Source organism: Kocuria sp. KH4, assembly GCF_053711175.1.
Genome location: NZ_JBSJYX010000018.1, coordinates 1 through 54384 on the forward strand (window position 1 = coordinate 1; position 54384 = coordinate 54384).

A 54384-nucleotide genomic window follows, 5' to 3' on the forward strand; every position below is an offset into this window, starting at 1 on the left:
GGTGCGCCAGGGGGGGGGGGGGGGCCCGGGCCGGGGGGGCGGGGGCCGGCCCCGCGCGAGGGGGTGTGCGCGCCGCGCACCCGTCCGCGGCCTTGGCTGGGCCGGAGGCCGCGACCGCCGCGCCCGCCCGACCCAGGAGCAGCACGTGTTCAGCCACCCCGCCCCCGAGCCCGCCGAGCCGTCCGGTCCCTCCGCGGCCGCCCCCGGCGAGCCCGCCCTGGACCCGCGGTGGCGCGCCGCCACCACCGGCTGGCGGCCGTCCTCGATCCGCTCCGCCGGCGCCGAGCGCGTCTGGGCCTGGGTGCGCCACGCCTGGGAGGACCTCATCGCGGCTCCGGCCGGGGACGAGGGCGGACCGGTGGCCGGCGACGCCGACGCGGGCCGCTCCGGGCGCCGGGTGGACGACCTCCTGACGGTGGCCGCGCTGCTGGCCCTCCAGGAGCGGTTCCTGGCCGTGGCCGCCGGCGGGCCGGTGCCGGCGGAGGTCCCCGACCCCCGTCGCGACGGCGCCGCCCTGGGCGAGGACGAGGTGCTGGCGGTGGTGCGCCGGACGTGGGAGATCGACCCGGCGGAGGCGGGCACGGACGGCTTCGCGGCGGAGCTCGCCGGATTCCTGCAGGACCACCTGGACGAGCTCGTCGAGGAGGCGCGGGAACGGCTGGTGGACCGGCGCGGGCCGACGCGGCTGTTCGCCGAGCTGTGGAGCCTCGAGCACGTGGACGAGCTGGAGCCCGCCGCCGAGCAGGACGACGCCCCGCCCTTCCCGCTCTCCACGGACGACGTCGCCTGGATCGTCAGCGGCGTCCCGGGCCCCGAGAAGCACACCGCCTGGGAGTGGCTCACCCGCTGACCGCGGCGGCGGGCCGGCCGGAATAGAACGCCCCGGCCGCGACTTTCATGGATGCATCCACAAATCACGACCAGGAGCACCGCCATGACCCTCCAGCTCGGCCTCAACACCTTCGGCGACCTCTATCCCGGCCCGGACGGGCGGATGCTCAGCGGCGCCCAGGTCATCCGCAACGTCGTCGCCGAGGCCGCGCTGGCCGACCGGCTGGGACTGGACTTCTTCGGCATCGGCGAGCACCACCGGGAGGACTTCGCGGTCTCCTCGCCCGAGACGGTCCTGGCGGGCATCGCCACGGTGACCGAGCGGATCCGCCTGGGCTCGGCCGTGACGGTGCTCAGCTCCGACGACCCGGTGCGCGTCTACCAGCGCTTCGCCACCGTGGACGCCCTGTCCTCCGGGCGCGCCGAGGTCATCCTCGGGCGCGGGTCCTTCACCGAGTCCTTCCCCCTCTTCGGCTATCCGCTCGACCAGTACGAGGCCCTGTTCGAGGAGAAGCTGCAGCTGTTCGACCGGCTGCGCACCGAGGGCGTCATCGACTGGGAGGGCCGGCTGCGCGCCCCGATCCGCGGGCTGGAGGTCCACCCCAGGACCGAGTCCGGGTCGCTGCGCGCGTGGATCGCCGTGGGCGGCTCGCCGCAGTCGGTGGTGCGCGCCGCCCACTACGGGCTGCCCGTGATCTTCGCGATCATCGGCGGGAGCCCCGCCGCCTTCGCGCCCTTCGCGGACTACTACCGCCAGGCCCTCGAGCACTTCGGCAAGGAGCCGCAACCGGTGGCCTTCCACTCCCCGGGCTACGTCGCGGAGACCGACGAGCAGGCCCGCGAGGAGTTCTTCCCGCACCAGGCCTACACCCACGACCGGATCGGCCGGGAGCGCGGCTGGGGCCCGCTGACCCGGACGGAGTTCGACGCGATGTGCGGCCCGGAGGGCGCCTACTTCGTGGGCTCCCCCGAGACCGTGGCCCGCAAGATCGTGCGCTCCGCGGCGGCGCTCGGCGCCGCCCGCTTCGACCTCAAGTACGCCGTGGGCACCCTGGACCACGCCCGGATGCTGCGCAGCATCGAGCTGTTCGGCACCGAGGTGCGCCGCTACGTCGAGGACATGGCCGCCGACCTGCCGGCCGGCGTCGCCGGCTGACCTCCGCCGGCTGACCCCCGGCGGGCCGGCCCGCCGGGGCCCGGGCGGCCCCGCTCCGGCGCGGTGCGGGGACGGTCAGAACCGCACGGTGACCGCGTCGTGGGGCAGGGTCGTCAGCACGGTGGTCCCGACCCCCGGCCGGGAGCGGATCGAGAGCTCGGCGCCCGCGGCGTCGGCGATGTCCCGCATGATGCGCAGCCCGAGGTGGCCCTCCGGCGACGAGCGGGAGTCGTCGAACCCGGTGCCGTCGTCGCTGATGGTCATCACCGTGGCCCCGTGCTCCACGCCCAGGTCCAGCGTGACCGTGGAGGCGTGGGCGTGCTTCGAGATGTTGGCGAAGGCCTCCCGCGCCACCTTCAGGAACATCGCCTCCTGCTCCGGGGTGAGGAACACGGCGGGGCTGATCCGCACGCTCGTGTCGATCCCCCGCTGGGCGAGCGGGTCCGCCAGGCGGGCCATGGCCTTCGGCAGGCCGAGGGTCAGCAGGTCCGGCGAGTAGAGGGCCGTGGTGATCCCGCGCAGGGTGCGCAGGCTGCCCTGCAGGATCGACCGGGTCCGCCCCAGCATGCCGCGCTGCTCCGGGGCGGCGTTCATCTCCTGCGCCTCGAGGGCGTAGGAGAGCCCGGCGAGGTCCTGGATCACGTCGTCGTGCAGGTCCCGGGCGACGCGGACGCGCTCGAGCTCGGCGGCGTCCACGGCGTGCTGGAGCAGCTGGGCCCGGACCCGCCGCTGCGCCTGGATCCGCCGGGCCAGCCCCACCGCGGGGGCGAGCTGCGCCAGCTGGAACAGCACCATGATCAGCAGGATCGCCGGGGCCATGCCCATGAGCACCGAACGCTGCTCCTCCTGCACGATCGCGTCGTCGTAGTAGGCCTCGAAGACCAGCTGCTCACCGTTGGCGGGGACGAACCCGACGTAGACCTCGACCAGCCGGCCGGCGCCGGACTCGTGGGCGTTCTCCGTGTCCTGCTGGTGCTCGATCGTGGCGACCCCCTCGCCGCGGGCGACCAGGGCGCTGTCCCAGGACGCCGGGCCGAAGTTCTGCCCGATGAGCTCGTGCTCGTCGGAGTAGACGATCGTGCCGTCCTCGTCCCAGATCTTGATGCGGTGGATGGTCCCGTCGTCCAGCCAGGGCTGCAGCCGCACGTCCAGCTGGGCCGTGGCGGCCGCCCCGCCGGACAGGAGGTCGTCGGTGATCAGCGGGGCGACGGCGTAGTTCGCCAACCGCTGGGTGACCCGCAGGACGTGGTCCACGGCGTGCTGCTCCGCGACGGCGCGGATCCACCACGAGGCGGGGAGCGCGGCGACGAGGATCACGAGCAGACCGGCCAGCAGGAACCGCCGGACCGCCGCGCGCACCTCCGACCGGTCGCTCACGGCGGGCGGGGCGGTGACCGGCCAGTCCAGCAGCAGGTCCGCCGGCGGCGCGGCGCGGTCCGTGCGCGGGAGCACGCGCCTCACCGGTGCTCCGCCAGCAGGCCGAGCCGTGCCGCTGCCGCGACCGCCTCCAGCTGGGAGTGGGCGTCCAGCTTGGCGAGGATGGTCTTCACGTAGCCGCGGCAGGTGTTCGGCGTGATGCTCAGCAGCCGGGCGTTCTGGCCCACGCTGTGCCCCTGGGCCATGAGGCGCAGCACCTGCATCTCCCGCTGGGTCAGCGCGGGCACGTCCGGCGCCGGGCGGCGGACCGGCGCCGCGGCGGCCAGCAGGGACGGGTGGACGACCATGGTGCCGCAGCGGGCGCTGCGGATGGTCTCGAGCAGCACGGCGAGCGAGCCGTCCTTGGGCAGGAAGGCGCACACGCCGATGTCCGCCGCGGCCTCCAGGACGTGCTGCGTGGGGTCGCCGGTCAGCATGACGACGCGGGTCCGCGGCAGCTCCGCGAGGATGCGCGCCGAGGCCGTCACGCCGTTGCCCCCGGCGAGGTGGTAGTCCATGACCACGACGTCGGGGCGCAGCGACCGGCACAGGCGGACGCTGGAGTCCACGTCGCCGGCCACCCCGACGCTGCGCAGGTCCGGCTCCTGGCTCAGCGCGCCGGTCAGCAGCTCCGCGAAGGTCGTGTGGTCGTCGACCACCAGGATCGAGGTGCGCGGATCGCCCACCCTGTCGAACTCGTCGGTCATCGCGGACCAGCCCCCCGGCATCCCCCGTATTACGTAGCGGTAGTATGCCGATCGCGAATCTCGGGGAGCAAGCGGGACGCTGTACCCACTTCGGCGGTTGACATGGGGGTTCGTCCCCCGGTGCCGCCACCCGTGCGGTCGCATGGCCGGCCCGCTACGCGGCGACGCTCAGGGAGCGGCCCAGGAAGGCCCGGAGCACGGTGGCGGCCTCCTCGCGCGGCAGCTGGGGCCCCGGCATCCACTCCGGATCACCGAACTGGCCGTGCAGCACCAGCAGGGCGGACAGGACCTGCCCCAGCTCGCCGCCCGACGCGGCCGTGCTGCGCAGCATGCGCGCGTAGGCGGCCTGCAGCGCCGCCGACGGGGTGCACCCGAGCTCGTGGCCCAGGACCTGCCGGCACCGGTCGTAGGCCTGCAGGCCCTCCACCGGCCGGCCGGAGCGCTCCAGGCCCAGGACCAGCGCCGTCCACGCGCGCTCGTGCAGTGCGTCCTGGTCGAGCGCCTCGCGCCCGTGCCGCACCGCCTCCCGGTGCAGCCCCAGCTCCAGTGCGGCCTCGGCCGCCGAGACCCGGGCCTCGAGCACCCGGGCGGCGTGCAGCTCCCGCTGCCGCTCCGCCCACTCGCAGCGCAGCTCGCTCTCCAGCAGCGGGGCCGAGGCCAGGGCGAGCGCGTCGCACCACAGCGGGTACGCCCGGTCGGCGGGACCGCGGCGGGCCTGCTCGATCAGCAGCTCGAAGCGGTGCACGTCCAGGTCCACCGCCGACTCGTCCATCACGTATCCGCCGTTGGCGGTGCGCAGCGGCCCGCTGCGGCCGGCGCCGGGCTGCAGGCCGCGGCGCAGCACGCTGATGTAGCTCTCGAGGTTCTGCAGGGCCGCGGCCGGCGGCCGGTCCGCCCAGAGCAGCTCCACGAGACGGTCCTTGGACACCGGCGTGCCCAGCTGCAGCAGCAGGATCTCCAGGATCTGCCGCTGCTTGGGCCCGCCCAGCTCCCTCGGCGTCAAGGTGCGGTCCCCCCGGCGCACCTCGAGCGGTCCCAGCACGCGCACGGACAGCCGCACGCCTCGTCCATCAGTTCGTCCCCCACGACCTGTCGTTCCCACGGGTCCCCCTTCCCGAAAGTGAATTCCAGTGTGTCTGTGCGAAAGGGAAAGGGTCAGCCCCGTCTGGGGGAGGAGCGGACCCCCCAAATTCGGGGGTCCGCTGCGCGCGGGACCGTCCGGCGGGTCCCCGCGCGCCGCCGGGCGGACGACGTCATGCCGGCGGCCGACGGCAACGTTTCTCCAAGGTCGGCTTCCCATCGTGCTGGCATGACCACTACAGCCCCGCCCACCGCCGCAGCTCCCGCTGCCGGCGCACCCGCCGCGGACCGCCGCAGCGGGTGGGCCCACCGGCGCCGGCTGCTGCCGGCGGTCCTCGTGCTGGGCCTCGGCGGCGTCCTGGGCGGCGCCGTGCTCACCGGGGACGAGGCGCCGAGCACCCCGCTGGGGGCGGTGGCCCCGGTGCCCGGCGGTCTCGCCCGCATCAACGGCGTCCTGCCGGAGGGGGAGACCGCACCCGGCCCGCAGGACGGAGCCGCCGAGGACGGCACCCACCGGGTGCGGGTGCTGCTCGAGCTCACCGCCCTGGAGGCGGACGGCATCGACTTCGCGGCGGACGACTGGACGGTGGAGCGCCTGGGCGGCGGCACGTCCCCCGTCCTGCGGGCCTCCACCGCGGAGGAGGCGCTCGGGCAGGGGGACGTCCTGCTGACCGAGCTCGTCTTCGAGGTCCCCGACCGCGCGCTCGAGCTGGTCCTCGACGGGGCCGGCGACGCCCGCCTGTCCCTGGGCACCGACCACCACCGCGGGGCGGGCCCCCGGTGACGCTCCCGCCGACCTCCTCGGTGCGGCCCGCCGCCGGGCCGCACCTCCACCGGGCGCCCCGTGCGCCCGGTCCCACGCCACCGGCCCTGCACGAAGGAGACCTCCGATGACCGTCTCGCGAAGAAACGTCCTGCTGCTCGGCGGCCTGGGGGCCCTGGGCGCCGGCTCGTTCATGGTGCCCACCCGGTCCGTGGACGCCAAGTCCGCCAGCGCGCTCGACGAGTCCGAGCTGCCCCGGCCCTTCCGGACGGCGTTCGTGCAGGCCCCGGTGCTGCAGCCGCACGCCCGGACGGTCGACCCCGCCGACGGGGCGCCGGTGCACCACTACGTGGTCACCGAGCGGGCCGCCGCGGCCCAGATCCTGCCCCGGGCCGGGCTCACCACGCCGATCCTGGGCTACAACGGGATCTTCCCCGGACCCACCATCAGCCTCGACCAGGGGACGAAGGCGGTGCTGCGCGTGCGCAACCAGCTGCCCGCCACGCACGCCCTGGACGGGCACGTGCTGGCCACCTCGACCCACCTGCACGGGTCCGCGTCCCTGCCGCAGTACGACGGCTACGCCAACGACGTGACGAACCCCGGCTTCTACAAGGACTACCACTACCCGAACTTCCAGCCGGCGCGGACGCTGTGGTACCACGACCACGGCGTCCACTACACGGCACTCAACGCCTACTCCGGCCTGGCCGCGCAGTACCACATGCACGACCCGCTCGAGCGGCGCCTGCTCCCGCAGGGCCGCTACGACGTGGCCGTCACCATCTCCGACGCGATGTTCGCGGAGGACGGCTCCCTCGGCTACGACGACAACAGCCACTCCGGGCTGTGGGGGGACGTCATCCTGGTCAACGGGCGGCCCTGGCCCGTCATGAAGGTGCAGAAGCGCGTCTACCGGTTCCGGGTGCTCAACGCCTGCATCTCCCGCTCGCTGCGCCCCACGCTGAGCACCGGCGACCCGATCGCGGTCGTCGCCACGGACGGCGGCCTGATGCCGAGCACCCAGTTCGTGAACAACTACCGCCACGCCGGGGCGGAGCGCTACGAGCTGCTCATCGACTTCCGGAAGTACCGGACCGGGCAGCGGATCGAGCTGCGCAACCTCTCCAACGACAACAACGTGGACTACGACCACACCCACCAGATCATGGCCTTCGACGTCGTCGACGAGCCCGTGGACACCTCCGACCCCACCTGGAACCGGATCCCGGCGCAGCTGAGCACGCACAACGAGGTGATGGCCCTGACGGCCGCCCGGTCCACGCGGACCCGGCGGTTCGAGCTCGACCGCACCAACGGGATGTGGACGGTCAACGACGTCACCTGGCAGGAGGTCGTCGCCAGCGGCTACCAGAAGGTCGCGGCCGAGGTGGACGTGGACGCCGTCGAGATCTGGGAGTTCGAGAACAACTCCGGCGGGTGGTACCACCCGCTGCACATCCACCTCGTCGACTTCCAGATCCTCAGCCGCAACGGCAGGTCCTCGTTCAACTACGAGCGCGGGCCGAAGGACGTCGTCTACGTGGGGGAGGGGGAGACGGTGCGGCTGCTCATGAAGTTCGGCCCGCACCGGGGCCGGTACATGATCCACTGCCACAACCTCTCCCACGAGGACCACGACATGATGGTCCAGTTCCGGGTGGGGCTCAAGGCGGGCGATCCCGACCCCAGCGACCCGATGACGGCGGCGCCGCCGACGTGGGACGACGGATCGGCGCCCACGGCGGGCCCGTTGCCGGCGGCCTCGCCGAGCCCCACGCCCACTCCCTCGGCGAGCCCGACGCCCACTCCGTCGCCGAGCCCGTCCCGGACGGCCACGGCCTCCCCGTCGCCCTCCCCGAGCCCCTCGCCCACCCGGACCAAGGGCAAGGGGACCGGCGGGCAGCAGAAGTCCCGGTGAGCGCCCCGGCCGCGGCGCCCGGCCGCCGGCTGCTGCCCGGGCGGGCGGGGACCGCGGCGGGGCTGCTGGCCGTCGCGGGGATCGTGTCCCTGCGGCTGTGGGTGCTCGAGCCCCTCGTCGTGGGCTCCGACAGCATGGAGCCCGCGCTGCCGCAGGGCGGCCTCGTGCTCCTGCTGAAGAGCGGCTCCCCGGAGGAGCGGGCCGTGCCGGGGGCGCTGGTGGTCTTCCCGGACCCGGGCGACGGTCACAGCACCGTGAAGCGGGTCGTGGCGACCGGAGGGCAGACCGTGTCCATCGAGGACTCCGTCCTGGTCGTCGACGGCGCGGCCGTCCCCGAGCCGCACGTGGACCGCAGCCGGATCGACGGCACCTGGTTCGGCCCCGTCACCGTGCCCGCGGAGCACGTCTTCGTCCTGGGCGACAACCGGTCCCCGTCCGTGGACTCCCGGGACTACGGCAGCCTCCCCGTCTCCGCCGTCGAGGCCACGGTCCTGCTGCCCCGCGGGCCGTGAGGGCCGGGCCCCGGTGCGCGCCCGGGTCCAAGGCTTTTCCAACCGGTTTCGCCTTCACTGGCAGGCACAGACGCGAACACCGGGCCCGTCGCGGCGGGCCGTGCCGGAAGGACCCACCATGAACCCGCTGGACACCGCGCCCACCACCGCCGCACCGCCGAGCGGATCCCGCCTCTCGCGCCGGGGCGTGCTCGCCGGACTGGCCGCGGGCCTCGTCGCCCTGCCCGCCGTGGAGGCGCCGGCCCACGCCGCACCGCCCCGTGCCGCACCGCCCCGGTCCTCCGCCGGCGGGGTCCTCTCGGGCGGCGGCGGCCACGGGGCCGCCCACCTGCGGGGCTCCGACATCGCGGTGACGGCGGGCCGGAAGGCGGAGGGGCGCTTCGGCGTGATGTTCCCGCAGCTGCCCGCCTTCGCACCCGACGACGCCCTGCTGGACGGACTCGCGCAGCGGATGATCGACCGGACCCCGCCGCTGAGCGACGTGTCCCTGAGCAACGACGGCTTCGACAACCCCGACATGCCCGCGGGCTTCGCCTACCTGGGCCAGTTCATCGACCACGACATGACCCTCGACCTGACCCCGCTGTCGCAGCAGGAGGCCGACCCGAGGGGGCTCACCAACTTCGACACGCCCTTCTTCGACCTCGGCTCCGTCTACGGGCGGGGCCCGGCGGGGGATCCGCAGCTCTACGACCCGGCGGACCCGCGGAAGATGCGCCTGGGACGCACGCCCGACGGCCTGCCGGACCTGCCGCGCCGCGCGGACGGCACCGCGGTCATCGGCGACCACCGCAACGACGAGAACCTCATCGTCTGCCAGCTCCACCTCGCCTTCCTGCTGCTGCACAACGGCTTCGTGGACGGCGGGGCGTCGTTCGAGGAGGCACGGCGGCTGACCCGCTGGCACTTCCAGTGGCTGGTCGTGCACGACTTCCTGCCGCACGTGGTGGGCCGGCCCCTGGTGCAGAGCATGCTGCGGCCGGACGCCCGCCGGGGCCTGACCGTGGACCGCCGGTTCTACCGGCCGGGCAACCCGCACCGGCCGATGATGCCCGTCGAGTACTCGGCCGGTGCCTACCGGTTCGGGCACAGCATGGTCCGGGCCGAGTACGAGATGCACGACGCGGTGACGCTGCCGTTCTTCGGGTCCCCGGGGCACGACCTCCGCGGTTCCCGGCCGATCCCCTCGTCGGCCCGGGTGGACTGGAACTACTTCTTCGAGATCCCCGGCAGGAGCGCCCCGGACGACCGCAACATGGCCCGGCTCATCGACACGAGGCTCGCCCTGCCGCTGGCCGAGCTCCCCCCGACCGTGGTCAAGCACGTCGACGGCGCCATCCTCAACCTGGCGCGGCGGAACCTGCTGCGCGGGAAGCGGCTCGGCCTGCCGGCCGGGCAGGACGTCGCCCGGGCCATGGGGGCGGTGCCCCTGTCGAACGACCGGCTGGGGCTGACGGAGCGCGGCTGGAACGGCAAGGCCCCGCTGTGGTTCTACGTGCTCAAGGAGGCGGAGCTGCTGGGCGGGCGGACGCTGGGACCCGTGGGGGGCCGGATCGTCGCCGAGGTGATCCTGGGGGTCCTCGCCCTGGACCGCGCGTCGTTCCTCAACGCGCCCGTCCCGTGGACGCCGGCGAGCACGCCCTTCGGCTGCGGGGACCTCCTCCGGCTGGCCGGGGTCGTCGAGGAGGAGACGGCCGCGGGGGAGGACGAGCTGCCCGAGGGCGCGGAACCGGGAGAGGAGCTGCCCGAGGGCGAGCACGGCGGCGCGGAGGCCGGCGAGCCGGCCTGAGCCCCGCCCGGGGCCGGTGCGGTACGGACCGGGCGGGCGTCCGCCCACGAGGTGAGTACACGCCGGCGTGTACTGTGGGGACATGACCGCGGTCACCCCCACCCACGCCGCCGCCCTGACCCGGCTGGGCCGCGCCCTCGCGGAGGACGTCCGCACCCGGATCCTGCTGCGCCTGCGGCAGGCCCCGGCCCGGCCGACGGACCTGGCGGAGCACCTGGGCGTGTCGAAGCAGGTGGTCTCCAACCAGCTCTCCTGCCTGCGCGGCTGCGGGCTCGTGACCGCTGCCCGCGAGGGGCGCAGCACCTGGTACCGGCTGGCCGACCCCCGGCTGGGCGGTGCCCTGGGGGACCTGCTGGAGCTGGTGGCCGCCGTGGACCCCGGCTGCTGCTCCGCGGACGGCTGCGCCTGCGCATGAGCTCCGTGACCTCGGCCCCCGAGCCCCTGAGCGCGGCCCGCCGGTCGATCCTGCACCGGAGGGTGCGCCGGATCGTGGCCGGCACCATCGGCTACAACGTCGTGGAGGCGGTCGTCGCGATCACCGCCGGGGCCGCGGCGTCCTCCTCCGCCCTGATCGGCTTCGGCCTCGACTCCGTCGTCGAGGTGCTGTCCGCGGCAGCGGTGGCCTGGCAGTTCTCCGCCCCCGACCCGCACCGCCGGGAGCGGGCGGCCATGCGGGTGATCGCCCTCTCCTTCTTCGGGCTCGCCGCCTTCGTCGCCGTCGACGCGGTGCGCGCCCTGGCCGGGGCCGCCGAGCCGGAGCACTCCCCGGTGGGGATCGGCCTGGCGGCGGTGAGCCTGCTGGTCATGCCGCTGCTGTCCTGGTCCGAGCGCCGCGCCGGCCGGGAGCTGGGCTCGGCCTCCGCGGTGGCCGACTCGCAGCAGACCCTGCTGTGCACCTACCTCTCGGCCGTGCTGCTCGCGGGCCTGCTCCTCCACAGCACGCTGGGCTGGGCCTGGGCCGATCCCGTGGCCGCTCTGGTGATCGCGGCGGCGGCGGTGCGCGAAGGCCTGGCGGCCCGGCGCGGGGACGCCTGCTGCACGCCCGCGGCCGTCCTCGCCGACGACCGCGCCGGCGACCGTGCCGAGGGGTGCGGCGCCGGCTGCTCCTGCTGCGGCCGCTGACCCTCCGCCGCTGCCGCGCACCACCGGGCTCCCGGGCCGCACCGGCCGCCGCGCCCGTCCGGGCCCGGTCCACGGTGGACGGGCCCGGACGGCGCACAGGGGCCGGCCCGTGCTCGAAAGGGGTCGGAGCACGGGCCGGCTGGAGGGAGAGCTGTCTCAGACGGTCACCCGGTGCCGACCACCCCCCTCGCCTCTCCGCCGCGCGTGGACTGCACGAGCACGCTCGCGACCCGCCGGCCGGGACCGGGCTTGGCCCGGTACTCCCAGTTGCCGAGCGAGTCCACCGGGGCGGAGCCGATCTTGACGGGCGTGCCCGAGGACGTGTCGTAGACGTTCACCGAGGTGGCCGGGTTCAGCAGGGACGGCGCCCCGGGAACGAGGGCCGTGCCGGTGAGGCGCAGCTCCTTGCCCACGCGGTGCCGGGAGGCCGCACCGACGGTCACCTGGTCGTCGCTCTTCAGCGTGATCGTGGCGGGGGCGCTGCGCACCCCGGCGGCATTGGTGACCACCAGCTGGAGCACCGGGTCCTCGTCGACCCCCGCGGGCGTCGTGGCGGCGATCGTGGTGAAGAACGGCACCACGACCTTGGGCTTGGCCACGGTCCGGTCGCTGAAGGCGACCTTGGGCCCGCTCAGCTGCGTCCACTCGTAGGCGGCGGCGTTCGTGGAGCCGCTGCCGTCCAGCTCCGTGGCCATGCCCCGGGCGACCGAGCCCGGCAGGGCCGCGACGGCCGCGGTGGCCGCCGGCTGCACGACGTCCGGGTTGTCCGGGGTGGTGCCGTCCGTGACGGGGCCCGGATCCGGCTGCGGAGGGATCGGGGCCTCGCCGACCGGGGAGGCCGCCCCGCCGGTGACGACCACGGGCACGGTGGTCCGGCTCGTCCCGGAGGTGGAGACCGTGGCCTCGACCGGCGGGGCCACGGTGGGGAACGAGCCCTTGAAGAGGTTCGCGGTGCCGGTGGCGGCCAGCTTCCCGAAGCCGGCGACCTCCGGGACCGCCCCGGAGGAGGACGTCGCCTCGACCGTCAGGGCGGTGCCGTCGTAGGTGGCGGCGGTGGCGACCGAGACGTCGGTGACGGCGACCTCGGCGCTGCTGACGGGCTTGTCCCCGAGGTTGCGGACCGTCACGCGGGCCGGTGCGGCGCCCGTGTACGCGATCCGGGCGTAGGCGCGCTCCGCGTCGCCCTCGTCCTTCTCCATGGGCGTGGTCGCGAAGACCCCGTCCTGCCCGACCACCTCGAGCTGGTCCCCGCGGCTGGTGGCGAAGACGTCGATGTGGCCCCCGCCGACGACGGCGCGATCGGCCTGCACGCCCGTGTTGGTGGAGAGCTTGCCCATCACGGAGAACTGGTCGCTGCGGGCGGTGGCGCCCTGCGCGGTCCGCACCTCGAAGAAGTTCGTGCCGAGCGGGCTGCCCGTCACGGTGTGCTCCACGTCGGGATTGCCCAGGTAGCCCTCCGGGGCCCCGCTGTCCCACCTCAGGAACGGCCCCACGTCCCCCTTCAGCGGGGTCCGGAAGTTGCCGATGGCCGGCGAGACGTCCTCGACCAGGCGGCCGCGGCCCCGCTCGTCGGTGTCGACCGTGACCGAGCCGTAGGGGTGCGTGAACCTCAGGGTGGTGTTGGGGGCGGCCCCGTCCACGTCGATGCGCTGGCGGGCGAAGACGACCTGGTCCCCGGGGACCGGGTTCTCGTTGGCGAAGGCCGCCTCGAGGGCGAGCGTGAGGACGGCGTCCCCGCCGCCGGGCACGGCGACCTCGGAGCCGGCGAGCATGTAGAAGGCCTCGCCGGGGAAGTTCTCGGGGAAGGAGATGGGGCGCAGCGGATCCGGCACGTCCCCGGGCAGGAACGCGCACAGCGGGTCGTCGGCGTCCAGGCACAGCTCGGTGCGGACCTTGTTGCTGTCCTCGTACCAGGCGGGGAACCCGTGCTCGGTGTTCACGGGCCCGACGGCGATCAGGCCGCCCGGGTTGCGCTGGACGACCTCGGTGGCGGCGACCGACGCGCCGACGCCGGTGGCTCCGAGCAGGAAGGCCGCGGCGGCGGCGACCGTGCGCCGGCTGCGGGGTCGTGCGGGCGGGTCCCGCAGCAGTTCGCGGGGGCCGGTCGAGGTGCTCATGGTGTCTCCTCACGTAGCGACGGTGCTGATGTCGCGAATATGCAAAGGCACACTTGAGAAAAGCCTGTGGTGGAGCGCGGCGGGGACCGGGGCGGGCGGCGCGGCGCCGCCCCCCCCCCCCCCGCCGGGGGGCGGGCGCTCAGCCGCGCAGCCGGGTCACCGAGTCGTGCTGGTGCAGGATGTCCTGGCGCATCTCGTCCGCCAGGAAGGCCAGGAGCGCCTGGGACAGGTCCGCGTTCTCGGAGGCGACCGCGTCCCGGGCCACGGCGACCCGGAAGTCGTGCGCGAACGCGTCGATGGCGGTCTGCGCCACGCAGCTGTGCGTGGAGATCCCGCACAGCACCAGGTGCGTCGCGTCCAGGTTGCGCAGCCGGGCCGCGAGGTCCGTGTCGAAGAACGCGCTGTCCCGGGTCTTGACCAGCCCCACCCCGCCCTCGGTGTCGAGGCCGGCCACGTACTGCGACTGCTCCGTGCCGGGGAAGGCGAAGCCCTGGTCGTCGTCGCGCATGTTGACGGTCCAGGTGGAGCGGTCCCGCTCGTGCTGGGTGCGGATCAGCAGGATCGGGCAGCCGCCCTCGCGGGCCGCCGCGATCAGCTCGTTCACCCGCGCCGTCACGGGCTCGCGCTGCTCCTCGAGCTCGGGGAAGTCGAAGTAGGAGTTCTGCATGTCGATCACGAGCAGGGCCGTGCGGCCCTCCGTGCGCTGCGGGGTCATGGCGTCCTCTCCGGTGGGGGGCGTCGCCGGGGGCGGCGACGCGCGACGGTCTGGTCAGTGAACTTACTACCGATGCGGCGGGCGCTCCAGCCGCCGTCCCGCTCGGGTAGCCTGAAGCCCATGGCTTATCACGCGGACGCCCTGGAGCTCGAGGGCAAGGAGATCCTGACCTGGGAGCGCTTCGGCGAGGCGACCCAGGACCTCGCCCGGAGCGTCGTGGACAGCGGCTTCCTCCCCGACATCATCATCGCGGTGGCCCGTGGCGGTCTCCTCCCGGCGGGCGCCCTGTCCTACGCGATGGGGGTGAAGCTCTCCGACGCGATCAACGTGGAGTTCTACACCGACGTGCACCAGACGCTGCCGGACCCGGTGCTGCTCGCCCCCATGCTGGACACCGAGTCCATCGCGGGGCGCAAGCTGCTGGTGGTCGACGACGTGGCCGACTCCGGGCGCACCCTCGCCCTGGTGCTCGAGCTGCTGCGCGGCTTCGGCGCGGAGGCGCGCTCGGCCGTCATCTACGCCAAGCCCCGCTCGGTCGTCGAGCCGGACTACGTGTGGCGGGCCACCGACGAGTGGATCGTCTTCCCCTGGTCGGCCACGCCGCCGCTCACGGCCGCCGGCTGACCCGGGCGGGGCCCGGCCCGGCGGGGCACGCGGGGGCCGCGCCCGCACCGCTCAGCGCAGCGCCGCCCGCACCCCGGGCCGGCCGGCCACGACCAGCCAGAGCACGTTGACGGCCACGAGGGCCGCGGTGCTCAGCGCCGGGGGCACGTGACCGCCGAGCAGGAACACCGCCAGGTCGAAGACGTCGCCGAGCACGGCCAGGGAGCAGAAGACCAGGCCCAGGACCCACCCCCACTGCACCTGCTCCCGCAGCGGGAACCACACCAGCGCGTAGAGCACCGTCGTCAGCACCACGCCGAACAGCGCCAGCGCCGCCGCCGGCCCGCCCCCGGGCAGCCCGGGGACGCGGATGGCGTCCTCCAGGCCCGGCAGCGGGGTGCTGAGACCCGCCAGCGCCTGGACGGCGGAGTCCGCCACGTTGACCGCGTACGAGAGCAGCGTGAGCCGCAGCAGCAGGCGCAGCCCGGCCGTCCGGGGCGGGCCGGCCGGGCCCGGCACGGGACCGGGGGAGCCGGAGGGGTCTCGGGTCATGGCGGTGCCTCCTGCCGCGCGAGGTGCTCACCGCCGAACCTACCGCTGCCGGGCCGGGCGGGCACGGGAGCACCCCGGCCGTGACGCGGGATACACCCGCCGGGGCCCCGGGGTAGGGTGGTCGCGTAGGCACCGACGGCGCGACCGGTCGTCGGTCGTGCGCGATCCCGCCCCGACCGACGAGCCAGGAGCAGCCGAGACATGACGACGCAGCACGACCGGCCCCCGCACACCGCCCCCAGCCCCGCCGAGGTGATCGACGCGCCGCTGCGGGCCGACGTCCGGCGGATCACCACCCTGCTGGGCGAGACCCTCGCCCGCCAGCGCGGCGAGGAGCTGCTGGACCTCGTGGAGCAGGTCCGCCGGCTCACCAAGGACGCCAAGGCCTCCGGGGACGACGGCGCCGCGGGCCGGGTCCGCGAGCTCCTCGGCTCCCTGCCCCTGGACCGGGCGACCGACCTGGTGCGGGCCTTCGCCCAGTACTTCCACCTGGCCAACGCGGCCGAGCAGGTGCACCGGGTGCGCGTGCTCGGCGGACGCCCCGAGGACGAGGGGTGGCTCGCCGCGGCCGTGGGCGACGTCGCCGCGGAGGCCGGCCCGGAGGCCCTGCGCCGGGCGGTCGACTCCCTCGACGTCCGCCCGGTGTTCACGGCCCACCCCACCGAGGCCTCCCGCCGCTCCGTGCTGACGAAGATCCGGCGCCTCTCCGACATCCTGGCCCACGAGACCCCGGAGGGCTCCGCCGCCCGGCGCGCCCAGGACCGGCGGCTCGCGGAGCTGATCGAGCTGCTCTGGCAGACCGACGAGCTGCGCCAGAACCGGCCCACCCCGCTGGACGAGGCCCGCAACGCCCTCTACTACCTGCGCGAGGTGCTCACCGAGACCATGCCCGTGCTGCTCACCGACCTCGAGGAGCAGCTCGCGGAGCACGGCGTGCACCTGCCGGCGGGTGCCCCGCCGCTGCGCTTCGGCTCCTGGATCGGCGGGGACCGGGACGGCAACCCCAACGTCACCCCCGAGATGACCCGGAAGGTCCTGCAGCTGCAGGGCCAGGCCGCCGTCGACATCGCCCTGAGCTTCCTGGACGTCCTGGTCTCCCGGATCTCCTCCTCGACCGCGATCGTCGAGGTCGACCCCGAGCTGCTGGCGTCCGTGGAGCGCGACGTGGCGCACCTGCCCGGCCTCGACCCGCGGGTGCTGGAGCTCAATGCGCAGGAGCCCTACCGGCTCAAGCTCACCTGCATCAAGGCCAAGCTGATCAACACCCGCCGCCGCTTCGCCGAGGAGTCCGCCCACGAGCCGGGCCGGGACTACCGGACCACCGCCGAGCTCGTCGCCGACCTCGACGTGGTGGCGCGGTCGCTGCGCCACCACGCGGGGGCGCTCGCCGCCGGCGGCACCCTCGCCGCCGCCACCCGCACGATCGCCGGGTTCGGGCTGGGCCTGGCCACCCTCGACGTGCGCGAGCACGCCGACGCCCACCACGAGGCCGTGGGGCAGCTGCTCGACCGCCTCGGGGAGCTGGACCGGCCGTACGCGGAGATGCCGCGGGCCGAGCGCGCCCAGGTGCTGGCCGGCGAGCTCGCCGGCCGCCGCCCCCTCGCCCCGCCGGGGCTGTCCACCGGCGCCGTGCACCTGGACGGGGACGCGGACCGCACCTTCGCGGTGTTCCGGGAGATCGTCCGGGCGCAGCAGACCTACGGCGAGGAGGTCGTCGAGACCTACATCGTGTCCATGACCCGCGCGGCCGACGACATCCTGGCCCCCGTCATCCTGGCCCGCGAGGCCGGGCTGGTGGACCTCACCGGGGAGCAGGACCGCGCCGGGATCGGCTTCGCGCCCCTGCTGGAGACCGTCCAGGAGCTGCGCCGCTCCGCGGAGGTCGTCGACGAGCTGCTCTCCGACCCCGCCTACCGGCGCGTGGTCGCGGCGCGCGGGAACGTCCAGGAGGTGATGCTCGGCTACTCCGACTCCAACAAGGAGTCCGGGGTGATGACCAGCCGCTGGGAGATCCACCGGACCGAGCGCCGGCTGCGGGACGTCGCCGCCCGGCACGGGGTCCGGCTGCGGCTGTTCCACGGCCGCGGCGGCTCCGTGGGCCGCGGCGGCGGCCCCACCCACGACGCCATCCTGGCCCAGCCCAGCGGCGTCCTGGCCGGGGAGATCAAGTTCACCGAGCAGGGCGAGGTGATCAGCGACAAGTTCTCCCTGCCCACCCTCGCCCGGGAGAACCTGGAGCTGTCCCTGGCCGCCGTGCTGCGCGCCACCGCCCTGCACCAGGACCCGCGCTCCACGGAGGAGGAGCTGGAGCGCTGGGGCGAGGTCATGGACGTGGTCAGCGACGCCGCCTTCGCCGCGTACCGGGGCCTGGTCGAGGACCCCGACCTGCCGGAGTACTTCCTGGCCGCCACCCCGGTGGAGCAGCTCGGCGCCCTGAACATCGGTTCCCGCCCGGCCAAGCGCCCGTCGTCGGACACGGGCCTGTCCGGGCTGCGGGCCATCCCGTGGGTGTTCGGCTGGACGCAGTCCCGCCAGATCGTCCCCGGCTGGTTCGGCGTGGGCTCGGGCCTGCGCGCCGCCCGCGAGGCGGGGATGGAGGCGGACCTCGGCGCCATGCTCGAGCGCTGGCACTTCTTCCGCTCCGTGGTCTCCAACGTGGAGATGACCGTGGCGAAGACCGACCTGGAGATCGCCGCCCACTACGTCCGGGCGCTGGTGCCCGATCGGCTCCAGCACCTGTTCGAGGTGATCCGCCGCGAGTACGAGCTCACCCTCGACGAGCTCTCGCGGCTCACCGGGCAGGAGGAGCTGCTGGACGGCCACCCCACCCTGAAGCAGACGCTGCAGGTGCGGGACCAGTACCTCGACCCCATCTCCTACCTCCAGGTGGAGCTGCTGGGCCGGATCCGGGAGCAGGCCGCCGCGGGCCAGGAGGTCGACGAGGGCCTGCAGCGGGCCCTGCTCATCACCATCAACGGGGTGGCCGCCGGGCTGCGCAACACCGGCTGAGCCGGGAGAGCGCCCGTCGGCCGCCCACCGGGCGGCCGACGGCCCCCTGACCCGCGTCCGCGCCGCCCCCCACCCGAAGGACCCTCCGCATGCACCCGCTGACCGAAGCAGGAATCCGCTCCAGCCTCGTCAACTGTTCCCGCAGGGACGCCGCCCGCCTGCCCGTGCCGCCGGACCTCGGGGCGCTGGACTGGGACCGGCTGGACTACCTGGGGTGGCGCGACCCGCAGTCCCCGCGCCGGGGGTTCGCCGTCGTCCCCACCGAGGAGGGGCCGAGGGGCATCGTCGTGCAGACCGCCGGACCCGCGGGGGCGGGCAGACAGGCGATGTGCGCCTGGTGCCAGGACGTGCGCCTGCCCCACCCCGTGGTGATGTACGTGGCCCGCCGCGCCGGGGCGGCCGGCCGCGAGGGCTCGACCGTGGGCACCCTGGTCTGCGAGGGCTTCCAGTGCTCGGCCAACGTCCGCAGGCGCCCGCCCTCCCCGTACAAGGGCTTCGACATGGACGCGTACGTGGCCGACCGCATCGCCGGACTGCGCGAGAGGTCCCGGGGCTTCGTGGCCGCGGTGGAGCGCTGACGGCGTCGCGCCCCGGGTCCGGCGCCGGGCCGGGGCCCGGGTGGTCCCGGCTCAGCGCCGCGGCAGCGTGAGGATCTCGGGCCCGTCCTCGGTGACGGCGATCGTGTGCTCGCTGTGCGCCGCCCGGCAGCCCGTCGCGCTGCGCAGCGTCCACCCGTCGGCGTCCGTGACGAGCCGGGCGGTGTCCTCCATGGCCCACGGCTCCAGGGCCAGCAGCAGGCCGGGGCGCAGCCTGTAGCCGCGCCCGGGCCGTCCGGTGTTCGCCACGTGCGGGTCCTGGTGCATCGTCGACCCGATGCCGTGGCCCCCGAACTCGGTGTTGACCGGGTAGCCCGCCGCCTCGAGGACGGAGCCGATGGCGTGGGAGACGTCGCCGACGCGGGCTCCGGGGACGGCGGCGGCGATCCCCGCGGACAGGGCGCGCTCGGTCGCCCCGATCAGCGCGACGCTCCCCGAGGGCCGGGCCCCGCCCACGAGGAAGCTGATGGCCGAGTCCGCGGCGAGCCCGTCCCGGGACACGGCGAGGTCCAGCGTCAGCAGGTCCCCGTCGGCCAGCTCGTAGTCGTGGGGACGCCCGTGCAGCACGGCGTCGTTGACGGCGGTGCAGATGTAGTGGCCGAACGGCCCGCGCCCGAACGACGGCGCGTAGTCGACGTAGCAGGACAACGCCCCGGCCTCCAGGATCATCTCCCGCGCCCACCGGTCGACGTCCAGGAGGTTCGTCCCGACCGCGATGCGGCTCCTGAGGCCCTGCAGGATGTCGGCGACCAGGGCGCCGGTGCCCTTCGCCCGGGCCACCTCGGCGGGGTGCAGGATCTCGATCACGGGCGTGCTCCTCCGTCGTCCAATAACTATCCCGGCCATGGTATCCCGGCACTAGAGTGGGGCCATGGTCAGGCTCCCGCTCACTCCCGCCGAGGTCGAACGCGGGCAGCGCCTCGGCGCCCTGCTCCGCCGGGGCAGGGGGGAGCGCTCGATGCTGCAGACCGCGCTCGACGCGGGGGTCTCCCCCGAGACCCTGCGGAAGATCGAGTCCGGTCGCGTCGCCACCCCCGCCTTCCCGACCATCGCGGCGATCGCCGACGTGCTCGGACTGTCCCTCGACGAGGTGTGGGCCGAGATCAGCCGGCCCCGCGTCGAGGCCGGCACCACGGGGCCGGGCCCCACCGCCCCCGAGCGGCTGGCCTCCTAGGCCGCGGCCCCGGCCGCGGCCGGGTGCCGCCCGGCACGGGAAGCCGGAGGACCGTGGGAGAGTGGGGGCATGCGCGCAGTGGTGATCGACGCCGTCCGGGCCCGGCCCGAGGTCCGCGATGTGCCCGAGCCCTCGGCCCCGCCGCACGGGGTGGTCGTCCGGGTGCGGGCCACGGGCCTGTGCCGCAGCGACTGGCACGCCTGGGCCGGGCACGACGACATCACGTGGCCGCACGTGCCCGGGCACGAGCTGGCCGGGGTGGTCGCCGCGGTGGGCGAGGGCGTGCGCCGGTGGCGGACCGGGGACCGGGTCACCGTCCCGTTCGTCTGCGGCTGCGGTCGCTGCGAGTGGTGCCGGGCCGGGAACGCGCAGGTCTGTCCCGCGCAGGAGCAGCCGGGGTTCACCCACTGGGGGTCCTTCGCCGAGCTCGTGGCCCTGCACGCCGCCGACACGAACCTCGTGGCCGTCCCCGAGCACGTCGACCTCGCCACCGCGGCCGGACTGGGGTGCCGGTTCGCCACGGCGTACCGGGCCCTGGCCGCGCGGGCGCGCGTGGCCGAGGGGGAGTGGGTGACCGTGCTCGGCGCCGGCGGCGTGGGGCTCAGCGCGGTGCTGATCGCCCGCGCCCTGGGCGCCCGGGTGATCGCGGTGGACCGCAGCCCCGAGGCGCTCGCCCGCGCCCGCGAGCTCGGCGCGGAGCACACGCTGCGCGCGGACGGGACCGACGTCCCCGAGGCCGTCGCCGACCTCACCGGCGGCGGCAGCCACGTGGCCGTCGACGCCGTGGGCAGCGAGCAGACCTGCGCCGACGCCGTCCTGAGCCTGCGCCGGCGGGGACGGCACGTCCAGATCGGCCTGTTGCCGCCGGTCGAGGGCCACCCGCGGGTCCCGATGGCGCGGGTCATCGGCTGGGAGCTCGACCTGCTCGGCAGCCACGGGATGGCGGCGGCCGACTACCCGGCCATGTTGTCGCTGATCGAGCGAGGCGTGCTGCGGCCCCAGCGGCTCATCGGGCGCACCATCGGTCTCGAGGCCGCCGCGGCGCTGCTGCCCGTGTTCGACCGGGCGGCGCCCGCCGGCATCACCGTGGTCGACCCGGCGCTGTAGACGTCCTCGCGGGGCGCCGCGCCGGGGGCGTGCCGCTGCCCGGACCGGTGGGTTCCCGCACGTGCGCCGGCGGGCGCGGGGAACTCAGCCCTCGCAGTCGCTGCAGTAGCTGGTGCCCGCGCTGGTGCGGGCGAGCTGGGAGCGGTGGCGGACCAGGAAGCAGGCGCCGCAGGTGAACTCGTCGCTCTGCTCGGGGATGACGGCCACGGTGAGCTCTTCGTGCGAGAGGTCCGCCCCGGGCAGGTCGATGCCCTCGGCGGTGTCGAAGTCCTCGGCGTCGATCACCGCGGTCTGGGTGGCGGCGCTGCGCTGGACCTGGATCGCTTCCAGGGACTCGTTGGCCGGCTCGTCCTCGGGGCGAGTGCGCGGAGCGTCGTAGTCGGTGGCCATGATGTGGTGCGTCCTCCTGGGAAAGGCGTTGCTGTGCAGGGCTGCCCTGCACGGAAGGACCAAAGTGTAACCGCACCCGGTGGTGATCCGCTGGGTCCGGGGCGACGGCCCCTCCCCGGCGCCCCGCGGTGCTGGTGCGGCGCCCCCGGGGACGGCGATACTGGGGCCCATGGACGCCGAGCGAACCGACCGGCCCGTGCCGCTGTGGTCCGCCGCCCGCGGGGACGGGTCGCCGTTCGTGCTGCTGCACCCCGGCGGCACGGACTCCCGGGCCCTGGAGCAGCTGGCCGCGGAACTGGCCGGCCGCTACCGGGTGCTCACCCCGGAGCAGCGCGCCCACGGCCACACCCGGGACCCGGGCGGTCCGCTGTCCTACGCCGCGATGGCCGGGGACACGATCGCGTTCCTGGAGGGGGAGGCGGGGGCCCCGGTGCACCTGCTGGGCTACAGCGACGGGGCCGTCGTGGCCCTGACCGTGGCGCTGCGGCGTCCCGACCTGGTCCGCGACCTGGTCGTCGCCGCCGGCGTCCACCACCACAGCGGCTGGGCGCCGGGAGTCCTCGAGGACGAGGCGCCGGCGCCGCGGTCCATGGTCGACGCCTACGCCGAGGTCTCGCCCGACGGGCGCGGGCACTACGAGCAGGTGGTGGAGAAGCTGCGGAGGATGCACGCGGCGGAGCCGGTCTTCACGGACGCGGACCTGGCGGGCCTCGACCGTCCCGTGCTGGTGCTCCTCGGCGACGACGACGAGGTCCGGCTCGAGCACGCGGTGGCCATGTACCGCGCCCTGCCGCACGGCGAGCTGGCCGTGGTCCCGCACGCCTCCCACGGGGTGCTGGTGGAGAAGCCGGGGCTGTGCGCGCGGCTGATCACCGACTTCCACGCCGCCGACAAGCCGGCGACCGTGGCCCCGGTGCGGCGCCGCGGGAAGGGCTGACCGGAGCCCGGCGCCGGGACCCGTCCCCGCCCGGCTCAGCGCAGGGCGGCGCGCACCCCCGGGCGCACGGCCACCACGAGCCACGCCACGTCCACCGCGAGCTTGAGCGCGGCGGTCAGCAGCTGCAGCGGCTGCGTCCCGGACGGGACGACCGGCACGGCGAGGGACAGCAGGAGGCTGGCCACGGTGCCGAGCACGGCCATGGACGCGAAGACGATGCCGAGGATCCAGGCCCACTGCCGCTGCTCGCGCAGCGGGAAGAAGACGAGGGCGTACAGTCCCGCGTTGACGGCCACGCCCACCACGGCGCTCGCCAGCACGAAACCCGTGCCCGGGAACATGCCCCCCGAAGCGGCGGCCACCTGCTCCGAGGACGTCAGGTAGCCGATGACGCTGCCCAGCACCCCGATCGCGAAGGACGCCGCCGTGAGCCGCAGCAGCAGCCGGAGGTCCGGGGTCCTCGGCGGGACGGGCCGGGCCGCCCACGGGCCACCGGGGCCGCGGTGCGGGCCGTACGGGTACTGGGTCATGGCGGTCGGCTCCTCACGGCGGGACGAGCCCGGTCCAGGGCCCACCCCGAAACCTATCCGCTGATCCCGCCCGCCGGACCGTCCGCGGCCGCGAAGGGACCGGCGAGTCGTCGTGCCGCGCTCCGCGGCGCCCGCGGTCCGGGGCTCAGCCGCGCGGGCGCAGCGGGACGGTGGGCAGGGCGGGGGCCGGCAGGGGAGCGGGCTGTCCCTCCGGATAGGGACCGAACCGCGGGTCGGCCCGCCCGTCCGGCGCCGGTTCGGCCCCGATCTCGGCCTGCCAGGCCGCCCGGTAGGCGGCGACCTCCGCGTGGCTGCGGCCCACGAAGTTCCACCACATCACGATCTGCTCGCCCAGGGGCTCCCCGCCGATCAGCAGTGCCCGCACCGGCCGCGGCCCGGCCTCCAGGAGCAGGCGCCCCTGGCCCGGGGGCAGGTAGGCCAGGTGGTCCGCCGGCACCGGGGCCCCGTCGAGGGCGAGGTCGCCGGCGTCGAGCAGCACCCCGTGCTCGAAGGCCGGGTCCACCGCCAGCTCCAGCCGGGCGCCGGCGTCCAGGGCGATCTCGGCGGCCAGCAGGGGCGGGGTGTGGGTCCGCACCGGGGAGACGGACCCGGCGAGGGACCCCAGGTACACCCGCAGCAGGCTGCCCGGCCCGGGCACGGGCTCCGGGGCGTAGTGCTCGAAGGTCGGGGCCGTGTGCCGGGTCCGGTCCGGCAGCGCGTACCACAGCTGCACCCCGTGCAGGAGCCCGGTGTCCGGGGTCGAGAACTCCTGGTGGGAGATCCCGCGCCCGGCGACCATCAGGTTGACCTCGCCGGGGCGCACGGTCGCGCGGTACCCGGCGGAGTCCCGGTGGGCGATCGCCCCGGTGAAGAGCAGGCTCACCGTGGCCAGGCCGGTGTGCGGGTGCCGGGCCACCCGCATCCCCCCGGACGCTGCGACCGGGTCCGGGCCGTAGTGGTCCAGGAAGCACCAGGAGCCGATCAGGCTGCGCCGGCGCTGGGGCAGGGTCCGGCGCACGGTCATCGCCCGGGGCCCGCCCAGCGGCACGTCCCGCGGCGGGAGCAGCTGGGGGCCGCCCCCGCCCTCGGCGCAGACGACCTCCTCGGGGTGCGCGTCCAGGTTGGTCATGCCCCGCTCCCGGGCACGTGCGCCGGGGCGGGGGTGGCCGGGGCCGGCACCGTCGCCGGGGCCGCCCTGCCGGCGCCCCGCGGGCGGACGGGATGGCGGGAGAGGATCGAGATCCGGTTGAACGCGTTCATCGTCACCGCGGCCCACTGCAGCGCCGAGAACTGCTCGTCGGTGAGCGCCGCCCGGGCCGCGGCGAGCTCCGCGGTGCGCTCCGGTTCCTCGGGCAGGACCGTGGCCGCCTCCCCGACGGCCAGCGCCGAGCGCTCGAGCTCCGAGTACAGGGCCTCGGCCTCCCGCCAGGCGGTCAGCACGGCGAGCTGCTGGGAGCTCACCCCGGCCTTCACGGCGTAGCGGACGTGCAGGTCCAGGCAGTAGGCGCACCCGTTGAGCTGGGAGATCCGCACGTTGACCAGTTCGAGCACCGCCCGGGGGATCCCCGCCGCCTCGGCGGCGTCGGCGACCGTGCCGGCCAGCCCGTTGAGGGCGCGCCAGGAGTCCGGGTCGGACTTGTCGAGGAAGAAGCGGTCACGGGCGGTCATGGATCCTCCTCGCCGTCGGTGCGGCCCGGTGCGTCGGTCCGCGGAGCCGTGTCCTCAGCAGACACCTCCGCCGCGGCCCCGTCAAGGGCGGGCGTCCCGCGCCGGCGGCGGCTCGGCCCCGCGCCACGGCGGGGCGCTCCCGCGCCGGCGCCCGGTGTCCCGGTCCGCTCAGCCGGCGACCAGCGCCGCGGTGGCCGCGGCGATCGCCTGCTCCTCGTCGGTGGGCACCACCAGCACCTCGAGCGCCGAGCCGGGGGCCGAGATCCGCCGGGTCTCGCGGGAGCGGGCGGCGTTGGCGTCGTCGTCGAGCCGGACCCCCAGGGCGCCGAGCCGGTCGCAGACCCGCTTCCGGAACGGTGCGGCGTTCTCCCCGATCCCGGCGGTGAAGACCAGCGCCTGCGCCCCCTCCACGGCCACGTGGTAGCCGCCCACGTACTTCGCCAGGCGGTAGGCCGCCATCTCCAGGGCCAGCTCGGCGCGCTCGTCGCCGCGGTCGGCGGCCTCCTGGACCGCGCGCATGTCGTGGTCCCCGGCCACGGCCCGCAGCCCGGACTCCTTGTTGAGCACGGCGTCGAGCCGCTCGGGGGTCATGCCCGGGTCCCGGCGCAGCACGGCGGTGACCACGGAGGGGTCCAGGTCCCCGGTGCGGGTGCCCATCACGAGCCCGGCCAGGGGCGTGTAGCCCATCGAGGTGTCGTAGGACCGGCCGTCCCGGATCGCCGTGACGGAGGCGCCGTTGCCGAGGTGGGCGACCACGGCGCGGAACTGCTCGCGCGGGATCCCCAGGAACGCGGCGGCCTGCCCGGTCACCCAGTCGTGGGAGGTGCCGTGGAAGCCGTAGCGGCGGATCCCCCACTGCTCGTAGAACCGCTCCGGGACCGCGTAGCGCCACACGTGCTCAGGCATGGTGCGGTGGAAGGCGGTGTCGAACACGCACACCTGCGGCAGGTGCGGCCAGGTCCTCTGCACGGCGCGCAGGCCCAGGACCGCGGCGGGGTTGTGCAGCGGCGCCAGCGGCACGAGCCGCTCGATGTCGCGGATGATCTCCGGGGTCGCGAGCACCGGTGCGGAGAACCGCTCGCCGCCGTGCACCACGCGGTGGCCGGCGGCGTCGACGCTCCGCCCGTCCAGCTCGGTCCCGAGGCGCCCGGCGAGCAGCTCGAGGGCCTGCGTGTGGTCCTGGATCCGGGAGCTGCCGATGTTCTCGATCAGCCCGGACGTGAGCACGGTGCCGCCGTCGGCGCCCGGCTCCAGCTCCCGGACCTGGTACTTCAGCGAGGACGAGCCGCAGTTGACGACGAGCACGAGCATGGTGGGCCTTCCGGGGCGGTCGGGAGCGGGGCGGTCGGGGCGGGCGGCGGGGTGCCGGCTCACAGGTGCTGGGCCTGGATCGCGGTGATCGCCACCGTGTTGACGATGTCGTCCACGGTGCACCCCCGCGAGAGGTCGTTGACGGGCTTGCGCAGCCCCTGGAGGACCGGGCCCACGGCCACGGCCCCGGCGGACTGCTGGACGGCCTTGTAGGTGTTGTTGCCGGTGTTGAGGTCCGGGAAGACGAACACCGTCGCCCGTCCCGCCACGGTCGAACCGGGCAGCTTGGAGGCCGCGATCGAGGCGTCCACCGCGGCGTCGTACTGGATGGGGCCCTCCACCTCGAGGTCGGGGTCCGCCGCCCGCACGATCTCGGTGGCCGCGCGGACCTTGTCCACGTCCTGGCCGGAGCCGGAGCCGCCGGTGGAGTAGGACAGCATCGCCACCCGCGGCTCCACCCCGAACTGGCGGGCGGTGCGGGCGGAGGCGAGCGCGATGTCCGCGAGCTGCTGGGCGTCCGGGTTCGGGTTGACCGCGCAGTCGCCGTAGACCAGCACGCGGTCCTCGAGGAGCATGAAGAACACGGAGGAGACGATCCGCACACCCTCGGTGGTCTTCACGAACTCCAGGGCCGGGCGGATGGTGTTGGCCGTGGTGTGCGCGGCGCCGGAGACCATGCCGTCCACGTCCCCCATCTGCACCATCATGGTGCCGAAGTAGGAGCCGTCGAGCATCCGCTCCAGGGCCGCCTCCGGCTGCACGCCCTTGTGGGCGCGCAGCCGCACGTACTCGCCGGCGTACTTCTCGCGCAGCGCCTCGTCGTGCTCGAAGTCGATGAGCGTGAGCCCCTCGTCGTCGAAGTCGAGGTTGATGCCCTCCGTCTGGCACAGCGCGGCGATCCTGGCGGGGTCGCCGAGGATCGTGAGGTCGCAGAAGTTGCGGCGGTGGATCATCTCGGCGGCGCGCAGGATCCGGGGGTCCTCGCCCTCGGGCAGCACGATGTTCTTGCGCTGCGTGCGCGCCGCCTCGACGAGTTCGTGCAGGAAGCGCAGCGGTGTGCGCCGCAGCGGGCGCGGCAGGCCGAGGCGGCTGACCAGCTCCTCCTCGTCCACGCGCCGGGCCCACTCGCCCAGCGCGGCCGCGACCTTGCGCGGATGCGCCCCCGAGAGGGTGCCGCGGGAGCGGGAGACCGCGCGGGCGGCGCTGTAGGTGTCCAGTCCCGTGGTGAGCACGGGGAACGGCGCCGCGGCGGTGAGCTCGTGGATCCGCCCCTCGGTGCCGAAGCCGCCGGTCAGCAGCATCCCCGAGGGGGCGGGCAGGGCCGGGGACAGGGCGGAGGCCAGGGACGCGACGACGATGTCGGAGCGGTCCCCCGGCGTGATGACGAAGTCGCCGTCGGCGAGCTGCTCGAGGTAGTGGGCCACCGTCATCGCGGCGATCTTCACGCCCTTGACGTCGCGGTCCAGGGAGACGGCGGAGGGCCCGTCCCCGAAGCCGTGCCGGTCCCGCAGCTCGGCCACGGTGGGCGCGGCCACCGCGGCGTTCTCGGCGATCACGTAGACGGGCAGCCCGCGCGCGCCCCGGGAGGCGTTGGCGGTGAGCCGGTCGACCCACTCGGGCCGGGCCCGGTTGACGATGACGGCGAAGATGTCGCACCGGGCCTGGTGGAGCTCCGAGCGGGTGACCTCGATCGCGTTGAGGACGTCCTCGGGGGACTCGGACTCGTCCGCGCCGATCACGGCCAGTACCGAGGCGCCCAGGTTGTTGGCCATCCGGGCGTTCATGTCGAACTCGGCGGTGGCCGCGTTGTGCGCCAGCAGGTCGGTGCCGTCCACCACGATCACGTCGCAGTGCCGGGCCATCTCGCCGTAGACGCTCACGGCCATCGAGTCGAGCTCGTCGTGGTCCCCGGCCGCGAGCAGCTCCCGGGTGCGGGCCAGCGAGAGCCCGCCGCGGCACCGTTCGTCGGGGAGGTCGAAGTTGCGCTGCACGAGCTGGACCATGGGGTCCTCCGCCGGGCTCCGCCCCAGGTGGACGGGCCGGAAGTAGCCCAGCCGGTCGGTCCTGCGGAACAGCGAGTCGGCCAGCCCGAGGGCCACGAGCGACTTGCCGGACTGCGGCGTCATGGCACTGACGTAGATGCCTTGGGTCATGGTGTGGCGTCCTCCGGTGGGCGGGCTCGGGACCGACGTGCTGGCCCCAGTCTAGGGTCCGCCCGGCCCGGCGGCCGGGGCGCTCCCCGCTGCGGGACGGGTCGGGGCGGCGCGGCCGTCGTCGTCGCGGCGCGGGGTTCTCCGGGGGCGCCCCGGGGTGGGAGACTGGGGGCATGCTGGTTGCCTTCTCCGTCTCCCCGTCCGGTGGCTCCGACGCCACCGGCTCCGTGCACGACGCCGTCGCCGCCGCCGTCCGGGTGGTCCGCGACTCCGGACTGCCGCACGAGACCGATGCCATGTTCACCACGATCGAGGGCGAGTGGGACGAGGTCATGGACGTCGTCAAGCGCGCCACCGAGGCCGTCGGCGCCTACGGGCCCCGGGTGTCCCTCGTGCTCAAGGCCGACATCCGTCCCGGCCGCACCGGTGAGCTGACGGGCAAGGTGGAGCGGCTCGAGGCCGCGATCCGGCGGCAGGCGATCGAGTCCTGACCCGCGCCGCCCCGGCCGTGCGGGTGCGCCCCGCGGGCGCCGCCGACGCCTCCGCGTGGACCGCCCTGCACCGGCGCTGCCTCGACGAGACCTACCGCCCGCTCTTCGGCGACGCCTTCGCCGACCGGCAGCGCGACGCGGCCGACCGCACGGCCGGCCACGACCGCGCTCTGCTGGCCGATCCGCGCGTGCGCACCCTCTGGGCGCTCGACGACGACGGGGCCGCCCTCGGGCTGGTCTCCGCCGGACCGGCCCCCGCCGCGTGGGAGGCCCGCGCCGGGGTGCCCGCCCCGGTGGTCCCCCGGCAGCTGTTCCAGCTCTACACCCTCGCCGCCACGCACGGCACCGGCCTGGGCGCCGCGCTGCTGGAGGCCGCGCTCGGGCCCGCGGACGCCTACCTGTGGATCATGGACGGCAACGACCGCGCCGAGCACTTCTACGCCAAGCACGGCTTCCGCGCCCGGGACGAGTCCTTTCCCGCCGGCGGGCCGTGGACCGGGCAGCGGATGCACCGGATGGTGCGGACGGGCCCGGCGTGAGCCGCGCGGCCCGCCGCGGGCGCCGGGCGCCGGAGCCCGCCGCCCCGGGCGGCCCCGCGGCCGGCAGCTACGAGATCTCCACCGGCACCGCCGAGCTGGTGCCCGACGAGTACGCCTCCGGCTCCTGGGTGCTGCACGTCAACGGGGTGCCCTCCTCCCACGTGGACCCGCAGCACCCCGAACGGCTGGACTTCGAGTACATGCGCTGGATCGCCGCGCTCGTCCACGCCCACGTCGGCGCGCACCTGGACCCCTCCGCGCTGCGCGTGCTGCACCTGGGCGGGGGCGCCTGCTCGATGGCCCGGTACCTCGCCCACGCCTATCCGGAGGCGCGGCAGGTCGTCGTGGAGCTCGACGGGCGGCTCGCCGAGCTGGTCCGGCAGTGGTTCGACCTCCCGCGCGCCCCGCGGCTGCGGATCCGGGTGGGGGAGGCCCGCGCCGTCACGGAGTCGCTGACCCCGGCCACCCGGGACGTGGTGGTCCGGGACGTGTTCGCCGGCTCCACGACCCCGGCGCCGCTGACCACCGTGGAGTTCGCCCGGCACGTGGCGCGCGTGCTGGCCCCGGACGGGCTGTACGTGCTCAACTGCGGGGACACCCGGGACCTCGCCGGGGCCCGGGCCGAGCTGGCGGCGCTGTCCGAGGTCTTCGAGCACGTCGGCGCCGTGGCCGACCCGGCGATGCTCAAGGGCCGCCGCTACGGCAACATCGTGCTGGCCGCCTCCGCCGTGCCGCTGCCGGCGGCGGGCTCGCCCGCGGCGGCCGCGCTCGGCCGGGAGCTGCTCGGCGGGGCGGTGCCGGCCCAGTACAAGGACGCGGCCTGGGCCCGCTCGTTCGTCGCCGGGACGCCGCCGCGCCGCGACGACGCCCCGCCGCGGGCGCCGCACGCTCCGTGACGCGCCCCGCCGCGGGACCCGGGGACGCGCCGGCCACCGCCGGGTCGTGCTCGGCAGTGCGCCGCCGAAGCCGCTAAGCTTGCTTGGTAACCGACGAGGGTGTCCGAGGAGGTGGTGTCAGGTGCGCAACGAGCTGAAGGCGCTGCGGGCCGCCCGGACGCTGTCGCAGGGACAGCTGGCCATCGCCGTGGGGGTCTCCCGGCAGACGATCTACGCGGTGGAGAACGGCCGCTCCGAGCCGTCCCTGTCCGTGGCCCTCGCCCTGGCGCGGTTCTTCGGCCGGCCGGTCGAGGACGTCTTCCACGACGACGACGGTCCCACCCCGCCCCGGAGCTGACGGGGCCGGGGCCGGCACCGGCCGCACCCGAGGCGGGGGAGACCCCGGTCGGCGAGTTCGGCGGCACCGCCCGGGACGGCCATCGCCGGCGCCGGGCGGGATCCGCCGCGCCGTAGGGGGCTCAGACCACGCTCTCGCCCGCCGGGGACGGGGTGGGACGGGGCCGCCGCGCCGGCGGCACGGACGGGTTGAAGTGCGTGCTGGTCGGCCCGTCGTTGGCCGCCGCCACCAGCTCGGCGGCGACGTCGCGCAGCTTGACGTTGCGGTGGTTCGAGGCCGCGGTCAGCAGGGCCACGGCGTCGTCCTGGGTGCAGCCCTGGCGGGCCATCACCAGGCCGATGGCCATGTCGATCGTGGTGCGCGAGGCCATCGCCGCGGCCAGGTCGGTCTGCGTCTCCCGGTGCCGGGCCAGGCGCAGGGCCAGGCGCAGGGCCCGGGAGGCCAGCTCGACCTCCCGCTCGATCGCCGCGGTGACCGGGGCGTCGAACGGGCGCAGCGTCCCGGAGTAGACGTTCAGTGCCGCCCGGGCCCGGTCCTCCAGCGTGAAGGGCGCGGCCAGGACGGAGCGGACCCCGTGCTGGGCGGCCGCCCGGCTGTAGGCCGGCCACTGCCGGTCGGTGCGGGTGTCGGCCAGCAGCACGACCCGGTGCCGGTCCGCCGCGCTCAGGCACGGCCCGCGGCCGAAGGCGTACTGGACTTCGTCCAGGGCGGCGGCCCGCCCGTGGCTGGCCACCACCGTGGCCGCGGCGGCGCCGCGCAGCAGGGTGACCGAGCACCACAGGTCGTCGGCGCCCTCCGCGAGGTGCCGTGCCGTGCTGCGCACGAACTGCTGGAGGAACTCCGTGAGGTCCTCGGAGGCCAGCAGCAGGTCCTCCAGCTGCACGGAGCGCGTGCCCGCCGACATCGAATCCACCATGGGCAGGCCCACCCGTTCCGTCCTGTGTGCGGACCCCCTCGCCGCAGTCGAGGCCGGCACGTGCGCGTGCCGGCGGCTGAACTGTACCAGCAGCCCCGGCCGGGTGCGGAGGCGGGCGCGGGCGCGGTGGCGCGCGGCGCCCGGTGCCCCGGCGGCCGTCCCTCGGCCGCCGCGCACGCTCAGGAGGCCGCGCGGCTCCCCTCGGCGGAGGCCACGAACTCCCGGGCCAGCGCCACCAGCTCCGCGGTCCGCTCGATCTGCGGCATGTGCCCGGTGTCCGGGAACACGTGCAGGCGGGCCTCGGGCAGGGCCGCGGCCGCAGCCTCGGCGTGGTGGGCCGGCAGCACGGCGTCGGCCTCGCCCCACAGCACGAGCACGGGCAGCCCGGAGGCGCGGATCCGCTCAAGCAGGGCCCGGCGCCAGCCGGGCAGCACCCCCACCACCGGCAGGCCGATGCTGCGGTAGGTGCCCAGGAAGGTCGCCCGGAAGTCCGGCTGGGCGCCCACCCGCGCCGCGTGCCGGAGGAGCTCGGGCGTGGCCAGCGCCGGGTCGAAGAAGCAGTTCCGGTTCGAGCGCACCGCGGCGGCCCGGGCCAGCGGGCGGAACCGGCGGCCCACCAGGGGCAGGCGGGACAGCGCGGCCCAGAGCATCGGCAGCGGGGAGACGTTGGCCTCCCGGCCGAACCCGGCGCTGTTGGCCAGCAGCAGGCTCGCCACCCGCTCCGGGTGCTCCGTGGCCACGGTCATGGCCACGGCTCCGCCCAGCGAGTTGCCCATCAGGTGCACCGGGCGCTCCTCGCCCACCGCGTCGAGCACCCCGACCACGGCGCGGGCGAACGCCCCGAGCCCCGGCTTCTCCGGGCCCGCGGGGCTCAGCCCGAAGCCGGGCAGGTCGGTGCTCAGCACGCGGTGGTCCCGGGCGAGCAGCTCGTGGGCGGCCGACCAGTCCTCGAGGCTGCGCCCGATCCCGTGCAGCAGCACCACGGGCGGGGCCTCCTCCGGCCCGGAGAGGCGGATGCGCACGGGCCGGCCGGCGACCTGCACCGTCGTCGTGGCCCCCGGGGCGGCGGGGCGCGAGGGGTGCTGCTCGGTCATGCGGGGGTCTCCCGGGGTGCGGCCGCGCCGCGGGCGGCGGGGTGGGGGATCAGCTCGAGGGTCCGGGACAGCGGCGTGCGCAGGGTGGTCGCCGAGTCCAGCAGGTAGTTCTGCCGCACCCGCCACGGGTGGGAGTCGCCCTGGCGGGGGAACGCGTCGATGGAGCGCCGGACGTAGCCGGAGCTGAGGTCCAGCAGGGGGTGCCCGGTCATGCCCGGGGCGGCCCGGGGCACGGCGGCGGCGGCGCGGTGGTGCGCCAGGTGCCGGAGCACCTTGCAGACCAGGCGGTGCGTCAGGTCCGCCCGCAGCGTCCACGAGGCGTTGGTGTAGCCGATGCACAGCGCGAAGTTGGGCACGCCCGTGAGCATGGCGCCGTTCCAGACGAACTGCTCGGACAGCTCCACCGGGACGCCGTCCACGGTGGGGGCGATCCCGCCGAAGGGCAGCAGCTTCAGCCCCGTGGCGGTGACCACCACGTCGGCCTCCAGGACCCGGCCGCTGCTCAGCCGGATGCCCTCGGGCACGAACGTGTCGATCGTGTCGGTGACCACGTCGGCCCGGCCCCGCCGCAGGGCCGTGAACAGGTCCGCGTCCGGCACGGCGCACAGCCGCTGGTCCCAGGGGTCGTAGGACGGGGTGAAGTGCTCGGCCACGAGCTCCTCCGAGCCCAGGACGCGCGCGGCCCGAGAGGTGAAGAACGCCCGCGCCGCGGCCGGGCGGCGCCGGCAGAACTGGTGGACGGCCGTGCTGAACAGGATGTTCTTGGCCCGGATCAGCCGGTGGGCCAGGGCCGGGGGCAGGCTCCTGCGCAGGGCGTCGGCGCGCCGGTCCCGGCCGGGCACGGCGCTGATCCAGGTGGGGGAGCGCTGCAGCATCGTCACGCCCGCCGCGTCCGCGGCCATGGCCGGGACGAGGGTCACCGCCGTGGCGCCGCTGCCGATCACCACCACCCGCTGCCCGCTCCAGTCCAGCTCCCCGGGCCAGAACTGCGGGTGCACCACCCGGCCCCCGAACTCCTCGATCCCCGGCAGCACGGGGTCGTGCCCCTGCTCGTAGTCGTAGTACCCGGCGCAGGAGTACAGGAAGGAGCACGTCATGGTGTCCCTCCGCAGCCCGCCCTCGTCGTCGCGCTGCTCGAGCCCCAGGGTCCACCGGGCGTCCGCGGAGGACCAGTCGGCCGAGACCACCCTGGTGCGGTAGCGGATGTGCCGGTCGATGCCGAACTCCGCCGCCGTCTCCCGGATGTAGGCGAGGATCGACGGGCCGTCGGCGATGGACTGCGGGTCCCGCCAGGGCTTGAAGGAGTAGCCCAGGGTGAACATGTCGGAGTCGGAGCGGACGCCGGGGTAGCGGAACAGGTCCCAGGTCCCGCCCATGCCGGCGCGCGCCTCCAGGACGGCGTAGGACAGCCCCGGGCACTCGGTCTGCAGGCGGTAGGCCGCACCGACGCCGGACAGGCCCGCGCCGACGACCACGACGTCGCGGTGCTCCGCCCCGGCGGGGTCCTCGGGGAGGGGGGAAGTGGCTGACATGGCTCCAGGATCTCCCACGGCGCCCGGCCGCACTTGACGCTGCACGACGATTGCTTGACCCTGGGCGACATGTCCGTCATCCGATCCGCGGGGCTGCGCGGCTTCCGCGCCGCGGTCGCCGAGCTCGGGGGCGACGCCGAGGCGCTCGCCGACGCCGCCGGCCTGCCCCGGGCCGCCCTGGACACCGACGACCTGATGGTCCCGGAGCGGGCCGTCGGGCGGGTGCTGGAGGCCGCCGCCCGGGAGCTGGCCTGCCCCGACCTGGGGCTGCGGGTGGCCGCCCGCCAGGACCCGGGCGTGCTGGGCCCGCTGGCGCTCGCCGCCCGCCACTCCGAGACGGTGCGCGACGCCCTGGAGTGCGTCTCCCGCTACCTCTTCGTGCACGCCCCCTCGCTCGAGCTCGCGCTGGTCGAGGACCCCTACGGCGCCCGGGGGGTGACGGCCGTGCGCTACGGCGGGCCCGCCCCTGCCGCCCGGGACGGCAGCCCGCAGGGCACCGACCTCGGGCTGGGGCTGCTGCACCGGGCCCTCACCTCGCTGGCCGGCGGGCGCTACGGGCTGCGCACGGTCGAGCTCGACCACCGCCCCGCCGCGCCGCTGCGGGTCTACGAGGAGTTCTTCGGCGTGCCGGTGCGCCCGGGCCGGCCCGAGGTCCTGCTGCGGATCCCCATGAGCACGCTCGCCCGGCCGCTGCACGGGGACGCCGGCGTGCGGCAGGTGGCGCTGGCCTTCCTCGACGCCCAGATCCCGGGGGCGGGCTCGGCGTGGGCGCCGCGGGTCCGCGGGGTGCTGGTGCAGCTGCTGGGCACCGCCGCCCCGGAGCTGGAGGCGGTGGCCCGCGTCCTGGACCTGCACCCGCGCACCCTCCAGCGCCGGCTGGCGGAGGAGGGCACCACCTTCGGCGCGGTCCTGGACGAGGCCCGGCGCAGCGCGGCGCTGCGCTGGCTCACCGCCACGGACGTCCCGCTGGGCCGGATCGCCGGGCTGGTGGGCCTGTCCGAGTCCTCGGCGCTGACCCGGTGCGCCCGCCGCTGGTGGGGCGCCCCGCCGCGGGACGTGCGCCGCAGGGCGGTCCGCACCGGCTGAGCGTGTCGCGCGGCGTCAACTTCCTGTCGCGGCAGGTCAAACCCGGCCCGGGGCGCGCGCCCCACACTGGAGCCCGGTCCCGTTCCTCGGTCCCGTGTCCCTCGTCCCTCGTCCCAGGAGCAGCCCGTGTCCCCCTCCGCACCCTTCCGCTTCCCCGGCGCCACCGCGGTGCTCACCGGCGCCGCCGGCGGCATCGGCGAGCAGCTGGCCCACGGTCTCGCCGCCCGCGGCACCCACCTGGTGCTCCTCGACCGGGACGAGGCCGGGCTCGAGGGCGTCGCCGGCACCATCCGCCGGCGGCACCCGGAGCTGCGGGTGTCCACCGTGGTGGCGGACCTGGCCGAGCTTCCCGCGCTGCCCGGCGTCGCCGAGCGGATCCTGGCCGAACACCCGCGCATCGACCTGCTCGTCAACAACGCCGGCGTGGCCCTCGGCGGCACCTTCGAGCAGGTCTCCGCCGAGGAGTTCGACCGCCTCATGGACATCAACTTCCGGGCCCCGGTGGTCCTCACCCGCCGGCTGCTGCCCGCCCTGCTCGCCACCCCCGGCAGCCACCTCGTCAACCTCTCCAGCCTGTTCGGGCTCATCGCCCCGCCCGGGCAGGTGGCCTACTCCGCCAGCAAGTACGCCCTGCGCGGCTTCACGGAGGGGCTGCGCCACGAGCTGGCCGGGCGGGTGGGCGTCACCGTGGTCCACCCCGGCGGGGTGCGGACCCGGATCGCCGAGTCCGCCCGCACCCCGGCCGGCGTGCCGGCCGCCCAGGCCGCGGCCGGCCGCGAGGACTTCGCCGCGCTGCTGAGCTATCCGGCCGAGCGGGCGGCCGCGGACATCCTGGGGGCGGTGGAGCGGCGCCGGGGCCGGCTGCTGGTGGCCCCCAGCGCGGTGCTGCCGGACCTGGTGGCGCGGCTGTTCCCGGGCACGTACTGGCCGGTCCTCCAGCGCGCCCGCCCGCTCCTGCAGCGCCTTTCCCGGCGGCGGCCCCGGGCCTAGGCTGGGCCCATGACCAGCACCCTGTCCTCCGTCGTCGTCGACTGCCGCGACCCCGCGGCCCTGGCCCGCTTCTGGTGCGCCGCCCTGGACTACGTGGTCCACGGCGAGGCCGAGGGCTACGTGGGGATCGCGCCCGCGGCGGGCACGGGCCCGCACCTGGACTTCCTGCTCGTGCCGGAGCCGAGGACCGCCAAGAACCGGCTACACCTCGACCTCCGGGCGGCGGACACCGACCAGGACCGGGAGGTGGCGCGGCTGGAGTCCCTCGGGGCGCGCCGGGTGGACGTGGGGCAGGGCCCCGAGGTGACGTGGGTGGTGCTGGCCGACCCGGAGGGCAACGAGTTCTGCGTGCTGGCCGACCTCGAGGACGCCTGAGCCGGCCGGCTCAGGCGGGGCTGCCGTCCACGTAGAACCACCGGCCGTCCTCGCGCACGAACCGGGAGCTCTCCCGCTGCCGGCCGCGCCCCCCGGAGCCGTCGCGCCAGTGGGCGCTGAACTCCACCCGGCCCTCGCGCGCGAAGGGCCCGCCGCCGTCGGCGGCGTGCACGTCGAGCCGGTACCAGTCCACGTCCGGGTCCAGCGCCACGGAGCCCGGACGCGTGCCGGGGTGCCAGGTGGCCAGCAGGTAGGCCTCGTCCCCGGCGGCGAAGGCGCTGAAGCGGGAGCGCATCAGCAGCTCGGCGGTGGGCGCGGTGCGGCCGCGGTGGAAGCGCCCGCAGCACGCGCCGTAGCTCTCCCCGGTGCCGCACGGGCAGCGGGCGTCGTCGTCGATCATGCCCCCATCCTCCCCCGCCCCGCGCGCGGCCGCAGCCCGCGGGGGGAGCGGGGGGAGGAGGAGCCGGTCAGGCGAGCCAGCCCTCCACCACGCCCTTGCCGAAGAACACCACGAAGGCCGCGGCCACCACGTACATCAGCGCGTGGACCTCGCGGCCGCGGCCCTGCACCAGGCGGATGAAGACGTAGGAGACGAAGCCGGCGCCGATGCCGTCGGCGATCGAGTACGTGAAGGGCATGACGGCGAAGGTCAGGAAGGACGGCACGGCCAGGCCCCAGTCCTCCCACTCGATGCGCACCACCTGCTTGGCCATGAGGAAGCCGACCACGACCATGGCCGGGGCCACGGCCTCGAACGGCACCACGTTGACCAGGGGCGTGATGAACATCGCGAGCAGGAACAGCACGCCGGTGACCACGTTGGCCAGGCCGGTGCGGGCGCCGTCGGCGATGCCGGTGGAGGACTCCACGAAGATCTGGTTGGAGGACACGGAGCCCGCGCCGCCCGCGATCGCGCCCGCGGCGTCCACGAGCAGCACCCGGTCCACGTTCTCGATCTGCCCGTTGCGGCCCACCAGGCCGGCCTGCTGGGAGAGCCCCACCATGGTGCCCATCGCGTCGAAGAAGATCGAGAGCAGGATCGTGAAGACCAGCAGCAGCGCCGCGAGGGCGCCGAGGCTGCGGAACGCCTCCAGCGGGGCGACCGCGCCCACGAGGGAGAGGTCCGGGAGGGCGACGAAGGACGTGGGGGCCGCGGGCACCACGAGCGACCACCCGGTGGGGCTCTCCACCGAGGAGCCGGACGGGACGACCGCCTCCAGCACGTGGGCGAGGGCCGTGGTGAGGACCACGGCGATCAGGATCGCGCCGCGGACGTTGCGCACCATGAGGGCCACGGTCAGCAGCAGACCCACGACGAAGGTGAGCATGGGCCAGCCCAGCAGCGTCCCGCCGTCACCCAGCTGCACGGGCACGGTGGTGCCGGCGGCGTCCGGGATGCGGCGCACGAAGCCGGCGTTCACGAAGCCGATCAGGGCGATGAACAGCCCGATGCCCACGACGATCGCGGTCTTCAGCGACGGCGGCACGGCGTTGAACACCGCGGTGCGGAAGCCGGTGAGCACCAGGACGAACATGATCACGCCCGCCCACACGACCAGCCCCATCACCTGCGGCCAGGTCAGCTCCGGGGTGGTCACGATCGTCACCGCCAGGAACGCGTTCACCCCCAGGCCGGTGGCGATCGCGAACGGCGAGCGCGCGACGAGGCCCATCAGGATGGTCATGACACCGGCCACGAGCGCCGTGACGGCCGCGACCCGCTCGGCGCCGAGGGTGTTGCCCGCCCCGTCCGGGCCGTAGCCCAGGATCAGCGGGTTGAGGACCACGATGTAGCTCATCGCGATGAACGTGGCCACGCCGCCGCGGACCTCGCCGGTCACGGAGGAGCCGCGCTCGCTGATCCGGAAGAAGCGGTCCAGGCCGTTGCGCGGCGGACGGGAGGGGGTCTCCGTGGGAACGGAGGCGGAGGATGCCATGGCGGTCCTAAGGGCACTCGACGGGACAGGGCGGGCTCGACGGCGGCCCCGGAGCAGCGGCCGGATCCGCGTGCCACCGGGGGAACATTACCGGTCCCGCCCGGCGGTGTCGCGGTGCGCACCCGGACCGGGACGACGCCGCCCCCCGCCGGGCGGAACAGGCGCCCGGCGGATCCCGTTGCACCTGGCGGCGGCCGCACCGCGCGTGCGGCGCCGGACCCCGCGCCCAGCACGACGGAACAGGAGTAGAGCCATGACCCAGCCCTCATCGATCCCTCCCACCTCCTCCGGCAACTTCCGGGTGCTGCGGACGGTGCCCACCTACGCCGAGGCGCAGCAGATCGTCGACGCCCTCTCCGACGCGGGGTTCCCGGTCGAGCACGTGCGCGTGGTCGGCACCGGGCTGCGCTCGGTCGAGCAGGTCACGGGCCGGATGACCAACGGGAGGGCCGCCCTCTACGGCATGGCCTCCGGGGCGTGGCTGGGCCTGTTCGTGGGGCTGCTCCTGGGCCTGTTCACCGTGGGCGGCTGGCTGTCCGTGGTGCTGTGGGGCGTGGCGCTGGGCGCCGTCTGGGGCCTGGTCCTCGGTCTCGTGGGCCACGCGGCGACCGGCGGGCGCCGCGACTTCCGCAGCGTCCAGGGCCTCGAGGCCGACGCCTACGACGTCCTGGTGGACGCCGAGCACGTCGACGACGCCGCGGCCCGGCTGGCCGGGGGCCGGCCCACCGCCTGAGGACACCCGAACCCTATTGCACATCCCGGCTCCGGTGTCCAGCTCTGTGTCACGTCAGGTCCGTTCATGGCGGTTTGTGACGGTCGGCGTGACTGTCCGGGGCGAGCCGCGAACAATCGAGGGCATGACTCAGACGACCCGTGCGCCCCGCGCTGCCCGGAAGCCCAAGCCCGAGGGGCAGTGGAAGGTCGACGGCCGCGAGCCCCTCAACCCCAACGAGGTCTTCAAGCAGGCCGACGACGGGCTCAACGTGCGCGCCCGCATCGAGGAGGTCTACTCGAAGGAGGGCTTCGACTCGATCGACCCCCAGGACCTGCACGGGCGGTTCCGCTGGTGGGGGCTCTACACCCAGCGCAGGCCGGGCGTGGACGGCGGGAAGACGGGGTCCCTGTCCGACGCCGAGATCGAGGACAAGTACTTCATGATGCGCGTCCGGCTCGACGGCGGGGCCCTGACCCGCGAGCAGCTGCGCGTGCTCGGGCAGATCTCGGCGGACTTCGCCCGGGACACGGCCGACATCACCGACCGGCAGAACATCCAGTACCACTGGATCGACGTCAAGGACGTCCCCGAGATCTGGCGGCGGCTCGAGGACTCGGGCCTGGACACCGTCGAGGCCTGCGGCGACGTGCCGCGCGTGCTCCTGGGCTCCCCGCTGGCCGGGATCGCCGAGGACGAGATCATCGACCCCACCCCGGTGATCGAGCGGATCAAGTCCACCTGGATCGGCTCCCCGGAGTTCTCCAACCTGCCGCGCAAGTTCAAGACGGCGATCACCGGCCACCCCTCCCTCGACGTCGTCCACGAAATCAACGACATCTCGCTCGTCGGCGTGGTCCACCCCGAGCTGGGCCCGGGCTACGACCTGTGGGTCGGCGGCGCCCTGTCCGTGGTGCCGCGCCTCGGGGAGCGCCTCGGGGCCTTCGTGACCGAGGAGCAGGCCCCCGAGGTGTGGGCCGGGGTCACCAGCATCTTCCGCGACTACGGCTACCGGCGCCTGCGCAACCGCGCGCGCCTGAAGTTCCTGATGGCCGACTGGGGCCCCGAGAAGTTCCGCCAGGTGCTCCAGGACGAGTACCTGGGCTACGAGCTCGCGGACGGGCCCGCGCCCGAGAAGGCCGCCGCCCCGGGCGACCACATCGGCGTGCACCGGCAGAAGGACGGCCGGTACTACATCGGCGTGGCCCCGCGCGTGGGCCGCGTCTCCGGGCGGAAGCTTCTGGAGCTTGCCGACGTTATGGAGAAGTACGGCTCCGACCGGCTGCGCACCACCCCGCACCAGAAGCTCGTGCTCCTCGACATCGAGGAGGGCGACGTCGAGAGCGCCGTCGCCGACCTCGACGCCCTGGACCTGCAGGCGCGGCCCTCCGCGTTCCGCCGCTCGACGGTGGCCTGCACCGGCATCGAGTTCTGCAAGCTCGCGATCGTCGAGACCAAGCAGACCGCCTCGGAGACCATCGACGAGCTCGAGCGGCGGCTCGACGGCGTGGAGCTGCCCCACCCGATCTCGATGCACGTCAACGGCTGCCCCAACTCCTGCGCCCGGATCCAGACCGCGGACATCGGGCTCAAGGGCCAGCTGCTGCCCACCGAGGACGGCGGGCAGAAGCCCGGCTACCAGGTGCACCTGGGCGGCGGGCTCGCCGCCGACGACCGGGCCGAGGCCGGGCTGGGCCGCACCGTGCGCGGCCTGAAGGTGTTCCAGGACGACCTGGCCGACTACGTCGAGACGCTCGTCCGTCGCTTCCTGGCCCAGCGCACCGAGCACGAGACCTTCGCCGAGTGGACCCACCGGGTCGAGGAGAGTGAACTCGCATGACCAGCACCGACACGGGCACCCGCCCCGCGCTGCGCGACGAGCAGCAGCTGCGCGCGCTCGCGGCGGAGGGCGCCGCCGCGCTGCACGCCGAGCTGGACGCCGAGGGCCGTGTGCCCGCCGCCGGCGAGGCGTCCACGGAAGAGGCGATCCGCTGGGTCGCGGAGAACTTCGACCTGCGCAACGTCACCGTGGCCTGCTCGATGGCCGACGCCGTGCTGCCGGCCCTCGTCGCCGAGCAGCTGCCCGGCGTGGACGTGCTCTTCCTGGAGACCGGCTACCACTTCCCGGAGACCATCGGCACCCGCGACGCCGTGGCGCACATGCTCGACATCACCGTGGTCGACGCCCTGCCGGAGCTCACCGTGGCGGAGCAGGACGAGAAGCACGGCAAGGACCTCTTCGCCCGGGACCCCGGCCTGTGCTGCGCGATCCGCAAGGTGGCCCCGCTCAAGAAGTCCCTCGAGGGCTACGAGGTCTGGTTCACCGGCGTGCGCCGCGACGAGTCCTGGACCCGCACCAACGCGCCGATGGTGACCTTCGACGAGACGCACAAGCTCGTCAAGGTCAACCCGATGGTCCGCTGGACCCTCGACGAGCTGGTCCAGTGGTCGCAGGACCACGGAATCCCGACGAACCCGCTGATGGCGGAGGGCTACCTCTCCATCGGCTGCGCCCCCTGCACCCGTCCCACCGCACCGGGCGAGGACCCGCGCGCGGGCCGCTGGTCCGGCCAGGACAAGATCGAGTGCGGGATCCACCTGTGAGCGCACCCACGACGACGGAGGCGAACGTGACCACCCCCAGCACCGCCCCGGCCCCCGCGGAGGCCGGCGTGCACAGCAGCCTCGACGCGCTCGAGGCCGAGTCCATCCACATCCTGCGCGAGGTCGTGGCGGAGTTCGACCGCCCCGCCATGCTGTTCTCCGGCGGGAAGGACTCGGTGGTCATGCTGCACCTGGCCGCCAAGGCCTTCTGGCCGGGCCGGATCCCCTTCCCCGTGCTGCACGTGGACACCGGGCACAACTTCCCCGAGGTCCTCGACTTCCGGGACCGCACCGTGGCGCGGCTGGGCATCCGGCTGGTCGTGGCGTCCGTGCAGGACTACATCGACGACGGCCGGCTGCTCGAGCGCGCCGACGGCACCCGCAACCCGCTGCAGACCGTGCCCCTGCTGGACGCCATCGCCGAGAACCGGTTCGACGCCGTGTTCGGCGGCGGCCGCCGCGACGAGGACAAGGCCCGCGCCAAGGAGCGGATCCTGTCCCTGCGCGACGAGTTCGGCCAGTGGGACCCGCGCAACCAGCGGCCCGAGCTGTGGAACCTCTACAACGGCCGGCACACCGCCGGCCAGCACGTGCGGGCGTTCCCCATCAGCAACTGGACCGAGCTGGACATCTGGCGCTACATCGAGCGGGAGAACATCGAGCTGCCGCCGATCTACTACGCCCACGAGCGCGAGGTGTTCCGCCGCGACGGGATGTGGATGGCCGTGGGCGAGTTCTCCGCCCCCTCCGCCGCCGAGGCGGTCGAGCGGCGCAGCGTGCGCTACCGCACCGTGGGCGACATGTCCTGCACCGGGGCGGTGCTCTCCGACGCGGGCACCGTGGCCGACGTGGTGGCCGAGGTCGCCGTGTCCACGCTGACCGAGCGCGGGGCCACCCGCGCGGACGACAGGATCTCCGAGGCCGCCATGGAGGACCGCAAGAAGGACGGGTACTTCTAGACATGACTTCCCCCAGCACCGTGACCCCGCAGGCCTCCGCCGCCGAGCAGGTCCCGACCATCGACCCCGGCTCGCTGTTCCGCTTCGCGACCGCCGGGTCCGTCGACGACGGCAAGTCCACCCTGGTGGGCCGGCTGCTGCACGACGCGAAGGCGATCCTCGCCGACCAGCTCGAGGCCGTGGGCCGCACCTCGGCCGAGCGCGGCTTCGGCGGCGGCACCGGACGGCTCGACCTCGCCCTGCTGACCGACGGGCTGCGCGCCGAGCGGGAGCAGGGCATCACGATCGACGTGGCCTACCGCTACTTCGCCACCGACCGCCGCTCCTTCATCCTCGCCGACTGCCCCGGCCACGTGCAGTACACGAAGAACACGGTCACGGGGGCCTCGACGGCCGACGCCGTCGTGCTGCTCGTGGACGCCCGGCACGGGGTGGTCGAGCAGACCCGCCGGCACCTGGCCGTCGTCTCGCTGCTGCGCGTCCCGCACGTGGTGGTCGCGGTGAACAAGATCGACCTCGTCGACTACGACCGGGAGGTCTTCGACCGGGTCGCCGCCGACGCCACCGGCATCGCCGCCCGGCTGGGGATCGAGGACGTGCACGTGGTGCCCGTCTCCGCCCTCGAGGGCGACAACGTGGTGGAGCCCTCCGGGCGCACCCCCTGGTACACCGGGCGCCCGCTGCTGCGCGTGCTCGAGGAGCTGCCCACGGTCGACGAGTCCGGGCGCGGCACCGCCCGCCCCTTCCGCCTCCCCGTCCAGTACGTCATCCGCCCGCAGGGCGGCACGGCGCCCGGCGCGGACGCCGAGGCCCTGCGCGACTACCGCGGCTACGCCGGGCAGATCGCCTCCGGCACGGTCGCGGTCGGCGACGAGGTCGTGGTGCTGCCCGCCGGGCGGCGCACCACGGTCACCGGCATCGACGTGGCCGGCACCGCCCCGGCCCCGGGCGCGCCCCTGCCCGGCGAGCAGCTCCCGGAGGCCGCCGCCCCGCTGTCCGTGACGCTGCGGCTGGCCGACGACATCGACATCGCCCGCGGCGACCTCCTCGCGAGCGCCGACGACGAGCTCCCGGAGCCCACCCGGGACCTGGTCGCCTCGGTGGCCTGGCTCGGCGAGCGACCCCTGCAGCCGCGCGCCCGCGTGCTCGTCAAGCACGGCGCCGCCACGGTCCAGGCCATGGTGCAGGACCTCGACGGGCGCCTGGACCTCGAGGAGCTCGAGCTGCGGGACGCCGCGACCCTGGAGCTCAACGACATCGGACGGGTCCGGCTGCGGCTGGCCTCCCCGCTGCCCGTCGACCCGTACGACCGGCTGCGGCGCACCGGCGCCTTCCTGCTCGTCGACCCCGCCACCGGCAACACGCTCGCCGCCGGACTCGTGCGGGACGCCTGAGGTGGACCGGCAGCAGCCGCCGGCCCTCACCACGGTGACGGCCGGCGACGGCGGGCGCCCCGCCGCGGGCCGCCGTCGCCCGGGCTGGCCGCTGGTGCTGACCGCCCTCGCCCTCCTGGCCGCCCTGACGGTCGCCGCCACCGTGCTGCGCGCCAACGGGACGCTGGCGGCCTGGGAGCGGACCGCGGTGGAGACCTCCGACGCGGCCGAGCTGCGGCTGGGCTACTTCGGCAACCTCACGCACGGACCGGCCCTCGTCGGGCTCGAAAACGGCGACTTCGCGGAGGAGCTGGGGGACACGACGCTGTCCACCCAGGTCTTCAACAGCGGCCCCACCGCGGTGGAGGCCATGAACGCCGGGTCGATCGACGCCGCCTTCGTGGGCCCCAACCCCGCGATCAACTCCTTCGTCCGCTCCCAGGGCCGCTCGCTCGCCGTGGTCGCGGGCGCGGCGTCCGGCGGGGCGCAGTTCGTGGTCGGCCCTGGCGTCACGAGCGCCGAGGACCTGGCCGGGCGCACCGTCGCGAGCCCCGAGTACGGGGGCACGCAGGACGTGGCCCTGCGCACCTGGCTCACCGAGCAGGGCTACGAGGCGGACGGCGACGGTGGGCGCGCCGTGGCCATCACCCCCATGGCCAACGGCCAGACCATCTCCATGCTGCGCCAGGGACGCGTGGACGGGGCCTGGCTGCCCCAGCCGTGGGCCACCCGCGCGGTGCAGGACGGCGCCCGGGTCCTCGTGGACGAGCGCGACCTCTGGGCGGACGGGCGCTATCCCACCACCGTCCTGGTGGTGCGCAAGGACTACCTCGAGCGCCACCCGGGAACGGTCGAGGAGCTCGTGCGGGGCCTGCAGCGGTCCGTGGACTGGCTGGACGAGCACGAGGACGACCCCGCGCTGCTGGCCTCGACCCTGAACCGGGGCCTCGAGCGGGCGCAGACCGAGACCCTGCCCGAGGAGACGGTCGCGGGCGCCCTCGAGGCGATCGAGTGGACCACGGACCCCCTCGCGGACGCCTACCCCCAGCTGCTGGCCGACGGCGTGGCGGCGGGCACCACGGACGACGCCTCCCTGGACGGCCTCGTGGACACCACGGCCCTCGACCGCGTCCGCGACGGCTCGGAGGAGCGCTCATGAGCACCGCGACCACCACCGCGATCCGGCTGCAGGGGCTGGGCAAGAGCTTCTCCCCCGAGGACGGGCCGGTCCTGCAGGACGTGGACCTCGACGTGGAGCGCGGGCAGTTCGTCGCGTTGCTCGGCGCCTCGGGCTGCGGCAAGTCGACGCTGCTGAACATCGTGGCCGGGCTCGAGGAGCCGACCGCCGGCTCGGTGACCGTCCCCGCGGAGGGAGCGGCCCTGATGTTCCAGGACGCCGCGCTGTTCCCGTGGCTCACCGCGCGGCGCAACGTGGAGCTCGCCCTGGAGCTGCGCGGCGTCCCCGCCGCGCAGCGGCGGGCGCGGGCCGAGGAGCTGCTCGAGCTGGTCCGGCTGCCGCACGCGGCGGACAAGCGCCCGCACGAGCTCTCGGGCGGGATGCGCCAGCGCGTGGCCCTGGCCCGGGCCCTGGCCCAGGAGCGGGAGGTCCTGCTCATGGACGAGCCGTTCTCCGCGCTGGACGCCATCACCCGGGACCTGCTGCACGAGGAGCTGCTGCGCGTGTGGCGGGCCACCGGGCGCACGATCGTGTTCATCACCCACAACGTCGCCGAGGCCGTGCGGCTGGGCCAGCGGGTGCTGCTGATGTCCTCCCGCCCCGGTCAGGTGGTCCAGGAGTGGGACACCCGGCCGTGGAAGGACCCCGAGTCCTACGGCTTCGAGGGCAGCGCCCAGTCGCTCGACGACACCCTCGCCGAGCTGACCCGCACCATCACCGCACGTCTGCGTGAGGAGATCAGCCGCCATGCGAAATGACACCGCCCCGCCCGAGGTCCCGGCCGCGCCGCCGGCCCCGCCCCGCGCGCCCCGGGCGCCGGAGCGCACGGCCTCCGGGCCGCTCCCGGTGCCGCCCGCCGGGCGGGACGGCGCCGGCGAGGAGCTCGCCGGCCTGGACGCCCTGCAGACCGAGCGCACGCGCAGGACCCCGGCCGGGGTGGTCTTCCGCACCAAGGTGGCCCCGCCGCTGGTCGCCCTGCTGGCCGGGCTGCTGCTGTGGCAGCTGCTCGTCGCCCTCCTCGGCCCCCGGCCGGACGTCATGCCGGGCCCGCTGGACGTCGGGCGGCAGTTCGCCGCGCTCCTCGCCGACGGCACGGTCCTGGGCGCCCTCGGCACGAGCCTGTGGCGGGGGATCAGCGGCTTCCTGGTGGCCGCGGCGGTGGCCACGCCGCTGGGGCTGCTCATCGCCCAGCGGCGCGCCCTGCGCGACGCCGTGGGCCCCATCATCTCGGGCCTGCAGGTGCTGCCCTCCATCGCCTGGGTGCCCGCCGCGATCATCTGGTTCGGGCTCTCCGACGCCACCGTGTACTTCGTGGTGCTCATGGGCGCCATCCCGTCCATCGTCAACGGCATGCTCGCGGGGGTGGACCAGATCCCGCCCCAGCTGCGCCGGGCCGGGCACGTGCTCGGGGCCCGCGGCTGGACCATGGCCAGCAAGGTGGTGCTCCCCGCGGCCCTGCCCGGCTACGTCGCCGGGCTCAAGCAGGGCTGGGCCTTCTCCTGGCGCTCGCTGATGGGGGCCGAGCTCATCGCGATCGGCGGCTCGATCGGCTTCGGCCTGGGCTCCCTGCTGGAACAGGGCCGCACCGTCTCCAACATGGCGGTGGTGATGGTCGCGGTCCTGTCGATCCTCGCCGTCGGCATCCTCGTGGAGCTGCTGTTCTTCAACCCCGTGGAACGCCGGCTGCTGCGCGGCCGGGGGCTGCTCGGCCACCGGTCGTGAGCATCCTCACCCAGGAGATCCTGGGGCGACTTCACTAAACTTGGACCCGGTCTACGACGCGCGCGGTGCACGCCGTGCGCGCAATCGAAAGGAACCCTGTGGCTGACACCACCACCCGCCCCCTGCGCGTCGCCGTGATCGGCGCCGGCCCGGCCGGCATCTACGCCGCGGACATGCTCACCAAGTCCGAGCCCGTGAAGAACGGGGAGCTCGAGGTCAGCATCGACCTGTTCGACCGCTACCCGACCCCGTTCGGGCTGATCCGCTACGGCGTGGCCCCCGACCACCCCCGCATCAAGGGCATCATCACCGCGCTGCGCGCCATCCTGGGCCGCGGCGACATCCGCTTCTTCGGCAACGTGGAGTTCGGCCGGGACCTGACCCTCGCCGACTTCGGCGCCCACTACGACGCGGTGATCTTCGCGACCGGCGCCGTCTACGACGCCCCGCTGAACATCCCCGGCAACGACCTCGAGGGCGTCCACGGCGCCGCCGAGTTCGTCGCCTGGTACGACGGGCACCCGGACTTCCCGCGCACCTGGCCGCTCGAGGCCCGGGAGGTCGCGGTCATCGGCAACGGCAACGTGGCCCTCGACGTCGCCCGGGTGCTCTCCAAGCACGCCGACGACATGCTCGTCACCGAGATCCCCGGCAACGTCTACCAGGGCCTGAAGGCCTCCCCGGTCACGGACGTGCACATCTTCGGCCGCCGCGGCCCCGCCCAGGTGAAGTTCACCCCGCTGGAGCTGCGCGAGCTCGCCAAGTCGCGCGACGTCGACATCGTCGTCTACGACGAGGACTTCGACTACGACGAGGGCTCCGAGCAGGCCATCGCCGAGAACAACCAGGTCAAGGTGATGGTCAAGACCCTCGAGAAGTGGCGGGCCGACGACTCCCCGAGGACTGCCTCCCGGCGCCTGCACCTGCACTTCCTGCAGAGCCCCCGCGAGGTCCTGGGCGAGGACGGCCGGGTCACCGGGCTGCGCATGGAGCGGACCCGGCTCAACGGGGACGGCTCCGTGTCCGGGACCGGCGAGTACGTCGACTACCCGGTGCAGGCCGTCTACCACGCCGTCGGCTACCTGGGCTCCCGGCTGCCGGAGCTGCCCTTCGACGACGGCCGCGGCGTGATCCCCAACGTGGAGGGCCGCGTCCTGGCCGAGAACGGCACGGTGCTGCACGGGCTCTACGCCACCGGGTGGATCAAGCGCGGACCGGTGGGGCTGATCGGCGCCACCAAGTCCGACGCCCTGGAGACGGTCACCCACCTGCTGGAGGACCGCCCCGTGCTGCCCGGCGCCACCCGCCCCGACCCCGAATCCGTCAACGAGGTGCTCGAGGCCCGCGGCGTCGAGTACACCACGTGGGAGGGGTGGCTGGCCCTGGACGAGTACGAGCAGGGGCTGGGCCAGTCCTCGCACGACGCCGAGGGCAACCCGCGCGAGCGGGTCAAGGTGGTCGAGCGCGAGGAGATGGTCAGCGTCTCCCGGGAGGGCGCGCCCGAGCCGGTCTCCTCGACCGTCTGAGCCGAACGGGCCCCGGGGCCGCGTCCTGCCCGAGCAGGACGCGGCCCTCCGCGCGTCCCGGGGGCGGTGCCGGCGCCGTCCGGGAGGGTCAGAGCCCCAGCAGCCCCCGGACGTGGTCGTTGAGGAAGACCCCGTCCGGATCGGCGGCGGCGCGGGCGTCGAGGAAGTCCTGGAAGCGCGGGTAGACCGCGTGCAGGTACGCGGCGTCCCGGGTGTGCACGGTGCCCCAGTGCGGGCGCCCGCCGTGGTCCACGAAGATCTCCTCCGCCGCGGCGAAGACCTTCGGGTCGTAGCGCCGCCAGTACTGCCGCAGCGCGATCCAGGCGGTGTCCCGGCCGTGGGCGGGCGCGAGCCAGGCGTCCTCGGCGGCGGAGCAGCGCACGTCCACGGGCAGCGAGAAGGCGTAGCCGCGGCGCTCGACGAGCGTCTGCAGCTCCCGGAAGGCCACGCCCAGCTCCTCCACGGGCAGCGCGTACTCCGTGGAGACGAAGCGGACCCGGCGCGGGACGGTGAACACCCGGAAGGAGAGGTCGCTGTACTGCCGCGGGCTGTTCGTGAGGGCGTCGACCCGGTTCAGCCCGGGCGTGGAGCGCGGCAGCGCCGTGGCCAGCTGGTTGAGCCCGGCCGTGAGGGTGTTGCGCAGCAGGACGTCGTCGATCCGGCGCACGGTGCGCGCCACGGGGGAGCCGGGCCGGGTGTAGGAGTCCGGGAGCTTGTGCAGCCGGGTGAGGATGCGGGTCTGGGCGGTGGCGGTCCCCGGCATCCAGTAGAACTCGAAGTGGTCCGCCCCGGCCATCCGCGACCCCACGCTGTCCACCAGCTGGCCGAGCGGCTCCCGGATCTCGGCGGCGTGCAGCCGGAACGCCGGCTCGCAGGCCAGGGTCACGCTCGCGAGGACCCCCAGGGCGCCCAGCCCGGCCCGCGCCGCCTGGAACAGCTCGGGGCGCCGCTCGGCGGAGCACTCCACGAGCTCGCCCCGGGCGGTGACCAGGGTCAGGGCCACCACCTGGGCCGAGAGGGAGCCGAAGGCCAGGCCGGTGCCGTGGGTGCTGGTCGAGACCGCGCCGGCGATCGTCTGCCAGTCGCTGTCCGGCAGGCTGGTCATCGCCAGGCCGTGGGCGTCCAGCTCCTTGCTGAGCGCCCGGATCGTGGTGCCCGCCAGGACCGTGGCCCGGCGCTGCTCGACGTCCACCGCGGTGAGCCCGGTCAGCGCGGTGAGCTCGACCATCACCTCGGGCGCCAGGGGCAGCGCCGAGAAGCTGCAGCCGGAGCCCACGGCGCGCACGCCCAGGCCCCGCCGTGCGGCGGCGGCCACGCCCTCGGCGAGCTCCGCCACCGAGGACGGGCGCAGGACGTGCCGGGGGGTGACGGCGTGCGTCCTGCCCCACGTGGCCCACTCGGCCGTCCCGATCTCCCCGGGCAGGGCGTCGGGCAACGAGACCTCGCTCATCGGCGGGACCGTCCTTCCTCGCAGGCGGGTGCACAGTGCGCCCTCATCTTCTCACCCCGGACCCCGATCGGCCGCCGCCGGGAGCGCCGGCCGCGGCCCGTCCGCGCGTACCATCGGAGGCGGAGCCCCGGTCCGCGACGGAGCCGCCGGGGCGGAGGCCGCGCACAGGAGGCAGCACCATGACCGAGCACCCGTCCCCGGAGCGCGAGGAGCGCCGCGACACCAGCCTGGGGGAGGAGGCCGTGCGCCGGCGCTCCGCGGCCGGCGGGGGGCAGCGCCGCGCCCGGGACGCCGCCGGAGAGGTCGTCGTGGGCGTCGACGGCTCCGAGCAGAGCCTCGGCGCCCTGCGCTGGGCGGCCCGGGAGGCCCGCCGCCGCGGCCTGCCCCTGCGCCTGGTCACCGCCTACAGCGTGCCCGTGTTCTCGGGCTCCGGGTTCGACACCGGCTACGCCACCGTGGACGAGGCGGCGCTGACCCGGGGCGTCGAGGAGCTGCTGAACCACGCCGCGGACCAGGTCCGCCCCGTGGGGGTGGAGCTGCGCGCCACGGTCGAGACGGGCGACCCCTCCGGCGCCCTGCTCGAGCTCAGCCGCACGGCCGAGCTGATGGTCCTCGGCTCCCGCGGCCGGGGCGGGCTGCTGGGCCGGCTGCTGGGCACCGTCTCCACGGCGGTGCCGGCGCACGCCCGGTGCCCCACCGGGGTGGTGCCCCTGCCCTGGTCCCAGGAGCACCAGGGCGCGGAGGAGCTCACCACCGACCGGGCCCTCGTGGACCGCGTGGTCGTCGGCTCGGACGGCTCGGCGCAGGCCCGGGCGGCCATGCTCTACGCCGCCGAGGAGGCGCGCCTCCTCGGGGTCCCCCTGACCGTGGTGTGCGCGCTCCCGCCCGTGAGCGGGGCCCTGGCCTGGATGCCCACGGCCGTGGACTTCGAGGTGATGTACGAGGACGTCGCCCGGGCCCTCGGCGGCGGGGTGGCGTGGCTCAGGAGCTGGTTCCCGGACCTCGAGATCGGTTCGGAGCTGGCCGACGGCCCGCCGGTGCAGGTCCTGGTGGAGCAGACCCGCAGGAACTCCCTCGTGGTGCTCGGCACCCGGGGGCGGGGCGGCTTCGCGGGCATGCTGCTGGGCTCCACCTCCCAGGGGGTGCTGCACAACGCGGCCGGCCCGGTGCTGATCGTCCCGGACCGCTACGACCAGCGGATCGAGACCCGCAAGGACTTCGACCTCGACGACGTCCGCCCCTGGGACGCCTGAGGAGGCCGGCTCAGCCCCAGCCCAGCTCGTGCAGCCGCTCGTCGTCGATGCCGAAGTGGTGGGCGACCTCGTGGATGACGGTCACCGTGATCTCCTCCACGAGCTCCTCCCGCCCGGCGCACATGCGCTGCAGGGGGCCGCGGTAGACGAAGATCCGGTCCGGCAGGGACCCGGCCCCCCAGCCGCCGTCCCGGGCGGTGAGGGGCACGCCCTCGTAGAGCCCGAGCAGCTCCGGCGCGTGCCCGGGCGGCTCCTCCTCGACGAGGATCACCACGTTGTCCATGGCCCGGAACAGCTCGTCCGGGATGAGGTCGATGGCGTCGTCGACGGCGCCGTCGAACTCCTGGCGGGTCATCTCGATCACCCTCCCCTTCCTACCCCACGCGCGCCCCGGGCGCACCGCGGCCCCGCGATTGTGCGAACTCCCGGCGAAGCCCTAAGCTGTACCCGGTTTCTCCCGTGCCGGAGCCATCGGACGTCGCGTCCGCGGCCCCCGGCGCGGGCGTTCTGGCCCCCATCGTCTAGCGGCCTAGGACACCGCCCTTTCACGGCGGCGGCACGGGTTCGAATCCCGTTGGGGGTACGCGAAGAAGGTGGGCCGCCCACCGATTTGCACAACCGGCGAGGAATGCTGGTAAGATCAATCCTCGTTGGAAACAGCAAGGCCCTGTAGCGCAGTTGGTTAGCGTGCCGCCCTGTCACGGCGGAGGTCGCGGGTTCAAGTCCCGTCAGGGTCGCTCAGGCGGCGTTCACAGCGGAAGAGGTCTTTCCGCGGTGCGACGCCGTCGCGGCATATCCGCCCCGGATGTGCCGGGGCTCTGTAGCTCAGTTGGTAGAGCGTACGACTGAAAATCGTAAGGTCACCGGATCGACGCCGGTCGGAGCCACCACCGAAGAACCGCCGTCCCCCTCGGGGGCGGCGGTTCTTCTCGTTCCCGGGCGCCTTGCCGGCTGCCAGCCCGCGCCGAGGTTCGCTCCGTATCCTGGAGCCGTGACCCGCCCGTCCCGCCGCCCGAGCGCACCCGGCGCAGTCCTCGCTCCGGCGGTGCTGTGCCTGCTCGCCCTGACCGGCTGCGGCACCGGCCAGCAGCAGCCGGGGCTCGTCCTGGAGCCGGTCCCGGGCCCCTCCACTCCGGCTCCGGCCGCCTCCGGGGACTCCCCGGGCCCGGAGACCTGCTTCGACGTCGCCGGCGCCTACGCCGCCCTGCTGCTCGTGCCGCTGTCCACCGACGGGCCGGACCCCGGCTTCGACCCCGGCCGGGCCGCCGACTCCGTGCAGGAGCTCGCCCCCGGCATGCCCCCGGACCTCCGGCCGGCCTTCGACACCGCCGTGGCCGACCTGCGCGCCGCGGGGGACTCGCTGCAGCCGGTCGAGCTCGCCGGTCTGCAGCGCACCCTCGCCCCGGTCGACGACTGGCTGCAGCGGCGCTGCGGCGGTCCCGCCCCCACCTCCTGACCGGCCCCTCCTGATCAGCTCCCTGCCTATACTGGCCGCGGGCCGCCCGGGCCGGGGGGCCGAACGGAGGGAGCGACCATGAGCGAGCAGCAGCGGGAGCAGGAGCCCGGCCACGGTCCGGTCGGGGACCAGCGTGAGGACGGCGTGGTCGTCGAGCCCGGCGCCGAACTGGACCGCGACCTGGCGCGGCAGGGCCTCGAGGACGAGGAGGGGCGGGCATGACCGCCGCCTCCCGCCCGGACGTGCTGCTGCGCGCCGCCGGGATCGGCGCCGCGGCGGGCGTGCTCGGCGCCGCCGGGATGGTGGTGGGGGAGAAGGCCGAGCAGGCCCTCACCCGGCGCCCCGACTCCTACGTCCCCGGCCGCGCCCTGCTGACCCTCCTGGGGCGCCACCCCGGCGACGACGAGCGGCCCCGGGGCTGGAACTCCGTGATGCACTACGGCACCGGGGCCGCCCTGGGCGCCCTGCGCGGCGTGTGGGCGGTCACGGGTATCCGCGGCGGCTCCGCGAACGCGTGGCACACCGTGGTCCGGCTCGCCTTCGACCAGACCGTGGAGAACGCGACCGGCGTGGGCGCCCCGCCGGCGACCTGGCCCGCCCAGGAGCGGGCCGTCGACCTCGCGCACAAGGCGGTCTGCTCGGTGCTGACCGGGGCGCTGGCCGACCGGCTGCTCGCCCCGGTGCTCGCCTCGGAGCGGGGCCGCACCAGCCACTGACCCGCCGCGGGTCAGTCCGCCAGGCGCACCCACACCGCCCGCTCGGGCCGCAGCGCGCCGTCGGCCACGGCGTCCTCCCGGCTGGCCACGAGCAGCTCGCCGGCGGGCAGCGGCACCGGCTCCGCGCCCAGGTTCGCCGCCACCAGCACCCGCCGCCCGTCCCCGGCGGTGCGCACGAAGGCGAGCAGGCCCGTCGCGGCGTCGTGCGCCTCGTGCCAGGCGAACGCGCCCCGGCCCAGGCCGAGCTCCCGGCGCAGGGCGATGGCGGTGCGGTACAGCGTGTGCGTGGACCCCGGAACGCCCACCTGCCGGTCCGCCGCGAGCTCCCCGAAGGCCTCGGGCTGCGGCAGCCACGGCTCGGGGCCGAAGCCGTGGCCGGGCTCCCCGGCGGCCCAGGGCAGCGGCACGCGGCAGCCGTCGCGGCCGATCTCCTCGCCCCCGGTGCGGGCGAACGCCGGGTCCTGCCGCAGCTCCGCGGGCAGGCCCGTGTGGTCGGGCAGGCCCAGCTCGTCCCCCTGGTACAGGTAGGCGGAGCCCGGCAGCGCCAGCTCCACGAGGGCCGCGGCGCGGCCCCTGGCCAGGCCCTGGTCGTGGTCGGGCTGCTCGCTGTGCGCGTCGATCCCCTTGGGATAGGCGATCGGGTCCGAGAGCCCGAAGCGGGAGACGTGCCGGACCGTGTCGTGGTTGGAGAGCACCCACGTGGTGGGCGCCCCGACCTTCGCGGACTCCGCCAGCGAGTCGCCGATCGCCCGGGACAGCCGCGCCCAGTCCCACCCGGCGACCAGGAAGTCGAAGTTGAAGGCCTGGTGCATCTCGTCGGAGCGCACGTACATGGCCAGCCGGTGAGCCGGCTCGACCCACGCCTCGGCCACCATCATCCGGTCGCCGTCGTACTCGGCGAGCACCCGGTGCCAGTCGCGGTAGACCTCGTGCACGCCGTCCTGGTCGAAGTAGGGGCTGCCCGTGCTCATGGGGGTGTCCGGCTCGTCGTGCTCCCGGGCGCCGTGCTCGCCCTCGACCATGCGCACCTGGTGGTCCCAGTCCGGCAGGCCCTCGGCCTTGACCAGGCCGTGGGCCACGTCCA

Annotated in this window: 55 protein-coding genes and 3 tRNA genes (1 of these 58 only partly in view); 37 read left to right on the plus strand and 21 right to left on the minus strand. The window is 75.1% G+C overall.

All coding sequences use genetic code 11. From position 1 onward, the window contains the following. Positions 1–145: 145 nt before the first annotated feature. Positions 146–850 (plus strand): hypothetical protein, encoded by a 705-nt coding sequence (locus ACWCOM_RS12910; RefSeq protein ID WP_454549146.1) that lies wholly within the window; start codon positions 146–148, stop codon positions 848–850. Between the two features lie 84 nt (positions 851–934). Further along, positions 935–1987, plus strand: coding sequence for an LLM class flavin-dependent oxidoreductase (locus ACWCOM_RS12915; protein ID WP_454549147.1), 1053 nt, complete (start codon positions 935–937; stop codon positions 1985–1987). Between the two features lie 75 nt (positions 1988–2062). Here the strand turns inward: ACWCOM_RS12915 and ACWCOM_RS12920 are convergent, their stop codons facing one another. From ACWCOM_RS12920 to ACWCOM_RS12930, 3 genes are all read right to left on the minus strand, one after another. Continuing rightward, complete coding sequence (locus tag ACWCOM_RS12920; RefSeq protein ID WP_454549148.1) at positions 2063–3448, minus strand: sensor histidine kinase; 1386 nt, start codon at positions 3446–3448, stop codon at positions 2063–2065. Then, positions 3445–4110 carry a response regulator transcription factor gene (locus ACWCOM_RS12925; RefSeq protein ID WP_454549149.1) on the minus strand — a complete coding sequence of 222 codons (666 nt, stop codon included), beginning with the start codon at positions 4108–4110 and terminating at the stop codon, positions 3445–3447. The genes ACWCOM_RS12920 and ACWCOM_RS12925 overlap by 4 nt, the downstream gene beginning before the upstream one ends. A gap of 154 nt (positions 4111–4264) precedes the next feature. Then, positions 4265–5170 carry an AfsR/SARP family transcriptional regulator gene (locus ACWCOM_RS12930; protein ID WP_454549150.1) on the minus strand — a complete coding sequence of 302 codons (906 nt, stop codon included), beginning with the start codon at positions 5168–5170 and terminating at the stop codon, positions 4265–4267. A gap of 249 nt (positions 5171–5419) precedes the next feature. On the opposite strand from ACWCOM_RS12930, the gene ACWCOM_RS12935 reads away from it, so the two are divergent. From ACWCOM_RS12935 to ACWCOM_RS12960, 6 genes are all read left to right on the plus strand, one after another. Then, on the plus strand, positions 5420–5974 hold the full coding sequence (locus ACWCOM_RS12935) for a hypothetical protein (protein WP_454549151.1): 555 nt from the start codon (positions 5420–5422) through the stop codon (positions 5972–5974). A gap of 106 nt (positions 5975–6080) precedes the next feature. Continuing rightward, positions 6081–7874, plus strand: a complete 1794-nt coding sequence (locus tag ACWCOM_RS12940; protein ID WP_454549152.1) for a multicopper oxidase family protein — start codon at positions 6081–6083, stop codon at positions 7872–7874. Then, positions 7871–8386 (plus strand): signal peptidase I, encoded by a 516-nt coding sequence (gene lepB, locus ACWCOM_RS12945; RefSeq protein WP_454549153.1) that lies wholly within the window; start codon positions 7871–7873, stop codon positions 8384–8386. The genes ACWCOM_RS12940 and lepB overlap by 4 nt, the downstream gene beginning before the upstream one ends. A gap of 118 nt (positions 8387–8504) precedes the next feature. Then, positions 8505–10175 (plus strand): peroxidase family protein, encoded by a 1671-nt coding sequence (locus ACWCOM_RS12950; protein WP_454549154.1) that lies wholly within the window; start codon positions 8505–8507, stop codon positions 10173–10175. An 82-nt stretch (positions 10176–10257) separates the two neighbouring features. Further along, entirely contained in the window at positions 10258–10590 is a 333-nt protein-coding gene (locus tag ACWCOM_RS12955) for an ArsR/SmtB family transcription factor (RefSeq protein WP_454549155.1), read from the plus strand. Next, positions 10587–11297: a cation transporter gene (locus tag ACWCOM_RS12960; RefSeq protein WP_454549156.1), complete on the plus strand. Its 711-nt coding sequence runs from the start codon at positions 10587–10589 to the stop codon at positions 11295–11297. The genes ACWCOM_RS12955 and ACWCOM_RS12960 overlap by 4 nt, the downstream gene beginning before the upstream one ends. Before the next feature lie 164 nt (positions 11298–11461). Here the strand turns inward: ACWCOM_RS12960 and ACWCOM_RS12965 are convergent, their stop codons facing one another. Both ACWCOM_RS12965 and ACWCOM_RS12970 read right to left on the minus strand, forming a co-directional pair. Then, a complete protein-coding gene (locus tag ACWCOM_RS12965) occupies positions 11462–13414 on the minus strand; it encodes a hypothetical protein (protein WP_454549157.1) in 1953 nt (650 codons plus the stop codon). Between the two features lie 139 nt (positions 13415–13553). After that, positions 13554–14129 (minus strand): cysteine hydrolase family protein, encoded by a 576-nt coding sequence (locus tag ACWCOM_RS12970; protein ID WP_454549158.1) that lies wholly within the window; start codon positions 14127–14129, stop codon positions 13554–13556. A gap of 120 nt (positions 14130–14249) precedes the next feature. Between ACWCOM_RS12970 and ACWCOM_RS12975 the strand changes: the two genes are divergently transcribed. After that, on the plus strand, positions 14250–14753 hold the full coding sequence (locus tag ACWCOM_RS12975) for a phosphoribosyltransferase (protein ID WP_454549159.1): 504 nt from the start codon (positions 14250–14252) through the stop codon (positions 14751–14753). A 51-nt stretch (positions 14754–14804) separates the two neighbouring features. Here the strand turns inward: ACWCOM_RS12975 and ACWCOM_RS12980 are convergent, their stop codons facing one another. After that, a complete protein-coding gene (locus tag ACWCOM_RS12980; RefSeq protein WP_454549160.1) occupies positions 14805–15284 on the minus strand; it encodes a hypothetical protein in 480 nt (159 codons plus the stop codon). Between the two features lie 201 nt (positions 15285–15485). On the opposite strand from ACWCOM_RS12980, the gene ppc reads away from it, so the two are divergent. Together ppc and ACWCOM_RS12990 are read left to right on the plus strand one after the other, a co-directional pair. Next, positions 15486–18293: a phosphoenolpyruvate carboxylase gene (ppc, locus tag ACWCOM_RS12985; RefSeq protein ID WP_454549161.1), complete on the plus strand. Its 2808-nt coding sequence runs from the start codon at positions 15486–15488 to the stop codon at positions 18291–18293. An 89-nt stretch (positions 18294–18382) separates the two neighbouring features. Then, positions 18383–18871 (plus strand): FBP domain-containing protein, encoded by a 489-nt coding sequence (locus ACWCOM_RS12990; RefSeq protein WP_454549162.1) that lies wholly within the window; start codon positions 18383–18385, stop codon positions 18869–18871. A 51-nt stretch (positions 18872–18922) separates the two neighbouring features. Here the strand turns inward: ACWCOM_RS12990 and map are convergent, their stop codons facing one another. Beyond that, a complete protein-coding gene (gene map, locus ACWCOM_RS12995; protein ID WP_454549163.1) occupies positions 18923–19696 on the minus strand; it encodes a type I methionyl aminopeptidase in 774 nt (257 codons plus the stop codon). Between the two features lie 64 nt (positions 19697–19760). On the opposite strand from map, the gene ACWCOM_RS13000 reads away from it, so the two are divergent. Together ACWCOM_RS13000 and ACWCOM_RS13005 are read left to right on the plus strand one after the other, a co-directional pair. Next, complete coding sequence (locus ACWCOM_RS13000) at positions 19761–20063, plus strand: helix-turn-helix transcriptional regulator (RefSeq protein ID WP_454549164.1); 303 nt, start codon at positions 19761–19763, stop codon at positions 20061–20063. Positions 20064–20132: 69 nt separating this feature from the next. Beyond that, positions 20133–21170: a zinc-dependent alcohol dehydrogenase family protein gene (locus tag ACWCOM_RS13005; protein WP_454549165.1), complete on the plus strand. Its 1038-nt coding sequence runs from the start codon at positions 20133–20135 to the stop codon at positions 21168–21170. Positions 21171–21254: 84 nt separating this feature from the next. Here the strand turns inward: ACWCOM_RS13005 and ACWCOM_RS13010 are convergent, their stop codons facing one another. Continuing rightward, positions 21255–21560 (minus strand): DUF4193 domain-containing protein, encoded by a 306-nt coding sequence (locus ACWCOM_RS13010; RefSeq protein ID WP_062735429.1) that lies wholly within the window; start codon positions 21558–21560, stop codon positions 21255–21257. 169 nt (positions 21561–21729) lie between these two features. Here ACWCOM_RS13010 and ACWCOM_RS13015 point away from each other — a divergent pair, with 169 nt between their 5' ends. Further along, positions 21730–22497, plus strand: coding sequence for an alpha/beta fold hydrolase (locus ACWCOM_RS13015; RefSeq protein ID WP_454549166.1), 768 nt, complete (start codon positions 21730–21732; stop codon positions 22495–22497). Between the two features lie 35 nt (positions 22498–22532). Here the strand turns inward: ACWCOM_RS13015 and ACWCOM_RS13020 are convergent, their stop codons facing one another. The 5 genes from ACWCOM_RS13020 to pta form a co-directional block, all read right to left on the minus strand. Beyond that, complete coding sequence (locus ACWCOM_RS13020; protein WP_454549167.1) at positions 22533–23027, minus strand: hypothetical protein; 495 nt, start codon at positions 23025–23027, stop codon at positions 22533–22535. 145 nt (positions 23028–23172) lie between these two features. Further along, positions 23173–24156 carry a pirin family protein gene (locus ACWCOM_RS13025; RefSeq protein WP_454549168.1) on the minus strand — a complete coding sequence of 328 codons (984 nt, stop codon included), beginning with the start codon at positions 24154–24156 and terminating at the stop codon, positions 23173–23175. Further along, positions 24153–24695 carry a carboxymuconolactone decarboxylase family protein gene (locus tag ACWCOM_RS13030; RefSeq protein ID WP_454549169.1) on the minus strand — a complete coding sequence of 181 codons (543 nt, stop codon included), beginning with the start codon at positions 24693–24695 and terminating at the stop codon, positions 24153–24155. Before ACWCOM_RS13030 ends, ACWCOM_RS13025 begins: the two co-directional genes overlap by 4 nt. A gap of 168 nt (positions 24696–24863) precedes the next feature. Continuing rightward, positions 24864–26006 carry an acetate/propionate family kinase gene (locus tag ACWCOM_RS13035; protein ID WP_454549170.1) on the minus strand — a complete coding sequence of 381 codons (1143 nt, stop codon included), beginning with the start codon at positions 26004–26006 and terminating at the stop codon, positions 24864–24866. 59 nt (positions 26007–26065) lie between these two features. Beyond that, positions 26066–28159 (minus strand): phosphate acetyltransferase, encoded by a 2094-nt coding sequence (pta, locus tag ACWCOM_RS13040; protein ID WP_454549171.1) that lies wholly within the window; start codon positions 28157–28159, stop codon positions 26066–26068. 173 nt (positions 28160–28332) lie between these two features. Here pta and ACWCOM_RS13045 point away from each other — a divergent pair, with 173 nt between their 5' ends. From ACWCOM_RS13045 to ACWCOM_RS13060, 4 genes are all read left to right on the plus strand, one after another. After that, complete coding sequence (locus tag ACWCOM_RS13045; protein ID WP_047802862.1) at positions 28333–28650, plus strand: thiamine-binding protein; 318 nt, start codon at positions 28333–28335, stop codon at positions 28648–28650. A gap of 17 nt (positions 28651–28667) precedes the next feature. Further along, on the plus strand, positions 28668–29189 hold the full coding sequence (locus tag ACWCOM_RS13050; protein ID WP_454549172.1) for a GNAT family N-acetyltransferase: 522 nt from the start codon (positions 28668–28670) through the stop codon (positions 29187–29189). Further along, complete coding sequence (locus ACWCOM_RS13055; protein WP_454549173.1) at positions 29186–30085, plus strand: spermidine synthase; 900 nt, start codon at positions 29186–29188, stop codon at positions 30083–30085. Before ACWCOM_RS13050 ends, ACWCOM_RS13055 begins: the two co-directional genes overlap by 4 nt. A 121-nt stretch (positions 30086–30206) precedes the next feature. Then, a complete protein-coding gene (locus tag ACWCOM_RS13060; protein WP_454549174.1) occupies positions 30207–30422 on the plus strand; it encodes a helix-turn-helix transcriptional regulator in 216 nt (71 codons plus the stop codon). Positions 30423–30543: 121 nt separating this feature from the next. Here ACWCOM_RS13060 and ACWCOM_RS13065 read toward each other — a convergent pair whose 3' ends face one another. The 3 genes from ACWCOM_RS13065 to ACWCOM_RS13075 all read right to left on the minus strand — a co-directional run bounded on the left by ACWCOM_RS13065 (position 30544) and on the right by ACWCOM_RS13075 (position 33964). Next, positions 30544–31338, minus strand: coding sequence for an ANTAR domain-containing protein (locus ACWCOM_RS13065; RefSeq protein ID WP_454549175.1), 795 nt, complete (start codon positions 31336–31338; stop codon positions 30544–30546). A 179-nt stretch (positions 31339–31517) separates the two neighbouring features. After that, entirely contained in the window at positions 31518–32432 is a 915-nt protein-coding gene (locus ACWCOM_RS13070; RefSeq protein WP_454549176.1) for an alpha/beta fold hydrolase, read from the minus strand. Further along, entirely contained in the window at positions 32429–33964 is a 1536-nt protein-coding gene (locus ACWCOM_RS13075) for a flavin-containing monooxygenase (RefSeq protein WP_454549177.1), read from the minus strand. The genes ACWCOM_RS13070 and ACWCOM_RS13075 overlap by 4 nt, the downstream gene beginning before the upstream one ends. 69 nt (positions 33965–34033) lie before the next feature. On the opposite strand from ACWCOM_RS13075, the gene ACWCOM_RS13080 reads away from it, so the two are divergent. The 3 genes from ACWCOM_RS13080 (at position 34034) to ACWCOM_RS13090 (ending at position 36415) form a co-directional block, all read left to right on the plus strand. Then, positions 34034–35050: an AraC family transcriptional regulator gene (locus ACWCOM_RS13080; protein WP_454549178.1), complete on the plus strand. Its 1017-nt coding sequence runs from the start codon at positions 34034–34036 to the stop codon at positions 35048–35050. A 126-nt stretch (positions 35051–35176) separates the two neighbouring features. Next, a complete protein-coding gene (locus ACWCOM_RS13085) occupies positions 35177–36040 on the plus strand; it encodes an SDR family NAD(P)-dependent oxidoreductase (protein ID WP_454549179.1) in 864 nt (287 codons plus the stop codon). Positions 36041–36049: 9 nt separating this feature from the next. Further along, entirely contained in the window at positions 36050–36415 is a 366-nt protein-coding gene (locus ACWCOM_RS13090; protein WP_454549180.1) for a VOC family protein, read from the plus strand. Positions 36416–36425: 10 nt separating this feature from the next. Here the strand turns inward: ACWCOM_RS13090 and ACWCOM_RS13095 are convergent, their stop codons facing one another. Next, positions 36426–36815 (minus strand): YchJ family protein, encoded by a 390-nt coding sequence (locus ACWCOM_RS13095; protein ID WP_454549181.1) that lies wholly within the window; start codon positions 36813–36815, stop codon positions 36426–36428. Between the two features lie 67 nt (positions 36816–36882). Further along, complete coding sequence (locus tag ACWCOM_RS13100; RefSeq protein WP_454549182.1) at positions 36883–38352, minus strand: NCS2 family permease; 1470 nt, start codon at positions 38350–38352, stop codon at positions 36883–36885. Between the two features lie 253 nt (positions 38353–38605). Between ACWCOM_RS13100 and ACWCOM_RS13105 the strand changes: the two genes are divergently transcribed. From ACWCOM_RS13105 to ACWCOM_RS13145, 9 genes are all read left to right on the plus strand, one after another. After that, positions 38606–39085: a general stress protein gene (locus ACWCOM_RS13105; RefSeq protein WP_454549183.1), complete on the plus strand. Its 480-nt coding sequence runs from the start codon at positions 38606–38608 to the stop codon at positions 39083–39085. A gap of 124 nt (positions 39086–39209) precedes the next feature. Next, a complete protein-coding gene (locus tag ACWCOM_RS13110; protein ID WP_454549184.1) occupies positions 39210–40904 on the plus strand; it encodes a nitrite/sulfite reductase in 1695 nt (564 codons plus the stop codon). Beyond that, on the plus strand, positions 40901–41668 hold the full coding sequence (locus tag ACWCOM_RS13115; protein WP_454549185.1) for a phosphoadenylyl-sulfate reductase: 768 nt from the start codon (positions 40901–40903) through the stop codon (positions 41666–41668). The genes ACWCOM_RS13110 and ACWCOM_RS13115 overlap by 4 nt, the downstream gene beginning before the upstream one ends. A 26-nt stretch (positions 41669–41694) precedes the next feature. Beyond that, the gene (gene cysD / locus ACWCOM_RS13120; protein WP_454549186.1) at positions 41695–42627 is read left to right on the plus strand and encodes a sulfate adenylyltransferase subunit CysD; all 933 of its coding nucleotides are present in this window, start codon (positions 41695–41697) and stop codon (positions 42625–42627) included. 2 nt (positions 42628–42629) lie between these two features. Continuing rightward, complete coding sequence (locus tag ACWCOM_RS13125) at positions 42630–44021, plus strand: sulfate adenylyltransferase subunit 1 (RefSeq protein ID WP_454549187.1); 1392 nt, start codon at positions 42630–42632, stop codon at positions 44019–44021. 1 nt (position 44022) lies between these two features. Then, the gene (locus tag ACWCOM_RS13130; RefSeq protein ID WP_454549188.1) at positions 44023–45159 is read left to right on the plus strand and encodes an ABC transporter substrate-binding protein; all 1137 of its coding nucleotides are present in this window, start codon (positions 44023–44025) and stop codon (positions 45157–45159) included. Beyond that, the gene (locus ACWCOM_RS13135; protein WP_454549189.1) at positions 45156–45935 is read left to right on the plus strand and encodes an ABC transporter ATP-binding protein; all 780 of its coding nucleotides are present in this window, start codon (positions 45156–45158) and stop codon (positions 45933–45935) included. The genes ACWCOM_RS13130 and ACWCOM_RS13135 overlap by 4 nt, the downstream gene beginning before the upstream one ends. Then, positions 45925–46899, plus strand: a complete 975-nt coding sequence (locus ACWCOM_RS13140; protein WP_454549190.1) for an ABC transporter permease — start codon at positions 45925–45927, stop codon at positions 46897–46899. Before ACWCOM_RS13135 ends, ACWCOM_RS13140 begins: the two co-directional genes overlap by 11 nt. A gap of 98 nt (positions 46900–46997) precedes the next feature. Then, entirely contained in the window at positions 46998–48425 is a 1428-nt protein-coding gene (locus ACWCOM_RS13145) for an FAD-dependent oxidoreductase (protein WP_454549191.1), read from the plus strand. 88 nt (positions 48426–48513) lie between these two features. On the opposite strand, the gene ACWCOM_RS13150 is transcribed toward ACWCOM_RS13145, so the two are convergent. Further along, the gene (locus ACWCOM_RS13150; protein ID WP_454549192.1) at positions 48514–49875 is read right to left on the minus strand and encodes a D-arabinono-1,4-lactone oxidase; all 1362 of its coding nucleotides are present in this window, start codon (positions 49873–49875) and stop codon (positions 48514–48516) included. 179 nt (positions 49876–50054) lie between these two features. Here ACWCOM_RS13150 and ACWCOM_RS13155 point away from each other — a divergent pair, with 179 nt between their 5' ends. Continuing rightward, the gene (locus tag ACWCOM_RS13155; protein WP_454549193.1) at positions 50055–51128 is read left to right on the plus strand and encodes a universal stress protein; all 1074 of its coding nucleotides are present in this window, start codon (positions 50055–50057) and stop codon (positions 51126–51128) included. 10 nt (positions 51129–51138) lie between these two features. Here ACWCOM_RS13155 and ACWCOM_RS13160 read toward each other — a convergent pair whose 3' ends face one another. Further along, positions 51139–51483: a metallopeptidase family protein gene (locus ACWCOM_RS13160; protein ID WP_454549220.1), complete on the minus strand. Its 345-nt coding sequence runs from the start codon at positions 51481–51483 to the stop codon at positions 51139–51141. 155 nt (positions 51484–51638) lie between these two features. Between ACWCOM_RS13160 and ACWCOM_RS13165 the strand changes: the two genes are divergently transcribed. The 6 genes from ACWCOM_RS13165 (at position 51639) to ACWCOM_RS13190 (ending at position 53300) form a co-directional block, all read left to right on the plus strand. After that, positions 51639–51711: transfer RNA gene (locus tag ACWCOM_RS13165), tRNA-Glu, on the plus strand. Positions 51712–51791: 80 nt separating this feature from the next. Next, positions 51792–51865 (plus strand) — tRNA-Asp (locus tag ACWCOM_RS13170). Between the two features lie 77 nt (positions 51866–51942). Next, positions 51943–52018: transfer RNA gene (locus ACWCOM_RS13175), tRNA-Phe, on the plus strand. 101 nt (positions 52019–52119) lie between these two features. Beyond that, on the plus strand, positions 52120–52584 hold the full coding sequence (locus ACWCOM_RS13180) for a hypothetical protein (protein ID WP_454549194.1): 465 nt from the start codon (positions 52120–52122) through the stop codon (positions 52582–52584). Between the two features lie 78 nt (positions 52585–52662). Next, positions 52663–52806: a hypothetical protein gene (locus ACWCOM_RS13185; protein ID WP_454549195.1), complete on the plus strand. Its 144-nt coding sequence runs from the start codon at positions 52663–52665 to the stop codon at positions 52804–52806. After that, positions 52803–53300, plus strand: coding sequence for a hypothetical protein (locus tag ACWCOM_RS13190; RefSeq protein WP_454549196.1), 498 nt, complete (start codon positions 52803–52805; stop codon positions 53298–53300). The genes ACWCOM_RS13185 and ACWCOM_RS13190 overlap by 4 nt, the downstream gene beginning before the upstream one ends. Positions 53301–53311: 11 nt before the next feature. On the opposite strand, the gene ACWCOM_RS13195 is transcribed toward ACWCOM_RS13190, so the two are convergent. Continuing rightward, positions 53312–54384, minus strand: the 3' portion of a protein-coding gene (locus ACWCOM_RS13195) for a glycoside hydrolase family 13 protein (protein ID WP_454549197.1). It continues 634 nt past the right edge of the window; only the last 1073 of its 1707 coding nucleotides appear in the window; the start codon falls outside the window, past its right edge; it ends in the stop codon at positions 53312–53314.

Excerpts from the sequence above, each read along its gene's own strand:
- ACWCOM_RS12915 (WP_454549147.1), top strand. The coding sequence starts at position 935 with ATGACCCTCCAGCTCGGCCTCAACACCTTCGGCGACCTCTATCCCGGC.
- ACWCOM_RS12925 (WP_454549149.1), bottom strand. The coding sequence starts at position 4,110 with ATGACCGACGAGTTCGACAGGGTGGGCGATCCGCGCACCTCGATCCTG.
- ACWCOM_RS12935 (WP_454549151.1), top strand. The coding sequence starts at position 5,420 with ATGACCACTACAGCCCCGCCCACCGCCGCAGCTCCCGCTGCCGGCGCA.
- ACWCOM_RS12940 (WP_454549152.1), top strand. The coding sequence starts at position 6,081 with ATGACCGTCTCGCGAAGAAACGTCCTGCTGCTCGGCGGCCTGGGGGCC.
- ACWCOM_RS12950 (WP_454549154.1), top strand. The coding sequence starts at position 8,505 with ATGAACCCGCTGGACACCGCGCCCACCACCGCCGCACCGCCGAGCGGA.
- ACWCOM_RS12955 (WP_454549155.1), top strand. The coding sequence starts at position 10,258 with ATGACCGCGGTCACCCCCACCCACGCCGCCGCCCTGACCCGGCTGGGC.
- ACWCOM_RS12960 (WP_454549156.1), top strand. The coding sequence starts at position 10,587 with ATGAGCTCCGTGACCTCGGCCCCCGAGCCCCTGAGCGCGGCCCGCCGG.
- ACWCOM_RS12965 (WP_454549157.1), bottom strand. The coding sequence starts at position 13,414 with ATGAGCACCTCGACCGGCCCCCGCGAACTGCTGCGGGACCCGCCCGCA.
- ACWCOM_RS12970 (WP_454549158.1), bottom strand. The coding sequence starts at position 14,129 with ATGACCCCGCAGCGCACGGAGGGCCGCACGGCCCTGCTCGTGATCGAC.
- ACWCOM_RS12975 (WP_454549159.1), top strand. The coding sequence starts at position 14,250 with ATGGCTTATCACGCGGACGCCCTGGAGCTCGAGGGCAAGGAGATCCTG.
- ACWCOM_RS12980 (WP_454549160.1), bottom strand. The coding sequence starts at position 15,284 with ATGACCCGAGACCCCTCCGGCTCCCCCGGTCCCGTGCCGGGCCCGGCC.
- ppc (WP_454549161.1), top strand. The coding sequence starts at position 15,486 with ATGACGACGCAGCACGACCGGCCCCCGCACACCGCCCCCAGCCCCGCC.
- ACWCOM_RS12990 (WP_454549162.1), top strand. The coding sequence starts at position 18,383 with ATGCACCCGCTGACCGAAGCAGGAATCCGCTCCAGCCTCGTCAACTGT.
- ACWCOM_RS13000 (WP_454549164.1), top strand. The coding sequence starts at position 19,761 with ATGGTCAGGCTCCCGCTCACTCCCGCCGAGGTCGAACGCGGGCAGCGC.
- ACWCOM_RS13005 (WP_454549165.1), top strand. The coding sequence starts at position 20,133 with ATGCGCGCAGTGGTGATCGACGCCGTCCGGGCCCGGCCCGAGGTCCGC.
- ACWCOM_RS13010 (WP_062735429.1), bottom strand. The coding sequence starts at position 21,560 with ATGGCCACCGACTACGACGCTCCGCGCACTCGCCCCGAGGACGAGCCG.
- ACWCOM_RS13015 (WP_454549166.1), top strand. The coding sequence starts at position 21,730 with ATGGACGCCGAGCGAACCGACCGGCCCGTGCCGCTGTGGTCCGCCGCC.
- ACWCOM_RS13020 (WP_454549167.1), bottom strand. The coding sequence starts at position 23,027 with ATGACCCAGTACCCGTACGGCCCGCACCGCGGCCCCGGTGGCCCGTGG.
- ACWCOM_RS13025 (WP_454549168.1), bottom strand. The coding sequence starts at position 24,156 with ATGACCAACCTGGACGCGCACCCCGAGGAGGTCGTCTGCGCCGAGGGC.
- ACWCOM_RS13030 (WP_454549169.1), bottom strand. The coding sequence starts at position 24,695 with ATGACCGCCCGTGACCGCTTCTTCCTCGACAAGTCCGACCCGGACTCC.
- ACWCOM_RS13035 (WP_454549170.1), bottom strand. The coding sequence starts at position 26,006 with ATGCTCGTGCTCGTCGTCAACTGCGGCTCGTCCTCGCTGAAGTACCAG.
- pta (WP_454549171.1), bottom strand. The coding sequence starts at position 28,159 with ATGACCCAAGGCATCTACGTCAGTGCCATGACGCCGCAGTCCGGCAAG.
- ACWCOM_RS13045 (WP_047802862.1), top strand. The coding sequence starts at position 28,333 with ATGCTGGTTGCCTTCTCCGTCTCCCCGTCCGGTGGCTCCGACGCCACC.
- ACWCOM_RS13065 (WP_454549175.1), bottom strand. The coding sequence starts at position 31,338 with ATGGTGGATTCGATGTCGGCGGGCACGCGCTCCGTGCAGCTGGAGGAC.
- ACWCOM_RS13070 (WP_454549176.1), bottom strand. The coding sequence starts at position 32,432 with ATGACCGAGCAGCACCCCTCGCGCCCCGCCGCCCCGGGGGCCACGACG.
- ACWCOM_RS13075 (WP_454549177.1), bottom strand. The coding sequence starts at position 33,964 with ATGTCAGCCACTTCCCCCCTCCCCGAGGACCCCGCCGGGGCGGAGCAC.
- ACWCOM_RS13080 (WP_454549178.1), top strand. The coding sequence starts at position 34,034 with ATGTCCGTCATCCGATCCGCGGGGCTGCGCGGCTTCCGCGCCGCGGTC.
- ACWCOM_RS13090 (WP_454549180.1), top strand. The coding sequence starts at position 36,050 with ATGACCAGCACCCTGTCCTCCGTCGTCGTCGACTGCCGCGACCCCGCG.
- ACWCOM_RS13095 (WP_454549181.1), bottom strand. The coding sequence starts at position 36,815 with ATGATCGACGACGACGCCCGCTGCCCGTGCGGCACCGGGGAGAGCTAC.
- ACWCOM_RS13100 (WP_454549182.1), bottom strand. The coding sequence starts at position 38,352 with ATGGCATCCTCCGCCTCCGTTCCCACGGAGACCCCCTCCCGTCCGCCG.
- ACWCOM_RS13105 (WP_454549183.1), top strand. The coding sequence starts at position 38,606 with ATGACCCAGCCCTCATCGATCCCTCCCACCTCCTCCGGCAACTTCCGG.
- ACWCOM_RS13110 (WP_454549184.1), top strand. The coding sequence starts at position 39,210 with ATGACTCAGACGACCCGTGCGCCCCGCGCTGCCCGGAAGCCCAAGCCC.
- ACWCOM_RS13115 (WP_454549185.1), top strand. The coding sequence starts at position 40,901 with ATGACCAGCACCGACACGGGCACCCGCCCCGCGCTGCGCGACGAGCAG.
- ACWCOM_RS13125 (WP_454549187.1), top strand. The coding sequence starts at position 42,630 with ATGACTTCCCCCAGCACCGTGACCCCGCAGGCCTCCGCCGCCGAGCAG.
- ACWCOM_RS13135 (WP_454549189.1), top strand. The coding sequence starts at position 45,156 with ATGAGCACCGCGACCACCACCGCGATCCGGCTGCAGGGGCTGGGCAAG.
- ACWCOM_RS13140 (WP_454549190.1), top strand. The coding sequence starts at position 45,925 with ATGCGAAATGACACCGCCCCGCCCGAGGTCCCGGCCGCGCCGCCGGCC.
- ACWCOM_RS13150 (WP_454549192.1), bottom strand. The coding sequence starts at position 49,875 with ATGAGCGAGGTCTCGTTGCCCGACGCCCTGCCCGGGGAGATCGGGACG.
- ACWCOM_RS13155 (WP_454549193.1), top strand. The coding sequence starts at position 50,055 with ATGACCGAGCACCCGTCCCCGGAGCGCGAGGAGCGCCGCGACACCAGC.
- ACWCOM_RS13160 (WP_454549220.1), bottom strand. The coding sequence starts at position 51,483 with ATGACCCGCCAGGAGTTCGACGGCGCCGTCGACGACGCCATCGACCTC.
- ACWCOM_RS13185 (WP_454549195.1), top strand. The coding sequence starts at position 52,663 with ATGAGCGAGCAGCAGCGGGAGCAGGAGCCCGGCCACGGTCCGGTCGGG.
- ACWCOM_RS13190 (WP_454549196.1), top strand. The coding sequence starts at position 52,803 with ATGACCGCCGCCTCCCGCCCGGACGTGCTGCTGCGCGCCGCCGGGATC.